54 protein-coding genes, 1 pseudogene and 1 riboswitch (1 of these 56 running past the window's edge) are annotated in these 55136 nt (G+C 67.1%); of the genes and pseudogenes, 25 read left to right on the top strand and 30 right to left on the bottom strand.

All coding sequences use genetic code 11. The features are described from left to right. Nucleotides 1–804 carry the 5' portion of an MFS transporter gene (locus ACREE8_RS01410; protein ID WP_431571188.1) on the bottom strand. The gene continues 384 nt to the left of window position 1, outside the view, so 804 of the gene's 1188 nt are visible here — the first part of the coding sequence; it begins with the start codon at nt 802–804; its stop codon lies off the left edge, out of view. 274 nt (nt 805–1078) lie between these two features. Here ACREE8_RS01410 and ACREE8_RS01405 point away from each other — a divergent pair, with 274 nt between their 5' ends. Both ACREE8_RS01405 and ACREE8_RS01400 read left to right on the top strand, forming a co-directional pair. Beyond that, complete coding sequence (locus tag ACREE8_RS01405) at nt 1079–2419, top strand: NAD(P)/FAD-dependent oxidoreductase (protein ID WP_431571187.1); 1341 nt, start codon at nt 1079–1081, stop codon at nt 2417–2419. An 11-nt stretch (nt 2420–2430) separates the two neighbouring features. Beyond that, nucleotides 2431–3363, top strand: a complete 933-nt coding sequence (locus tag ACREE8_RS01400) for a DMT family transporter (RefSeq protein WP_431571186.1) — start codon at nt 2431–2433, stop codon at nt 3361–3363. Nucleotides 3364–3370: 7 nt separating this feature from the next. On the opposite strand, the gene ACREE8_RS01395 is transcribed toward ACREE8_RS01400, so the two are convergent. Further along, nucleotides 3371–4675 (bottom strand): cobyrinate a,c-diamide synthase, encoded by a 1305-nt coding sequence (locus ACREE8_RS01395; RefSeq protein ID WP_431571185.1) that lies wholly within the window; start codon nt 4673–4675, stop codon nt 3371–3373. A gap of 53 nt (nt 4676–4728) precedes the next feature. After that, a complete protein-coding gene (gene cobA / locus ACREE8_RS01390; RefSeq protein ID WP_431571184.1) occupies nt 4729–5583 on the bottom strand; it encodes a uroporphyrinogen-III C-methyltransferase in 855 nt (284 codons plus the stop codon). A 233-nt stretch (nt 5584–5816) separates the two neighbouring features. Between cobA and ACREE8_RS01385 the strand changes: the two genes are divergently transcribed. Together ACREE8_RS01385 and ACREE8_RS01380 are read left to right on the top strand one after the other, a co-directional pair. Then, complete coding sequence (locus ACREE8_RS01385; protein WP_431571183.1) at nt 5817–6905, top strand: cobalt-precorrin-5B (C(1))-methyltransferase; 1089 nt, start codon at nt 5817–5819, stop codon at nt 6903–6905. Further along, complete coding sequence (locus tag ACREE8_RS01380) at nt 6902–7663, top strand: cobalt-precorrin-6A reductase (protein WP_431571182.1); 762 nt, start codon at nt 6902–6904, stop codon at nt 7661–7663. The genes ACREE8_RS01385 and ACREE8_RS01380 overlap by 4 nt, the downstream gene beginning before the upstream one ends. A 9-nt stretch (nt 7664–7672) precedes the next feature. Here ACREE8_RS01380 and ACREE8_RS01375 read toward each other — a convergent pair whose 3' ends face one another. Both ACREE8_RS01375 and ACREE8_RS01370 read right to left on the bottom strand, forming a co-directional pair. Continuing rightward, nucleotides 7673–8854 carry an MFS transporter gene (locus ACREE8_RS01375; protein WP_431571181.1) on the bottom strand — a complete coding sequence of 394 codons (1182 nt, stop codon included), beginning with the start codon at nt 8852–8854 and terminating at the stop codon, nt 7673–7675. Between the two features lie 67 nt (nt 8855–8921). After that, nucleotides 8922–9803, bottom strand: a complete 882-nt coding sequence (locus ACREE8_RS01370; RefSeq protein WP_431571180.1) for an alpha/beta fold hydrolase — start codon at nt 9801–9803, stop codon at nt 8922–8924. A 198-nt stretch (nt 9804–10001) separates the two neighbouring features. Between ACREE8_RS01370 and ACREE8_RS01365 the strand changes: the two genes are divergently transcribed. Further along, a complete protein-coding gene (locus ACREE8_RS01365; protein ID WP_431571179.1) occupies nt 10002–10766 on the top strand; it encodes a lipoyl protein ligase domain-containing protein in 765 nt (254 codons plus the stop codon). A 60-nt stretch (nt 10767–10826) separates the two neighbouring features. Here the strand turns inward: ACREE8_RS01365 and cobM are convergent, their stop codons facing one another. The 6 genes from cobM to ACREE8_RS01335 are packed head-to-tail and all read right to left on the bottom strand — an operon-like array spanning nt 10827 to nt 17223. Then, a complete protein-coding gene (gene cobM, locus ACREE8_RS01360; RefSeq protein WP_431571178.1) occupies nt 10827–11651 on the bottom strand; it encodes a precorrin-4 C(11)-methyltransferase in 825 nt (274 codons plus the stop codon). Then, nucleotides 11648–13501 carry a precorrin-3B C(17)-methyltransferase gene (gene cobJ / locus ACREE8_RS01355; RefSeq protein WP_431571177.1) on the bottom strand — a complete coding sequence of 618 codons (1854 nt, stop codon included), beginning with the start codon at nt 13499–13501 and terminating at the stop codon, nt 11648–11650. The genes cobM and cobJ overlap by 4 nt, the downstream gene beginning before the upstream one ends. Beyond that, entirely contained in the window at nt 13498–14259 is a 762-nt protein-coding gene (gene cobI, locus ACREE8_RS01350) for a precorrin-2 C(20)-methyltransferase (protein ID WP_431571176.1), read from the bottom strand. Before cobI ends, cobJ begins: the two co-directional genes overlap by 4 nt. Continuing rightward, nucleotides 14256–15461, bottom strand: coding sequence for a precorrin-6y C5,15-methyltransferase (decarboxylating) subunit CbiE (gene cbiE, locus ACREE8_RS01345; RefSeq protein WP_431571175.1), 1206 nt, complete (start codon nt 15459–15461; stop codon nt 14256–14258). The genes cobI and cbiE overlap by 4 nt, the downstream gene beginning before the upstream one ends. Further along, entirely contained in the window at nt 15458–16105 is a 648-nt protein-coding gene (locus ACREE8_RS01340; RefSeq protein WP_431571174.1) for a precorrin-8X methylmutase, read from the bottom strand. Before ACREE8_RS01340 ends, cbiE begins: the two co-directional genes overlap by 4 nt. 29 nt (nt 16106–16134) lie before the next feature. Continuing rightward, nucleotides 16135–17223 (bottom strand): sirohydrochlorin chelatase, encoded by a 1089-nt coding sequence (locus ACREE8_RS01335; RefSeq protein ID WP_431571173.1) that lies wholly within the window; start codon nt 17221–17223, stop codon nt 16135–16137. Nucleotides 17224–17366: 143 nt separating this feature from the next. On the opposite strand from ACREE8_RS01335, the gene cbiB reads away from it, so the two are divergent. Next, on the top strand, nt 17367–18338 hold the full coding sequence (gene cbiB / locus ACREE8_RS01330; RefSeq protein WP_431571172.1) for an adenosylcobinamide-phosphate synthase CbiB: 972 nt from the start codon (nt 17367–17369) through the stop codon (nt 18336–18338). A 13-nt stretch (nt 18339–18351) separates the two neighbouring features. On the opposite strand, the gene ACREE8_RS01325 is transcribed toward cbiB, so the two are convergent. The 5 genes from ACREE8_RS01325 to cobU form a co-directional block, all read right to left on the bottom strand. Continuing rightward, a complete protein-coding gene (locus ACREE8_RS01325; protein ID WP_431571203.1) occupies nt 18352–19806 on the bottom strand; it encodes a cobyric acid synthase in 1455 nt (484 codons plus the stop codon). A 160-nt stretch (nt 19807–19966) separates the two neighbouring features. Beyond that, entirely contained in the window at nt 19967–20584 is a 618-nt protein-coding gene (cobO, locus tag ACREE8_RS01320; RefSeq protein ID WP_431571171.1) for a cob(I)yrinic acid a,c-diamide adenosyltransferase, read from the bottom strand. Beyond that, nucleotides 20581–24312, bottom strand: a complete 3732-nt coding sequence (gene cobN, locus ACREE8_RS01315; protein WP_431571170.1) for a cobaltochelatase subunit CobN — start codon at nt 24310–24312, stop codon at nt 20581–20583. Before cobN ends, cobO begins: the two co-directional genes overlap by 4 nt. Before the next feature lie 31 nt (nt 24313–24343). Then, entirely contained in the window at nt 24344–25408 is a 1065-nt protein-coding gene (cobW, locus tag ACREE8_RS01310) for a cobalamin biosynthesis protein CobW (protein WP_431571169.1), read from the bottom strand. After that, nucleotides 25405–25962: a bifunctional adenosylcobinamide kinase/adenosylcobinamide-phosphate guanylyltransferase gene (gene cobU / locus ACREE8_RS01305; RefSeq protein ID WP_431571168.1), complete on the bottom strand. Its 558-nt coding sequence runs from the start codon at nt 25960–25962 to the stop codon at nt 25405–25407. Before cobU ends, cobW begins: the two co-directional genes overlap by 4 nt. Nucleotides 25963–25988: 26 nt before the next feature. Continuing rightward, a riboswitch (cobalamin riboswitch) is annotated at nt 25989–26171 on the bottom strand. 491 nt (nt 26172–26662) lie between these two features. Here cobU and ACREE8_RS01300 point away from each other — a divergent pair. The 8 genes from ACREE8_RS01300 (at nt 26663) to ACREE8_RS01265 (ending at nt 32197) form a co-directional block, all read left to right on the top strand. Further along, nucleotides 26663–26893, top strand: coding sequence for a hypothetical protein (locus ACREE8_RS01300; RefSeq protein WP_431571167.1), 231 nt, complete (start codon nt 26663–26665; stop codon nt 26891–26893). Nucleotides 26894–27104: 211 nt separating this feature from the next. Then, the gene (locus ACREE8_RS01295) at nt 27105–27317 is read left to right on the top strand and encodes a hypothetical protein (RefSeq protein ID WP_431571166.1); all 213 of its coding nucleotides are present in this window, start codon (nt 27105–27107) and stop codon (nt 27315–27317) included. 195 nt (nt 27318–27512) lie between these two features. Further along, on the top strand, nt 27513–27740 hold the full coding sequence (locus tag ACREE8_RS01290) for a hypothetical protein (protein ID WP_431571165.1): 228 nt from the start codon (nt 27513–27515) through the stop codon (nt 27738–27740). Between the two features lie 384 nt (nt 27741–28124). Beyond that, nucleotides 28125–28688: an RNA polymerase sigma factor gene (locus ACREE8_RS01285; protein ID WP_431571164.1), complete on the top strand. Its 564-nt coding sequence runs from the start codon at nt 28125–28127 to the stop codon at nt 28686–28688. After that, on the top strand, nt 28685–29116 hold the full coding sequence (locus ACREE8_RS01280) for a hypothetical protein (RefSeq protein ID WP_431571163.1): 432 nt from the start codon (nt 28685–28687) through the stop codon (nt 29114–29116). Before ACREE8_RS01285 ends, ACREE8_RS01280 begins: the two co-directional genes overlap by 4 nt. Continuing rightward, nucleotides 29110–29553 carry a periplasmic heavy metal sensor gene (locus tag ACREE8_RS01275; RefSeq protein WP_431571162.1) on the top strand — a complete coding sequence of 148 codons (444 nt, stop codon included), beginning with the start codon at nt 29110–29112 and terminating at the stop codon, nt 29551–29553. Before ACREE8_RS01280 ends, ACREE8_RS01275 begins: the two co-directional genes overlap by 7 nt. Before the next feature lie 26 nt (nt 29554–29579). Beyond that, entirely contained in the window at nt 29580–30905 is a 1326-nt protein-coding gene (locus tag ACREE8_RS01270; RefSeq protein WP_431571161.1) for a DUF1800 domain-containing protein, read from the top strand. Further along, nucleotides 30902–32197, top strand: a complete 1296-nt coding sequence (locus ACREE8_RS01265) for a DUF1501 domain-containing protein (protein WP_431571160.1) — start codon at nt 30902–30904, stop codon at nt 32195–32197. The genes ACREE8_RS01270 and ACREE8_RS01265 overlap by 4 nt, the downstream gene beginning before the upstream one ends. A 37-nt stretch (nt 32198–32234) precedes the next feature. Here ACREE8_RS01265 and ACREE8_RS01260 read toward each other — a convergent pair whose 3' ends face one another. The 3 genes from ACREE8_RS01260 to ACREE8_RS01250 form a co-directional block, all read right to left on the bottom strand. Then, the gene (locus tag ACREE8_RS01260; RefSeq protein ID WP_431571159.1) at nt 32235–33647 is read right to left on the bottom strand and encodes a sensor histidine kinase; all 1413 of its coding nucleotides are present in this window, start codon (nt 33645–33647) and stop codon (nt 32235–32237) included. Then, nucleotides 33634–34311, bottom strand: a complete 678-nt coding sequence (locus ACREE8_RS01255; RefSeq protein WP_431571158.1) for a winged helix-turn-helix domain-containing protein — start codon at nt 34309–34311, stop codon at nt 33634–33636. Before ACREE8_RS01255 ends, ACREE8_RS01260 begins: the two co-directional genes overlap by 14 nt. A 203-nt stretch (nt 34312–34514) precedes the next feature. Further along, on the bottom strand, nt 34515–36017 hold the full coding sequence (locus tag ACREE8_RS01250; protein ID WP_431571157.1) for a DegQ family serine endoprotease: 1503 nt from the start codon (nt 36015–36017) through the stop codon (nt 34515–34517). Nucleotides 36018–36343: 326 nt separating this feature from the next. Between ACREE8_RS01250 and ACREE8_RS01245 the strand changes: the two genes are divergently transcribed. Further along, nucleotides 36344–37747 (top strand): MFS transporter, encoded by a 1404-nt coding sequence (locus tag ACREE8_RS01245; protein WP_431571156.1) that lies wholly within the window; start codon nt 36344–36346, stop codon nt 37745–37747. A gap of 18 nt (nt 37748–37765) precedes the next feature. Here ACREE8_RS01245 and ACREE8_RS01240 read toward each other — a convergent pair whose 3' ends face one another. Beyond that, on the bottom strand, nt 37766–38407 hold the full coding sequence (locus ACREE8_RS01240) for a glutathione S-transferase family protein (RefSeq protein WP_431571155.1): 642 nt from the start codon (nt 38405–38407) through the stop codon (nt 37766–37768). Between the two features lie 162 nt (nt 38408–38569). Here ACREE8_RS01240 and ACREE8_RS01235 point away from each other — a divergent pair, with 162 nt between their 5' ends. Then, on the top strand, nt 38570–38869 hold the full coding sequence (locus ACREE8_RS01235; RefSeq protein WP_431571154.1) for a hypothetical protein: 300 nt from the start codon (nt 38570–38572) through the stop codon (nt 38867–38869). Nucleotides 38870–38894: 25 nt separating this feature from the next. On the opposite strand, the gene ACREE8_RS01230 is transcribed toward ACREE8_RS01235, so the two are convergent. From ACREE8_RS01230 to ACREE8_RS01220, 3 genes are all read right to left on the bottom strand, one after another. Then, nucleotides 38895–39782: a hypothetical protein gene (locus tag ACREE8_RS01230; protein WP_431571153.1), complete on the bottom strand. Its 888-nt coding sequence runs from the start codon at nt 39780–39782 to the stop codon at nt 38895–38897. Between the two features lie 149 nt (nt 39783–39931). Further along, the gene (locus ACREE8_RS01225; protein WP_431571152.1) at nt 39932–40171 is read right to left on the bottom strand and encodes a hypothetical protein; all 240 of its coding nucleotides are present in this window, start codon (nt 40169–40171) and stop codon (nt 39932–39934) included. Nucleotides 40172–40260: 89 nt separating this feature from the next. Continuing rightward, nucleotides 40261–40734: a cupin domain-containing protein gene (locus ACREE8_RS01220; protein WP_431571151.1), complete on the bottom strand. Its 474-nt coding sequence runs from the start codon at nt 40732–40734 to the stop codon at nt 40261–40263. Between the two features lie 274 nt (nt 40735–41008). Here ACREE8_RS01220 and ACREE8_RS01215 point away from each other — a divergent pair, with 274 nt between their 5' ends. From ACREE8_RS01215 to ACREE8_RS01200, 4 genes are all read left to right on the top strand, one after another. Then, the gene (locus ACREE8_RS01215; protein ID WP_431571150.1) at nt 41009–43630 is read left to right on the top strand and encodes an ATP-binding protein; all 2622 of its coding nucleotides are present in this window, start codon (nt 41009–41011) and stop codon (nt 43628–43630) included. Between the two features lie 89 nt (nt 43631–43719). Continuing rightward, nucleotides 43720–43992, top strand: coding sequence for a DUF4242 domain-containing protein (locus ACREE8_RS01210; protein ID WP_431571149.1), 273 nt, complete (start codon nt 43720–43722; stop codon nt 43990–43992). 162 nt (nt 43993–44154) lie between these two features. Then, nucleotides 44155–44676, top strand: coding sequence for a methylated-DNA--[protein]-cysteine S-methyltransferase (locus ACREE8_RS01205; protein ID WP_431571148.1), 522 nt, complete (start codon nt 44155–44157; stop codon nt 44674–44676). 168 nt (nt 44677–44844) lie between these two features. After that, nucleotides 44845–45093 (top strand): hypothetical protein, encoded by a 249-nt coding sequence (locus ACREE8_RS01200; protein WP_431571147.1) that lies wholly within the window; start codon nt 44845–44847, stop codon nt 45091–45093. A gap of 78 nt (nt 45094–45171) precedes the next feature. Here the strand turns inward: ACREE8_RS01200 and ACREE8_RS01195 are convergent, their stop codons facing one another. Both ACREE8_RS01195 and ACREE8_RS01190 read right to left on the bottom strand, forming a co-directional pair. Beyond that, nucleotides 45172–45483 carry a putative quinol monooxygenase gene (locus ACREE8_RS01195; RefSeq protein ID WP_431571146.1) on the bottom strand — a complete coding sequence of 104 codons (312 nt, stop codon included), beginning with the start codon at nt 45481–45483 and terminating at the stop codon, nt 45172–45174. A 110-nt stretch (nt 45484–45593) separates the two neighbouring features. After that, on the bottom strand, nt 45594–45959 hold the full coding sequence (locus ACREE8_RS01190) for a hypothetical protein (RefSeq protein ID WP_431571145.1): 366 nt from the start codon (nt 45957–45959) through the stop codon (nt 45594–45596). 187 nt (nt 45960–46146) lie between these two features. Here ACREE8_RS01190 and ACREE8_RS01185 point away from each other — a divergent pair, with 187 nt between their 5' ends. Further along, nucleotides 46147–46980: a helix-turn-helix domain-containing protein gene (locus tag ACREE8_RS01185; protein ID WP_431571144.1), complete on the top strand. Its 834-nt coding sequence runs from the start codon at nt 46147–46149 to the stop codon at nt 46978–46980. A 54-nt stretch (nt 46981–47034) separates the two neighbouring features. Here ACREE8_RS01185 and radC read toward each other — a convergent pair whose 3' ends face one another. Continuing rightward, the gene (gene radC / locus ACREE8_RS01180; protein ID WP_431571143.1) at nt 47035–47976 is read right to left on the bottom strand and encodes a RadC family protein; all 942 of its coding nucleotides are present in this window, start codon (nt 47974–47976) and stop codon (nt 47035–47037) included. Nucleotides 47977–48142: 166 nt separating this feature from the next. Here radC and ACREE8_RS01175 point away from each other — a divergent pair, with 166 nt between their 5' ends. After that, nucleotides 48143–48499 (top strand): ArsR/SmtB family transcription factor, encoded by a 357-nt coding sequence (locus ACREE8_RS01175; protein ID WP_431571142.1) that lies wholly within the window; start codon nt 48143–48145, stop codon nt 48497–48499. After that, on the top strand, nt 48477–48956 hold the full coding sequence (locus ACREE8_RS01170) for an SRPBCC family protein (RefSeq protein WP_431571141.1): 480 nt from the start codon (nt 48477–48479) through the stop codon (nt 48954–48956). Before ACREE8_RS01175 ends, ACREE8_RS01170 begins: the two co-directional genes overlap by 23 nt. A gap of 56 nt (nt 48957–49012) precedes the next feature. Here ACREE8_RS01170 and ACREE8_RS01165 read toward each other — a convergent pair whose 3' ends face one another. Further along, nucleotides 49013–49660, bottom strand: coding sequence for a dimethylsulfonioproprionate lyase family protein (locus ACREE8_RS01165; RefSeq protein WP_431571140.1), 648 nt, complete (start codon nt 49658–49660; stop codon nt 49013–49015). Nucleotides 49661–49724: 64 nt separating this feature from the next. Then, on the bottom strand, nt 49725–51026 hold the full coding sequence (locus tag ACREE8_RS01160) for an NAD(P)/FAD-dependent oxidoreductase (protein ID WP_431571139.1): 1302 nt from the start codon (nt 51024–51026) through the stop codon (nt 49725–49727). A 155-nt stretch (nt 51027–51181) separates the two neighbouring features. Between ACREE8_RS01160 and ACREE8_RS01155 the strand changes: the two genes are divergently transcribed. Continuing rightward, nucleotides 51182–52102 carry a DMT family transporter gene (locus tag ACREE8_RS01155; RefSeq protein ID WP_431571138.1) on the top strand — a complete coding sequence of 307 codons (921 nt, stop codon included), beginning with the start codon at nt 51182–51184 and terminating at the stop codon, nt 52100–52102. 5 nt (nt 52103–52107) lie between these two features. Here the strand turns inward: ACREE8_RS01155 and betC are convergent, their stop codons facing one another. Then, nucleotides 52108–53646: a choline-sulfatase gene (gene betC / locus ACREE8_RS01150; RefSeq protein WP_431571137.1), complete on the bottom strand. Its 1539-nt coding sequence runs from the start codon at nt 53644–53646 to the stop codon at nt 52108–52110. 143 nt (nt 53647–53789) lie between these two features. On the opposite strand from betC, the gene ACREE8_RS01145 reads away from it, so the two are divergent. Continuing rightward, the gene (locus tag ACREE8_RS01145) at nt 53790–54755 is read left to right on the top strand and encodes a LysR substrate-binding domain-containing protein (protein ID WP_431571136.1); all 966 of its coding nucleotides are present in this window, start codon (nt 53790–53792) and stop codon (nt 54753–54755) included. Between the two features lie 147 nt (nt 54756–54902). Here the strand turns inward: ACREE8_RS01145 and ACREE8_RS01140 are convergent. Then, nucleotides 54903–55136: pseudogene (locus ACREE8_RS01140) on the bottom strand (hypothetical protein); the annotation flags it as partial.

The following is a 55136-nucleotide window of genomic DNA, read 5'->3' as shown; positions in this document are numbered from 1 at the left end:
GCTGGTGAAGAGCATCGCCGTGCAGCCCGACATGATCAGCGCCACCGCGGTGTCGCTGCGCCCCACGGCCACCAGATAGACCGGCGCATAGATATAGAAGCTCGACCACCAGACCTCGCGACCGAAGCTCAAGATCCAGGCGAGCCGCAGCCGGGGTTGGCTGACATAGCGACGGATATTGGCGATCGGGTTGGTCGAGAGTTTCGCATTCAATGGCAGGGCCGGGCCATATTCCGCACGCATGCGCCAGAAATAAATCAGCAGCAGCACGGCCGAGCCGGAGCTCAACAGATAGGTCGCCCAGGGCCCGACATGGTCGTAGAGGATGATCCCGATGCCGGGCCCGAGCGTCCAGCAGGCGGCGGCGAAGAAGGCGCGCAATGGCTCCGAACGGACGAAATCCTGCTTCCGGATATAGGCCATGTAATAGAGGTTGAGGCCATTGAGCAGGCAGGCGGCGGCGAAGGCGCGCAAGGCCATGCCCAGCGCCAACCCCCAAAGCGTGTGGGTCGCCAGCAGCAGCGGCACGATCACCAGGATCGCGGCCCCCATCGAATAGAGCCGGCGCGGCCGGTAGCGGCGGACGATCCAGGGAATGAGGAAGCTGACCGCCACCGCCGACCAGCCGGTCACGGTGTAGAGCAGGCTCACATCGCGCGCATTGCCCAGCGTGCGCAACGCCACCAGCGGAATGACCGTCGTCAGCGAGGCCCGCGCGAGCGAGTCGATCGCGAACATCAGCGCGAAGGTGGTGGCACCGGGCTTTCCGAGGGCTCGGATCCAGGCGGGGAGAGGGGCGGCCATGGCGCGGGGGGAAGCGAGCTGGAATGGAGGGCGGGAGGGGCGGCGCCGATGAAACCCGATGGCCCCCCGGCAAGGCCCCTTTTAGCGCATTGTTGATCGAGCGGCCAGATCGGTACAGCGCTTTGAAGCAAATACGCTATTCCCGTTTGTCCCCAGCCCTGGGACGCTTTTCCTGCTGGCGTCCCCCAAGCCCCTTGGGGCATATCTGGGGCCCGCTGGCCCGACCGGCCTTCGGCGCCCTCGCCGTTCCTCATTCTCTCCTGTGATCCGATCCATGAGCATCAACACCACCGACCTGTCGCGCCCGGGGCAGGCCCATGTCGATTCCTACTGGGCCGTGACCGCCGGCGAGGAAGTTGCCGGCTGCGACCCGGTCCAGGGCGACATCGACACCGACGTCGCCATCATCGGCGCCGGCTATACCGGCCTCTCCGCCGCCTATCACCTCGCGCGCGATTTCGGCATCAGCGCCCATGTGCTGGAGGCCAACCGCGTCGGCTGGGGCTGCAGCGGGCGCAATGGCGGCTTCTGCTCGGTCGGCATGGGCAAGGAAGGGGTCGAGGCCTGGGTGCGCCGCTGGGGCCGCGAACGCGCGCTCGACAGCTACGACCTGACGCGCCAGGCGGTCCGCCTCGTCGCCGACATCCTGGAGCGGGAGAAGATCGACGCCCAGCGCACGGCCGAGGGCGGGCTCGAGCTGGCGCACAAGCCGAACCGTGTCGAGGGCATGCGCGCCCAGGCCGAGCGCATGCAGCGCGATTTCGGCATCGAGTCCCAGTTCCTCGACAAGGCGACGCTCGCCCGCAACTTCCTCGACAGCCGCGAGGCCCATGGCGCGGTGCTGCATCACGAGGGCTTCGCGCTCCATGCCATGCGCTATGTGCGGGGGCTGGCGCGCGCGGCTCAGAAATATGGTGCGATCCTGCACAACAATTCGCCGGTGACCGGCTGGGAGCGCAAGAGCGGCCAGCATCATCTGCGCACGCCCGGCGGCATCGTGCGGGCCCGCCAGGTGCTGATCGCGACCAACGGCTACACCAATGACACGCTGAACCCCTGGACCTTGGGCCGCCTACTGCCGGTACTTTCCAACATCATCGTGACGCGGCCTTTGACCCAAGCCGAGCGCGATTCGGTTTCCTGGCAGACCTATTTCAAGATCTGGGACACGCGCCGGCTCCTGTTCTATTACCGGCTGCTGCCCGACAACCGCATCCTGTTCGGCGCCCGCGGCGGCGTCGAGGACAGCCCGGCCGAACATAGCTACCGCAAGGCCTGGCTCGAACGCCGCCTGCGCGAGATGTTCCCGCCGCTCGACAAGGTCGCGACCGAATATTTCTGGTACGGCTGGGTCTGTCTCTCGGCCGACAAGAACCCGCATATCGGCACCACCGACGACCGCAGCGTCCATTACGCCTTGGCCTATATCGGCCAGGGTGTGGCGCTCGCCAGCATGGCCGGCCGCCTGACCGCCCAGCGCATGGCCGGCGACAGCAAGGTCGATTACGGCGCGCTGCTCTCGGCGCCCCTGCCGAAATTCCCCTTCCCGGCCCTGCGCCGCGTCTATCAGCGCGCGGCCTACGCTTACTACTCGTACGAAGACGAGCGGCGCTAGCGGCTCATGCCATGACCGCGCCCGCGCCCGTTCTTGCCGTCACCCATGCGCCCTGGCGCCGGCTGGCGCTGCCGCTGTTTCTGCTGCTCATCATGGGCATCGCCTGGGGCGGCAGCTTCTCGCTTCTGCGAATCGCGCGCATCGACGGTGCATCGGGTTTCGGCATCGCCTTCTGGGAAGGCTGCGGCAGCGCTATTCCGTTGTTGCTCCTCATGCTCGTCACGCGTCAGAAGCTCCCGCTCGACCGCCGCTCATTGATCTTCTATGCGCTCAGCGGCTTTTTTGGCATCACGATTCCCGGCAGCACGCTCTTCTTCGCGGCCCTGTTCCTGCCGGCCGGAATCGTCTCCATGTCGAATGCGCTGGTCCCGCTGGCGACCTATGGCTTCGCCCTGATCATCGCGCTGGAGCGTTTCACGGTGCCGCGTGCCTTCGGCTTGCTGGTCGGTCTGGCGGGTGTGCTGCTGGTGCTGCTGCCCGAGACCAGCCTGCCCGATCCCAGCATGGCTCATTGGGCTCTGCTCTGCTTCGCGGCCTCGATTTCCTACGGCGTGCAGAACATCTATGTGGCGAAGGCAACCCCGCCCGGGATGAGTGCGCTCGCCATGTCGGCGGGAACGCTCCTGGGCGGCGGCCTTCTCGTGCTGCCGATCGTCATCGCGACCGATGGATTCTTCTCGATGATGCCGCCCTGGGGGCAGGCGCAATGGGCGGTCGTCGGCATGATGACGGTCAATTCGAGCTGCACCGTGGCCTTCCTCTGGATGATCCGCACCGCCGGCCCGGTCTTCACCTCACAGTGCGCCTATCTCGTGGTGCTGTTCGGCATGCTCTGGGGAATCGTGATCTTTGGCGAGAGCCATAGCGGCTGGATCTGGGCCGCGCTGGCCTTGATGGTCACGGGCGTGCTGCTCGTGAGCCTGAGGCAGCGCCGCGCGCCCTGACGTCGCCTCAGGCGGCGCGATCGATCAGATGCACGAAGGAGCCGAAGACGCGGCCGACGCGTTGGCCGGTTGAGCCGAGATCCCGCCCGCGCGCGTCGCTCGCTGTAAATAGTGGCTCCGTCCCCGCTTCATTGAGGATCCGTGCATAGTGGAACTCATGGCCGCGAAACGCACTGCGGGCGCCACCGAGCGGCAGCGCCTCGCCGCATAAGGTCACGGCGCGATAACCCAGATGAAGCCGGCGCTCGGCAAAGGATGTTTCCAGCGGCAGCAGTCCCGCCATTGGCTGGCGCCGCCCTTCCGCATCGACCAGCCCCTGCCCCATCAGCATATAGCCGCCGCATTCGCCATAGATGGCCGTGCCTCGCTGCGCCGCGACCCTTAGGCTTGTCATCAACTGCTGATTCTGTGACAACCGGCCGGCATGGAGTTCCGGATAGCCGCCCGGCAGGTAGATCGCATCGGCCGACCGGTCGGGGCCTTCGCCCGCGAGCGGCGAGAAGAAGGAGAGCGCCGCCCCCCGCTCGCGCCAATCCTGCAGCAGCGCCGGATAGGCGAAGGCAAAGGCTTCGTCGCGTGCGACCGCGACATGCTGGCCCAGCGGCGCGATGAAGCTGTCGGCACCGATCCGCGCGCTGAGATCGCGCGCAGGCCGTGCCAATGCCATCATCGCCGCGAGATCGATCTGGCGTCCGACTTCGGCTGCGGCATGCTCGATGAAGCCCTCCAGATCGCCATGCTCGCCCGCCTGCACCAGCCCCAGATGGCGCTCCGGCAGGCTCAAGCTCGCATCGCGGCGCACCATGCCCAGCACGGGCAGGCCGATCGGCTCCAGCGCCTGGGCCAGGATCGAGGCATGCTCGGCGCTGCCGACGCGATTGCAGATGATGCCGGCGATCTCGACGTCGGCGCGATGATCGCGAAAACCGCGTGCCACCGCCGCGACCGAGGCGCCCTGCCCGCGCGCATCGACCACCAGCAGCACGGGCCATCCCGTGAGCGAGGCGAGATCGGCGGTGGCACCGCTGCCGTCGGCCGCGCCATCGAACAATCCCATCGCCCCTTCCGCGACGATCAGCTCATGGTCGGTCGAGAGCCGCTCGACCAGGCTCGCGACCGTGCCGGCACGCATCGCCCAGAGATCGAGATTGAGACAGGGCCGCCCGGCAGCGGCGCTGTGAAAGGCCGGATCGATATAATCGGGACCGGTCTTGATGGCGGCAACGGATTTGCGGTTGCGCGCCAGCAGCCGCAGCAGCGCCATGGTGAGGACGGTCTTGCCGCTGCCCGACGCCGGTGCCGCCAGGATCACACCCCGGCCGCGGCTCCGGACGTGAGAGGTCCCTTCCATCGGGGCCGGGCCCGTCAGGCGCTTTCGGTCTGGCGGCGCGTGCCGAGCGGGTCGGCCGTGAGCACGCGGCCCTGGGCGGCGCCAAGCCAGTCGAGTGCCGCGCGCAACCGCACCACCTCGCCGATCACGACCATCGCCGGCGGTTCGAGTCCGGCCGCTTCGGCATCGGCCGCGCAACGGCCGAGCGTGGTCTCGAGCACCGTCTGCTCGGGCAGGGTCGCGCGGCAGACGATCGCGGTCGGCTCGCCGGCACTGCGTCCGCCCTCGATCAGGAGGGCCGCGATGCGCTCGATATGTTTGAGCGCCATATAGATCACCAGCACCGGCGAGCTTTGCGCGAGCGCCGCCCAGTTCACGGAGTCGGGCACATCGCCGGTCGCGTCATGGCCGGTGACGAAGGTGACCGCCGAGTTGGTCTCGCGATGGGTGACCGGAATGCCGGCATAGGCGAGCCCGCCGATCCCGGCCGAAATGCCGGGCACGATCCGAAAGGGAACCTTCGCCGCGACCAGCGCCAGCGCCTCTTCGCCGCCGCGCCCGAATACCATCGGATCGCCGCCCTTGAGCCGCAGCACGCGCTTGCCCTCGCGCGCCAGCTGGATCAGCCGCAGCGAGATGTCGGGCTGCTTGATCGAGGGCTTGCCGCCGCGTTTGCCGGCATATTCGAGCTCGGCGCCGGGCCGGGCCATGGCCAGGATCGCCTCGCCCACCAGCGCGTCATAGACCACCACATCCGCCTCGCCCAGCGCCTTGGCGGCCAGGAGCGTGATCAGCCCGGGATCGCCGGGACCGGCGCCCACGAGCCAGACCCAGCCCGGCTCGAGGCTGGGGAAATCCGGCCGGCGCATGGTGATTTCAGGGGACGACATGGCCGCATCATGCCGTTCCGGGTCCTGTCGCGACTAGTCAAATCAAGACGCCCATTTCCGGAATAGCGTCTCAGAGCAAGGTCGGACCGGCGTGAAGCATGCCGGTGCCCGAATCTTGCGCTGATTCGTTGCAATAGAGACTGATTCACGCATCAAGCCGGTTCGGCTTGCTGCGATCAGGCTCTAAGATAAGCCCATGCGCCGGAACCCTTTTGGCCGTCCCCAGGATCCCCATGGCCCGTAAGCCCGACGGCCCCTTGCGGCGCGGCTGGACCACGGGCGCCTGCGCCACGGCGGCGACGGCGGCTGCCTTCGAGGCGCTCCTGACTGGCCGTTTTCCCGATCCCATCGAGATCGCGCTGCCCAAGGGCGAACGCCCCTCCTTCGCGCTGGCGCATCAGAAGCGGGCGGGCGACGTCGTCACCGCGGGCATCGTCAAGGATGCCGGCGACGATCCCGACGTGACGCATGGCGCGCTGATCTTGTCCAGCGTGCGGGCGCTGGGTCCCCATACCGGCTTGCGCTTCAAGGCCGGGCGCGGCGTCGGCACCGTCACCAAGCCGGGCCTGCCGATCCCGCCGGGCGAGCCCGCCATCAATCCGGTGCCGCGGCGCATGATGACCGAGATCGTCCAGGCGGTCGCGGCGAGGCTCGGCGGCCGGCCCGATCTGGAGATCACGATCTCGATCCCGCAGGGCGAGGAAATGGCGCGCCACACCTGGAATCCGCGCCTCGGGATTCTCGGTGGGCTCTCGATCCTCGGCACCACGGGGATCGTGCATCCCTTCTCCTGCTCGGCCTGGATCGCGTCCATTCATCGCGGCATCGACGTGGCCCGCGCGAGCCACATCGATCATATCGCCGGCTGCACCGGCTCGACTTCGGAGGATGGGGTGAAGAAGCTCTACGACCTGCCCGACTTCGCCTTCATCGACATGGGGGATTTCGTCGGCGGCATGCTCAAATATCTGCGCGACCATCCACTGCCGCGCCTCACCATCGGCGGCGGCTTCGCCAAGCTGGCCAAGCTCGCCAACGGCGCGATGGATCTCCATTCCGGCCGCAGCCAGCTCGATCGCGCCGCGGTCGCGGGCTGGCTCGCCGAGCTCGGCGCCGATCCGGCCCTGATCGAGAAAACCAAGATCGCCAACACGGGGGCCGAGATTCTGGAAGAGGCCCAGGCGCGCGGTCTGGCCCTCGGCGAGCTGGTGGCAAGACGTGCCCGCGATCAGGCGAAAGCGGTGGTCGAGGGCAAGGTCGCGATCGAGGTGGTCGCCTTCGACCGTGCCGGCGCCATCATCGGCCGCGCGGGCTTCGCATGAGCCTCCAGATCCTGATCCTCGGCGGCACCGGCGATGCGGCGCGGCTCGCCGCCGGCATCAATGCCGATCCGAAGTTCTCGGTGACGACCTCGCTCGCCGGCCGCACGGAGAATCCGAAGAAGCTGGCCGGCAAGGTCCGCATCGGCGGCTTCGGCGGCATCGCCGGCCTGGTCGACTATCTGCGCGAGAAAAAGATCGACGTGCTGGTCGATGCCTCCCACCCTTTTGCCGCGCAGATCCGCCGCCACGCCATGGCGGCGGCCGCGAAGGTCAAGATCCCGCTGCTGCGCCTCGAGCGTGCCGCCTGGGCCAGGATGCGCGGCGACCGCTGGCATGAGGTGGACGATCTCGCGGAAGCCGCGAAGCTCACGCCCAAGCTCGGCCATCGCGCCTTCCTCACCGTGGGTCGCACGGAACTCGCTTCCTTCAGCGACATCGCCGGGATCCATTTCCTGGTGCGGCTGGTCGATCCACCATCGACACCGCTGCCGCTGGCCGATTTCGAGATCATGCTCGAGCGCGGGCCCTTCGACGAAACCGAGGAGCTGCAGCTGATGCGCGTGCGCCATATCGATCTCGTCATCGCCAAGAACAGCGGCGGCGACGCCACCTACGGCAAGATCGCCGCCGCGCGCGAGCTCAAGATCCCCGTCATCCTGCAACGCCGCCCCGCGCTGCCGTCCGGCTACGCGCCGGCGGCGATGGTCGAGACCGCCGAGGCGGCGATGGAATGGCTCGACCGGTTCGCGAGGGATTGAGCGGGGCCATCACCTCAACCGCCGTAATCTCATCATCGCCGCAATACCGAGCGCCGGACCGATCGCGAGCCCCGCGAGCACGGGTGGCCACCCGAACCTTGCCGCCAGCACCGGCGTGATCTGCACCGTCGCAAAGGTCAGCGCGAATCCCAGCGCCGTCTGGAACGTCATCAGGCTCCCTGCCTGCTGCGGCGGCGAAGCGTCGGCGACCAGGGCCGAGAACTGCGCCGAATCTGGAATGATGGTGAGGCCCCAGACCACCACGACCGCAAAGGTGATCCAGACCGGCCCGCCGAAGGTCGCGGCGGTCGCCAGCGCGGAAGCGCCGCTCAGCGCCATCGCGACGATGGTCACCTCGGCCTTGCCGATCCGGTCGGCGATCGAACCGGCGAAGGCGCAGGCGAGGCCGCCGGTGCCGATGGCGATGAAGGCCGTGAGCTTGGCGAGCCGCAAGGCTTCCGCGGCCGGCAGCGAGGCGCTGTAGGAGGCCGCCGTCGCTGCCGCGATCCAGGCCCACATGGCATAGAGCTCCCACATATGGCCGAGATATCCGGCATAGGCGAAACGAACCCGCCGGTTGGTCCAGGCCGTCGCGATGGCGCTGGGATCGAAACGCGTGGCCTTGCCGTGATAGGGCCCGAGCGACACCGCCAGACAGAGCAAGCCCGCCGCAATCGCGGCAGCCGAGACGATGGCGACCGTCAACCGCCACTCCGCGCCGCCGGCGAGCGCGATCAGATGCGGCGAGGCCGAGCCCAGCGTGAGCGCACCCACGAGGCCTCCCACCAGGAACCCGCGATCCTTCTGCCCCCAACCCACGGCGATCTTCATGCCGACCGGATAGACCCCTGCCAGAAGCGCCCCCGTTGCGACACGCGCGGCGATGGCTGGAATGCTGCCCGGCACGAGGATCAGGAGGCTCGCATTGACAAGCCCGGCGCAGACGGCCGAGGCCGCGAAGACGCGACGCGGATCATAGCGGTCCGCGAGACCCAGAATCGCGGAGGCGAGCGCGCCGACGACAAAGCCTGCTTGCACGCCGCTTGAGAGCGCCGCCTGGCGGAAGGGCGACAGCGCTGTCTCGCGCAGCATGTCGGGCAGGACCGCGGCGGACACGAACCACAGGCTCATCGCCGCCACCTCGGCAATCAGCAGCAGCGAGATCGAGCGAAATTTCTGTTGAGAAGACAAGATCGGCGATCGTCCCCCGAAGCGCGTGACGTCGCGATATTCGCTCAAGCGCCCACGCCGGCGCCATTCACCCGTTCGTGAAGAACTCCCGCATCGCCTTGGCGCAGGCCTCGGGCTCCTCCTCGGCGATGAAATGGCCGCATTTGAGCGGCACCTCGCGGACGTCGCTTGCCCATTTCTTCCAGATCTCGGCCGGCGAGGCGATCTTGTCCTTGAGATAGTCGGCGCCCCAGATCACCAGCAGCGGGCATTGGATCTTGCGGCCGGCCTTGCGGTCCGCCAGATCATGCTCGCGGTCGCAGCCGGCGCCCGCGCGATAATCCTCGCAGGTGGCCTCGACCACCGACGGCTTGGCGAAGCTCGCCTCGTAGGCGGCGATCGCTTCGGGATCGAAGCAGTCCTTCTTCCCCGCCCAGCGCTGCAGCAGATGGTGCATATAGAAGAGCGGGTCGCTGCCGATCATCTTCTCCGGCACGGGGGCCGGCACCGCCAGGAACGGCCAGTGATAGGTGGCGAGCGCCGATTCCCATCCCATCTGTTCCCAGGTTTCGACCGTCGGCACGATATCGAGGATCGCGAGCTTCTTGACCCGTTCGGGGAAATCGAGCGCCAGGCGATAGGCGACGCGGGCGCCGCGGTCATGCCCCCCTAAGCGAAAGCGCGGCTGGCCCAGCGCGTCCATGATCTCGATCATGTCGCGCGCCATGGCCCGCTTCGAATAATTCAGATGCTCGGGGTCGGGCTTGGGGCCGATGCTGTCGCCATAGCCACGCAGATCGGGGATCACGAGCGAGAAACGGTCGGCCAGCGCCGGCGCCACCTTGTGCCAGATCGCGTGAGTCTGCGGGTAGCCGTGCAGGAGCAACAGGGCGGGCCCATGGCCGCCCGTCTTGACCGCAATCTCGGCGTTCGACGTTTTGATGCGTCGCGCCTGAAAACCTTCGAACATGACAAATTCATCCCCCGAGCCGGCGAATCATGCGCCGGAGCGGGCCCGGGTTGCAACCTCTCGACTGGGATTTTCTGCCACCGAGGTGATGGTGGAGAAGACTTCTTATGATCTGACGGCGCCCGCAGCAGGTATATTGCGCATCCTGGTCGGACAGGATGTGCCTTTCCGCCGTGGAACAGAGGTCGCCCTGATCGAATGATGTCTCCTGATCCGCCCGCGGAACCAACGCCGCCCGGCGTCGGGCGCTGGCGGTTGCAGATCGAGCGGGATCCCGTTTCGACGGCCGAGTGGCTGCGCGCCGAGGAAGCGCTGCTCGATCGCGTCCGCAACGGCGAGCCGTCCAGCTGCCTGATCTGGCAGGCCACCCGCGCGATCGTCCTACCCCGCCCTTTGACCGACCTTCCCGCCTTTGCCGATGCCGCGGCAGGAATGGAGGCCCGAGGCTGGCCGGTCCTCCCCCGGCTTTCGGGCGGCACGCCGGTCCCGCAGATGCCCGGGGTTCTCAATCTGTCGTTCGTCTATCCCGTCGCGTCGAACCTCTGGTCGCTCGAGGCAGCTTACCGTCATCTGCTGGCGCCGCTGCGCCTCGCGACGCGGAGCTTCGGGCTCGAGACCGACGCTGGCGAGGTGACCGGCAGCCTCTGTGCCGGCCGCTTCGATCTCGCCATCGGCGGACGGAAATTCGTCGGCACCGCCCAGCGGCGGCGCTCCGGCGGTCGCCCCGGATTGAGCATCATCTTGGCCCATGCGACGCTCTGGATCGCGCCGGACCTCGACCGCGCTTGTGCCGCCGTCGGCGATTTCCTGACCGCGCTCGGCCGGCCCGTCGATTTCCGCCGTGAGACCATGACGACGCTGGCAGCCGAGCTGGGAGACTCACGGCCCGCCGAGTTTCTGACCGGAGAATTCACCAATGCGCTTCTGCGCGTCCTCGATGGGGCCGAATCGCCTCGGCGTTGAGGGCCCAACAGCTTCAGGAGGCCGGCGTCCGGGACAAAGATGCGAGGAGCATCGGATTCGTCACTCGGGAATTGCTGATTCTTTTCCTGCCGTGTTGAGCCGGTTCTTGGCTTTCTTGGCCGCGGCTTTCTTGCCGGGGCGCAGGATATGCTGATGCTCGGGATGATAGAGCCGGCTCTCCGAGAAGGAGTCGTTCTCGAACACGCGGCCGACGAAGATCAGCGCGGTGCGTGTGATCTTGCTGGCCTTGACCAGATCGCGAATGGTGGCGAGCGTGCCGCGGATCACGGCGGCATCGGGCCAGCCGACGCGGAACACCACCACCACCGGACAGTCGGCGCCGTAATTCGGCGTCAGCTCCGACACCACCCGATGGATATTGCGCACCGAGAGATGGATCGCAAGCGTGGCGCGCGAGGCACCCAGCGCCGCCAGCGCCTCGCCCTTCGGCATGGGCGAGGCCTTGCCCTCGGTGCGGGTGATGATGATGGTCTGGCTGACCTCGGGCAAGGTGAGCTCGGTCTTGAGGAGTGCGGCCGCCGCCGCGAAGGCCGGCACGCCCGGCGTCACGTCGTAATCGATGCCGAGCGCGTCGAGCCGGCGCATCTGCTCGGCGATCGCGCCATAGATCGAGGGATCGCCGGAATGGACCCGCGCCACATCCTGGCCTCTCTCGTGAGCCGTCCTCATATAGGCGACGATCTCGTCGAGCGTCAGCGGCGCTGTATCCACCACCAGCGCATCCTTGGGCGCATAGGCGACCACGGCTTCGGGCACCAGCGAGCCGGCATAGAGCTGCACCGGACAGCGCTCGATCAGCTTGCGGCCCTTGACGGTGATGAGATCGGGATCGCCTGGACCCGCCCCGATGAAATGAACCGTCATCGCGCGGCCCCTTCCTTGCGGATCAGCGGCGGCGCATCGGGGATATCTGTTGCGCGCTTGGCGGCATAGCCGCGCGGCGTATAGACCCACTGCCCGCCATCAGGGCGCGTCAGCGCACGACTTTGACTCGACCCGATCAGCACCACGGTCAACATATCGACCTGGTCGGGCGTCAGCGCCTCGAGTGTCGTGACTGTCACCGTCTCACCCTCGCGCCCCAGATTGCGCGCCAGCACCACCGGCACGCTGCCGGGCCGACCCTCGAGCAGGAGCTCCCGCGCTTTCACCAGCTGGTCACGCCGGCGTTGCGACACGGGGTTATAGAGCGCCACCACGAAATCGCCCGCGGCGGCCGCCTTCAGCCGCCGCTCGATGACGTCCCAAGGCGTCAGTAGATCGCTCAGCGAGATGGCGCAGAAATCATGGCCCAGCGGCGCCCCTGCGAGCGAGGCCGCCGCCTGCATCGCCGACACGCCCGGCAATCCCTTGACCTCGATCCGTTCCCAATCGGGATTGGCCCCGGTCTCGATCAGCTCGAACACGAGGGCACCCATCGCATAGATGCCGGCATCGCCCGAGCTCACCAGCGCCACATGCCGCCCTTCGGCCGCCAGATCGAGCGCCTTGCGCACGCGCTCGGTCTCCTCGCCCAGCGGGAAATCATGGCGCGTCTTGCCGGCGATCAGCGGCGCCACCAGGTCGAGATAAAGCCCATAGCCGACGATCTCCTCGGCGTCGCGCAGCGCGGCTTCCGCGCCCGCGGTGCGGCTCTCGGTCGAGCCCGGGCCGATCCCGACGATGGCGAGCCTGCCGCGCCCGCGCCCGAGCTGCATCGGATCGACGAGGCGCGGCGCCTCGGCGATGGCACAGGTCACGCGGCCCGTCTTGCGCTTGGGCGCCAGCAGGCGGCCGGCCTCGCCCACGCCGGCCAAGGCCGCGCCCTCGGCCACGCCATGGCAGCCGGTCTCGTTGAACACGACATCCGACGGGTTGGCGAGACGCGGCGTCTCGGCCTCGAGCCGTTCGGCCGGGAAGAAGCGTGCCGGCACGCCCAGCGAGACGGCAACAGCATGAACCGCGGGCTCGCCGGCCTTGAGTGCGATCGAGGCGACGCAGGCGACCGAATGCGGTGACAGCCCGGCGCCCGAGAGGGTCTGGCGCGCCAGCGCGATCGCTTCTTCGGGCGGTGCGCCGCGATCGCAACCGATGCCCAGCACCAACGTCGCCGGATGGACCAGAAGCGTGTCGCCGCGCGGGGCCTCGGTCTTGATCGTCGCGCGGATCGCCAGCTGGCCGCGCGCATCGAACGGCAGGCGTTTCAGCCAGTCGGCATCGTCGCGGGCCGCATCGATCTCGAGCCGGACGGGCTCCCCCGCCAGCAATCCGGCCATGATGCGCTTCGCCATCTCGGGATTGCCGAGACGCCAGCCCTCAGGCGGTTCGTCGATGCCGATGCCGAAGCGCAGATCGCCCGCGGTCGTCACCGCCGCATGGCCGCCCAGGGCGCTTGCGATCCGCCGCGCCATCTCATTGGCGCCATGATGCCCGCCGAGGAGCGGCACGATGCTGCTGCCATCCTCGGCGACAGCGATCACCGGCGGCTCGCTGCGCTTGTCGTCGAGGAGCGGTGCCAGCTTGCGGATCAGGATTCCCGCGGCACAGATCCCGATGATGGGGCGGCCGCCCTCGAACAGCTCGGCCAACTGCATCTCGAGATCGGAGAAGGTGACGTCGACCGCCTCGACGCGCGGCGCATAGCCGAACAGCTCCGCCCCGCCCAGCGCGTCGCGGATGCGATGGGCAACACCCAGCGCATTGGCCGTCAGCAGCACGATCCCCGGCAAGCTCACGAAGCCTCTCCCCGATTGTCCGTCGTCGCCATCGAGCGGTTGCTCCAGGCCTCCGCCCGCTTATGCACCAGCAGCATGGAGAAATAAGGAGCGCTTTCGCCATGCATTTCCGCGAGTGCCATGACTTTCTCACTGCCGAGCGTCGCACGTTCGACATAACGTGTGCGGTCGATCAGGTCCATCGCCTGCAGCACCCGGCGAACTTTGCCCAGATGCCGGCCGAGTTTCATGATGGCGGCCGCTTCGCAATCCTCCAGCCGGCGCGCGATCTCCGCCTCGGGCAGAGGGGCCGGGATCACGCTCAGCACGTCGTTACGCGCGGTGAGTGGCATGCCGGCCGCATCGGCGCAGGCCATGAGCGAGGAAACTCCCGGCACGATCCGCACCGGGCAGCGGCCGGAAAGACGACCATAGAGATATTGGAACGAGCCATAGAAGAAGGGATCGCCTTCGCACAAGACCGCGACCTCCCGGCCGGCCTTCGATTCCGCCAGGATCGCCGAGGCGGCGCGGTCGTAGATGTCGTCCTTCGGAAAGGCCCCGTCGCCCAGATTCATGCGGATGGCGATCTCCTTCTGCCCGCCCGGCAGATGCGGCGCCGCGATCTGGCGCGCGAAGCTGTCGCCGTCTTCGGGGGCCGGATAGGCGATAACGGCCGCCCGCTTCAGGATCGTGGCTGCCTTGATCGTCACCAGATCGGGATCCCCGGGCCCCAGGCCCAAGCCCCAGACCGTGCCGAAGCCATCCTTGGTGTTCATGGCTTCACCGCCGACAATTGCGTCACCGGCATCAGCGGCCGCCATGCCAGATGCGGTCCGACCGGCTCGGCGCGCTGGATCGCGATGCGCGTCAGCTCGCCCTCGCAGATCGCACGAAAGCCCGCGAGCCGCGCCTCGCTCTCGACCGTCACGGCATGCGCAACGAGCCTGCCGCCGGAAGGTAGCGCCGCCCAGCAACGTTCAATCAGGCCGGCAGTCGAGACGCCGCCGCCGAGGAAGATCGCGGTCGGCTGCGCCAGCCCGTCGAGGGCCGCGGGCGCCTTGCCTTTCACGATCTGAAGTTTCGGCACTCCAAGAGTCCGCATGTTGGTTTCGATCAAGGCGATGCGCTCCACCTCGTTCTCGATGGCGATGGCCCTGGCGCCGCGTGCCGCACGCATCCATTCGATCGCGATCGAGCCGCATCCGGCGCCGACATCCCATAGCAGGGCACCCGGCAGCGGCATCAGCTTCGCCAGCGCCGCCGCGCGGATCTCGCGCTTGGTGAGCTGGCCGTCATGCGCGAAAGCATCATCCGGCAACCCCGGAGTCCGGGCCGTCACCGCGACACTTGGCTCCGCGCGGCATTCGACGGCGACCGTGTTGAGATCCGCGGTCTGCCGGTCGCCCCAATCGGCGGCCTGGTTCTCGATCGCCGCCTCGGCGGGGCCGTCCATATGTTCGAGCGCCACCACGCGGCTGGCACCATAGCCCAGCTCGGTCAGTCGCCGCGCGATCAATGCGGGTGCCGCGCCATCGTCGGTCAGCATCAGCAGTCGGGCGCCTGGAAACACCGAACCGTTCAAAAGATCGAGCGGCCTGCCATGCAAGGTGAAGCAGTCCGTGTCGGAGAGCGACCAGCCGAGCCGGGCCGCGGCCAGGGTGAAGGCCGAGACCTGCGGCAGCACCAGCATCTCCTCCTGCGCCACGCGGCGCGCGAGGGTGACGCCGACGCCGAACCACATCGGATCGCCGCTGGCCAGCACCACCACCGGACGCCCCCGCCAGCGAAGGATCTCCTCGATGGTAAGCCGCAGCGGGCTCTGCCATGTCTGGCGCTCGGCCTTGCCGGCCGGCACCAGCGCCAGATGACGCTCGCCGCCGACGATGAGCTCGGCTCGGTCGATCAGGCCCCGCGCCTCGTCCGTGAGCCCATCGAGCCCACGTTCCGTCAGCCCGATGACCGAGAGCCAGCGGCTCATGATGCGTCTCCTTCGGGGAGGATCAGCGCGTTGACCGCCGCCGCCGCCAGAGCAGAGCCACCGCGACGACCGCGCAAAGTGAGATAGGGGATGCCGAGATCGGCCGCGATCAAGGCGTCCTTGGATTCAGCGGCACCGACGAAACCCACGGGAAATCCCAGGATCGCTGCCGGCCTGATGCCGTCGAGCTCGATCATCTCGAGCAATCGGAATAACGCCGTCGGCGCATTGCCGATCGCGACCAGCGCGCCGTCGAGCCGCTCGCCCAAGAGATCCATCGCCGCGGCCGACCGGGTATTGCCGATCTCGACCGCGCGTTCCTTGACGCCGGGCAACTCGATCGCCGCCACGATCTCGACGCCAGCCGGCAGATGGCGGCGCATGATGCCCGAAGCTACCATCGCGGCGTCGCACAGGATCGGCGCGCCGTGGGCGAGGGCCTTGCGGCTCGCCTCGACCAGATCCGGCGTCGCGGCCAGATCCTCGACCAGGTCGGCCATGCCGCAGGCATGGATGAGCCGCACCGCGACGCGCGCGAGGTCGCGCGGCAGGGCGGTCAGGGCGGGCCCTGCCTCCGCCTCGATGCGCGCGAAGGACTCCCGATAGATCGCCTGGGGGTCGCGTTCATAGCGATAGATCGCCATCGCCCTTGGTTCCTGTCTCGCCCGCCCGCTCAGTCCAGCGCTTCGGGATTGCGTCGCTGCGGCCCATGCCGGTGATTGGCATGGGGATGCGGCACATGGGCATGGCCGTGATCATGGCCATGATCCTGAGCGTGGCTATGCCCATGGTCGTGATGATGGCCGTCGCCATGGTGATGATGGTCGGCGACCGGCTTCAGCGGCAGCAGGCTGCCGCCTTGCGACGCACCATTCGGCGCATCCTTGTTGGTGCCGATGCCTTCGACATGATGGTGGTGGCTCTGCTGCGGCAGCCCGACCTCGGCCTCGAAGCCCAGCACCTGCTCGCGATATTTGCAGAGCCCGCAATTCATGTTGTTCTGCCCGATCAGGATCTCCTCGACCCGTTCGGCGAAGCAATCCAGCACGAAGGGATGGTCGTTGAGATAGCTGGCCTTGAGGAACTCGATCTCCGGATGGCGCTCGGCCATCTGGTCGGTGACGCGATAGATCCGCTTCACCAGCACGCCGGTGAAAAGGAAGTAGGGGAACACGATGATCCGCTTGTAGCCGAGCTTGACCGCATGCTCGAGGCCGGGGCCGACCAGCGGGAAGGTGACGCCGCTGTAACAGACCTCGCTCCAGCCGAAGCCCATGCCTTCCCATAGCATGCGCGCGACCTTGGTGATGTTGGAATTGGCATCGGAATCCGAGGTGCCACGCCCGACCACCATCAGCAGCGTGTCTTCGCGGGCGACCTTGTTCGGCGAACGCTGCTCGGCCTCCTCGATGCGCTGGCCGGCGGCCTTGAGGAGCTTGCTTTCGACCGCGAGCTCGCGGCCATAGCTGATCGTCAGGCCCTCGTGACGCGCGGCATATTCGTTGAGGACCGACGGCACGTCGTTCTTCACATGGCCGGCGGCGAAGAGCATCCCCGGGATCGCCAGGATCCGGTCGCAGCCTTTCGCGCGCAGCTCGTCGAGCCCGTCGCGGATGACCGGCCGCGCGAATTCGAGGAACCCGCTGCTGACCGGATATTGCGGCAGGCGCTGGGCGATGCCGGCCGCGACCGAGGCGAACTCCGCGATCGCCTCGTCGTCGCGGCTGCCATGGCCGCATACCATCACGCCGATCTTTCTCATCTCATCTCTCCCACCCGTTCTTGCGCCGACACGCGGCCCGGGACGGCCGCCGCCGTTGCTCTTATCAGAAACTTCATGCGCCGAACCTTTTGACCGGCGACCCGCGTTGACAGGTCGCAGGGTTCGCCCCCACGCTCCCGCTCATGTTCCTGGGGTCTCCAACCTTGCTGCCGGCGCTGCTCCTGGCCCTTGCCCTCGATGCCGGGCTGGGCGATCCCGCCTGGCTGTGGCAGCGCATTTCCCATCCCGTCGTGCTGGCGGGGTGGGCGATCGAGCAGCTCGACCGCGCGCTCAATCGCGACGAGGCGCCGGATCTGCACCGGCGCATCGCCGGCGTCGCCGCGCTCTCGATCCTGATGGCCGCCAGCTTCGGCATCGGCCTGCTGATCCACGCTGTGTTGAATCAATTTTCCTGGGGCTGGCTGATCGAAGCCGCCCTCATGGCCACCCTGCTGGCGCAGAACAGCCTCTATCGCCACGTCGAGGCGGTCGGCCGGGCGCTTGCCACCGGCAATCTGATGGAGGCCCGCGAGGCCGTGCGCCATATCGTCGGCCGCGATCCCGAGAGTCTCGACCGCCCCGCCGTGGCGCGGGCCGCGATCGAATCGCTGGCGGAGAATTTCGCCGATGGCGTGGTGGCGCCGCTGTTCTGGGGCCTGCTGTTCGGCCTGCCGGGCATGATGGCCTACAAGGCCGCCAATACCGCCGACAGCATGATCGGCCATCGCACCCAGCGCCACGAGGCTTTCGGTTGGGCCGCGGCGCGCTTCGACGATCTGCTCAATCTGGCGCCGGCAAGGCTCGCCGGTTTGCTGATCGCGCTGGCCTCCTTCCGAAGCTTCGGCGATTCCGTCAGGGTCATGCTCAAGGACGCGCCGCGCCATCGTTCGCCCAATGCGGGCTGGCCGGAAGCGGCCATGGCGGGCGCGCTCGAGATCGCGCTGGCGGGCCCGCGCACCTATTACGGCGGCCGCGTCGGCGACAGCCATTGGGTCAATGAGGACGGGCGGCGCGAGCTCGGTCCGACCGACATCCGCAATGCCCTCGCCCTCTATTTGCGCGCCTGCCTGATTGAGGCGGCGCTGGTGGCGCTGCTCTGGGTCCTGATCCGATAGCATCGGCTTCGTCTCACGCACCGCGGGCGATCTCCCAGATACGGTCGAGATCCACATGGGCGCCGATATGGGCGGCCAGCGCGTCGAGCGTGGCGTCGACCTCGGCCTCGAAATCGGGGCCCAGCGCCACATTGCCGCCGACCAACCGGCGCAGCAGCGCGCGTCGATAGCCGTCGGCCGCGAAGAGGCCATGGAGATAGCAGCCCATCACGCGGCCGTCGGCGGAGACCGCGCCGTCGGGCCGTCCCTCGAGATCGAGCATCGGGCGCTTGAGGTCGGTCCCGTCGGTCGCGCCGACATGCATCTCATAGCCCTTCACCGCCTCGCCGGTGGAACGCTCGCGGCCCGAAGCCTCGGTCAGGGTCTTGCTGCGGCCAAGCTGCGTGTCGAGATCGAGCAACCCCAGACCTTCCTCCTCGCCCGGCGGCCCTTCGATGCCATAGGGATCGGCGACGCGCCGCCCCAGCATCTGATAGCCGCCGCAGACCCCGATCACGCGCCCGCCGCGACGGATATGCGATTTGAGATCGGTGTCCCAGCCCTCGGCCTTGATCATGCGCAGATCGGCGATGGTGGATTTGGAGCCCGGCAGCACGATGAGATCGGCATTGCCCGGCAGCGCCTCGCCCGGCGGCACGATCACGAGGCGCACCGAGGGCTCGGCGCGCAGCGGGTCGAGATCGTCGAAATTGGCGATGCGATTGAGCATCGGCACCGCGATCGTGACGAAGGCGCCGGCCTCGCTGGCGCCATAGCGCGGCAGCACAACCGCATCCTCGGCGGGCAGCTTCATCGCGCGCGGCCAGAATGGCAGCAGCCCCAGCGCCGGCAGCCCGGTCCGCTCGGTGATGATCTTCATGCCCTCGGCGAAGAGCGTCGGATCGCCGCGGAATTTGTTGATGATGAAGCCCTTGATGCGTTCGCGTTCGGAGGGTGGCAGCAGGGCCGCGGTGCCCACCAGGCTCGCGATCACCCCGCCGCGGTCGATATCGCCGATCAGCAGCACCGGAACATCCGCTGCCTCGGCGAAACCCATATTGGCGATATCGCCTTCGCGCAGATTGACCTCGGCCGGGCTCCCCGCCCCTTCGACCAGCACCAGATCGGCTTCCGCCGACAGCTTGCCGAAGCTCTCCAGCACGGCGGGCATCAGGGTCGGCTTCAGCGCGTGATAGTCGCGCGCATTGGCCTTGCCATAGATGCGGCCCTGCAGCACGACCTGTGCGCCCACTTCGCTCTGCGGCTTCAGCAGCACCGGGTTCATATGGACCGACGGCTTCACCCCGCAGGCACGCGCCTGCAGGGCCTGGGCCCGCCCGATCTCGCCACCCTCTTCGGTCACCGCCGCGTTGTTCGACATGTTCTGCGGCTTGAACGGCCGCACCTTCAAGCCTCGTTTCGTGAAAGCACGCGCCAGCCCCGCCGTCAGCAATGACTTGCCGACGTCCGAGCCTGTGCCCTGCAGCATGATGGCGGGAGTCTTCACCGAGAACCCCCCTCCCTAACCCTCCCCCTCGAGGGGGGAGGGGATAAGAACGTGAACGAGAGCGACGCCGAAGGAATCTCCGCCCCCTCCCCTTGCGGGAGGGGGTAGGGGGAGGGGTGCCGGTGAGGCAATGTCCAGATCTTCAAAACTCGATCCCCGCCTGCGCCTTCACGCCGTCGCGGAAGGGATGCTTGATCATGGTCATCTCGGTCACGAGATCCGCCGCCTCGATCAGCGCGTCGGGCGCATTGCGCCCCGTCACCACCACATGCAGGTCGGGGCGCTTGCGCTTCAGCGTCTCCACCACCTCGGCGACCGGCAGATGGTCGTAGCGCAGGCAGATATTGAGCTCGTCCAGCAGCAGCATCTTGATCTCGGGGTCGGCCATCTGCCGCTTGGCCTCGGCCCAGGCGGCCTCGGCGGCGCGGATGTCGCGCGCCCGGTCCTGCGTGTCCCAGGTGAAACCCTCGCCCATCGCCTTGATGGTCACGAGTTCGGGGAAGCGCTCCAGCACGGTGCGCTCGCCCGTCTCCCATTTGCCCTTCACGAACTGCACCACGGCGCTCTTCATGCCATGGCCGACGCAGCGCATGACCATGCCGAAGGCGGCACTCGACTTGCCCTTGCCCTTGCCGGTATGGACGATCAGCAGGCCCTTCGAGAGGGTCTTGGTCGCCATCATCCGGTCGCGCGCTTCCTTGCGCTTGGCGGATTTCTCATTCGCCTGCCGGATCGCATCGGTGTCCTCGACGCCACTCATGCCCTGCCCTCCCTGATCGCATCCAGCCGCGCATGCACGCTGTTGGCCCGTGGCTTCCATAAGCCCCGCTCGATCGCTTCGTTGAAACGTTCCGCCATCTCGCGGCCCGCCGCCGGATTGGCCTCGCGGATGAAGCCCGCCACCTGGTCGTCGACCAGATAGGCCTCGTAGAGCGCCTCGAAATGATGATCGCCGACGGCGCCGGTGGTGGCCGCAAAGGCGAAGAGATAATCGACCGTCGCCGCCATCTCGAAGGCGCCCTTATAGCCATGGCGCATCACGCCGGCGATCCATTTGGGATTGGCGGCGCGGCCGCGCACCACTCGCGCGATCTCTTCTTCGAGCCGGCGCACCTTCGGCGTCTCGGGGCGCGAATGGTCGTTGTGATAGACCACCGGCTTGCGGCCCGAGAATTCCTTCACCGCCGCCGCGAGCCCGCCCTCGAACTGGTAGTAATCGTCGCTGTCGAGCAGGTCATGCTCGCGATTATCCTGGTTGTGCAGCACGCCCTCGATCTGTGAGAGCCTTGTCTCGAACAACCCATGCGCGGCTTCACCTTCGCTGCCGCTGCCATAAGCATAGCCGCCCCAGGCGACATAGGCGCGGGCGAGATCGCCGCTGTCGCGCCAGCCGCGCTCGTCGATCAGGGCCTGCAGGCCCGCGCCATAGGCGCCCGGCATCGAGCCGAAGATGCGGAAGCCCGCGCGCCGTTCGGCCGCTTCCGGCGTGGCGCCTTCGGCCAGCAGCCGGCTGCGTTCGGCAGCAACCCGTGCCGCGAGCGGATTCTCCGCCGGCGTCTCCTCGAGCGCCGCCACCGCGCGCGCCGCGCTGTCGATCAAATCGACCTGCGCCGGAAAGGCGTCGCGGAAGAAGCCCGAGATGCGGAAAGTCACATCGACGCGCGGCCGGCCCAGGAGCGTGATCGGCAGGACCTCGAACCCGGCGATGCGCGCAGAGCCGGTGTCCCAGCGCGGCCGCACGCCCATCAGCGCCAGGGCTTGCGCGATATCGTCGCCGCCGGTGCGCATATTGGCGGTGCCCCAGGCCGACAGCGCCAGGCTCGTCGGCCAGGCGCCATGTTCCTGCCGATAGCGCTCGATCAGCATCGAGGCCGATTTCCAGCCGAGTTGCCAGGCAGCCGGCGTCGGCACGCAGCGCGTATCGACCGAATAGAAATTGCGCCCCGTCGGCAGCACCTCGAGCCGGCCGCGCGTCGGCGCGCCCGACGGGCCGGGCGCCACGAAGCGGCCATCGAGGCCTGCCAGCAGCGCATCCGTCTCCGCGCGACCGCAGGCCTCGACCTGCGGCGCCAACGTCTCGCGCATGAAACCCAGCACGGCTTTCGTACGCGTCCATTGCGCCGCCGGCTCGATCTCGCCCGCCACCAGCTTTAGCGCCAGCAGCTCCAACCGTTCGACGGTGTCGCCCTGATGGCGCCAGGTCCCCGGCCCTTCCAGGATTGCGGGCCGCGGGCCCGTCCAGGCCTGCGCCCAATCCGCATCGAGCGGATCGAAGCCTTCGCCCAGCTCGAGATCCTTCGCCAGCGCGCGCAGGATCGATTGATCGGCGCCCTCGCCCTTGCCGCGCGGCACCCGCGCCAGCGCCACCAGCAGCGCATCGCGCAAGCTGCCAGTGGGACTGTGGCCGAACACATGCAGGCCGTCGCGGATCTGCAGTTCCTTGATCTCGCAGAGATGGCTGTCGAGCTTGACCAGCGCGCTGTCGGCCGCTTCGTCGGCCGCGATGTTGCAATCCTTGTCGAGCCCGAGCCGGCGCGTGAGATCGAGGATCTGGTCGCGCAGCAGCTTGCAGCGGCGCGGATCGAGTCCCGAGGCTTCATAATATTCATCGACCAGCCGCTCCAGCTCCTCGAGCTGGCCATAGCTCTCGGCCCGCGCCAGGGGCGGCGTCAGATGATCGAGGATAACGGCGGCGCTGCGCCGCTTGGCCTGGCTGCCTTCGCCAGGGTCGTTGACGATGAAAGGATAGAGCTGCGGCAACGGCCCCAGCGTCGCCTCGGGCCAACATTCTTCCGAGAGCGCCAGCGCCTTGCCCGGCAGCCATTCGAGATTGCCATGCTTGCCGACATGGACGACGGCATGAGCCGCGAAGCCGCGCCGCAGCCAGCCATAGAAGGCGAGATAACCATGCGGCGGCACCAGCGCCGGATCGTGATAGCTCGCGACCGGATCGATGTTGTAGCCGCGCGCCGGCTGCACCGCGACGACGAGATTGCCTTCCATGAACCCCGGCAGATGGAACTCACCCTCGGCAAAGAAAGGATCGCGCTCGGGCGCACCCCAGCGTGCCGTCACCGCCTCTTGCACGGCGCGCGGCAGGCTCTCGAGGAATTGCCGATAATCGGCCAGCGGCCAACGGATCTGCGCGTCGCCGCGACGCCCGCTGTTGGTCGGGCCTTGGAGCAGCCGCGCCATCAGGGCGGCGCCATCGCTAGGGCTGCCGCCAACGTTGTAACCCGTCCTTACCAAGGACGTGATCAAGCCGGCGGCACTGGCCGGCGTGTCGAGCCCGACGCCATTGCCGATGCGCCCATCGCGGTTGGGATAATTGGCGAGAATGAGCGCCACCCGGCGCGAGGCGGGCGCCGTTCGCCGCAGCCGCGCCCAGCCCGCGGCGAGATCGGCCACGAAATCGAGACGGTCCTTGACCGGCCGCTGGGTGACGATGCCGCATTGGGTCGCCTCGTCGCGCCGCGCTTCCGCCTTGAAGGCGACGGCGCGCGTCAGGATGCGCCCATCGACTTCCGGCAGCGCCACATGCATGGCGATATCGCGTGCGGCCAGCCCGTTCGTGCCCTCGCGCCACTCGGCCTCGCCGCCCGAGGACAGCACCACCTGGAACACCGGGCAATCGGCGCCATCGAAGGGCGTGGCGATACGGACGGCACCCGGTTGCGACAAGGCGAAGGCGGTCGCGTTGAGGATCACGTCGGGCTTGACCTCGGCCGAGAGCTTCTCGATCAGGCCCGACGCCAGCGGATCCTTGAGGCTCGCCACATGCACCGGCAGCGCATCGAGCCCAGCGCGACCCAGCGCCTCGATCAGCCCATTGATCGCGTCAAGCTGACCCGCCTGCAGCAACGCGCGATAGAACACGACAAACGCCACCGGCCGTCCGCCTTGCCAGCACGCCCGCAGATCATCCAAGCCGGGCTCGGTGAGGCCCGGCCCGTAGAGCCCGGCCTTCAGCAGCGGCTTGGGCTCGCGCCAGGGCCGGCCATGGCCGATCAGGCCCGCCGCATAATCCAGCATCTGGCCGGCATTCTCGATGCCGCCCTCGACCAGATAGCGCCAGAGCCGGTCCAAGGCCTCGGCCGGCAAGGTCGAGCGGCGCGCCAGCTCGGGATCGGGTTTGTCATCGCCCGGCAGGAAGGCGACCGCGATGCCGCGCTCGCGCGCCAGCGCCGACAATTGCTCCACACCATAGGGCCAATAGCGCTCGCCGCCCAGCAGGCGAACGATCACCAGGCGCGCCTGGGCGAGCGTCTTCTCGAGATAGAGATCGACCGACATGTTGTGGCCGAGGAACAGCAGATTGGCGAGCCGCAGGCTGGGCGCCCCCGCGCCTTGCAGACGGTGCGCCTCGGCGAGACAGGCCAGCTCGGTGTCGGCCGCCGACAAAAGGACGATCTCGCCCGGCGTCTGCAGCAGATCGACCGCCGACATGCCGTCGGCGATCGTCCCGGGACGTGCGGCGAGAAGATGCATGAGCTGTCGCGAACCCCGACCGGCTGCCGGATCAGGCGGCGCCGAGCGCGGCCGCGATCGCGGCGCGGTCGAGCCCCTTGAGCCCGATCACCACCAGCCGGCTGTCGCGCGCCTCGTCCGCCGCCCAGGGCCGATCGTAATAATGCTGCAGCCGCGCACCCACGCCTTGCAGCAAGAGACGCATCTCCTTGCCGCCGACGGCGAGGAACCCCTTCACCCGCAGGATGTCGTGGCGTTCGATCAGGGGCTTGAGGCGTGCGAGCAATTCCTCGGGCGTGCGCAGCATCGGCAAGGTCAAGGAGAAGCTCTCGAAATCGTCATGGTCGTGATCCTCGCCCTCGAGCTCGTGATGCGAGGGCCGCGACGCCAGATCGTCTTCGGCCGCGGCCTCGATGCCCAGCAGCGTCTTGGCATCGATCCGCCCGAAGCTTGCCGGCAGGATCTTCACCGCGCGGCCCAGCTCGGCATTGATCGCTGCCTCGGCCTTCGCCCGCATCGGCCCATCCATGAGGTCGATCTTGTTCAGCACCACCAGATCGGCGCAGGCGATCTGGTCCTCGAACACCTCGGCCAGCGGGCTTTCATGATCGAGCGCCGCGTCGGCGGCGCGCTGGCGATCGACCGCGGCCGGATTTTCGGCAAAGCGTCCCGCGGCCACGGCCGGCCCGTCCACCACCGCGATCACGCCGTCGACCGTGACGCGCGCGCGCACTTCCGGCCAGGCGAAGGCCTTCACCAGCGGCTTGGGCAGCGCCAGGCCCGAGGTTTCGATCACGATATGCTCGGGCGGATTCGGACGGTCGAGCAGCGCCTCGATGGTGGGCAGGAAATCGTCGGCGACCGTGCAGCAGATGCAGCCATTGGCCAACTCGACGATGTTCTCCTCGGGGCAGCCTTCGATGGCGCAGGCCTTGAGGATGCTGCCATCGACGCCGAGCTCGCCGAACTCGTTGATGACCAGCGCCAGCCGGCGCCCGTTCGCCGACTTGATCAGGTTCTGGATCAGCGTGGTCTTCCCCGCCCCCAGAAATCCGGTGACGATGGTGGCGGGAATGCGCGCCCGACTTAGCGAAACGAGCGGCGGCTTGACGATCATTTCGGCAATTCTCCTTTGAGGGCTAGCGGCAGACCGGCGGCGATGAAGATCACGCGGTCGGCGACAGCGGCGACATGTTGATGGAGGCGACCCGCATGGTCGCGGAAGGCACGGGCAAGCGAGCTCTCCGGCACGATGCCGAGCCCCACCTCGTTCGATACCAGCACGACCGGGCCGCCGGGCCGCTGGATCGCGGCGCAAAGCGCTTCGGTCGCGCCATCGATGTCGTGCTCCTGCTCCATGAGATTGCTGAGCCAGAGCGTCAGGCAATCGACCAGCAAGACGCCGCTTTCGGCGCGGATCGCTGCCGGCAGATCGAGGGGTGCCTCGCGCGTGACCCAGCCGGGCCCACGCTGCTCGCGATGGAGGCGGATGCGCTCGACCATTTCGGCATCGCCCGCTTCGGCGGTCGCGATATAGGTCCGCGGATTCGCGTTGGCGAGCAGCGCCTCGGCATAACGGCTCTTGCCCGAACGCGCACCACCCAGCAGAAGAACGCTGCCGGTGAGACTCAGGCCGGACGATGACGATTGAAGCCCTGCAGAAACGCGCATCAGGCCTCCCCTCCCTCCGAGGATCGGTGTTCTGGATCGGCCAAACAGGTTTCCTGGCTCGCGGGTTGTCGGCCGACGGCGCCTTCCCAGCTCCCGACATCGGGAACCAGTGGCTTTACATGCCGTCGGGCCTCGCCGCTCACAGTTGCGGGGGCAGCGCCGGAATCGACCGGCTTCCCTGGCTTGGACCGGGGCCGAACCTACAGGAACCCTCCCCCCAAGGCCAGCGCCGAACCCCCTTGGCCGGCGCGCCGGCGCAGGGTTTGGCCGGCCATGCCGTGAACCTTGGGTGGCTTCCCCTGGAACCACCTGAAAGGCCCTCTGCCGACGGGCTTTTCTGGGTTTGTTCCGAAGCGCGAGCAGACCTGGAATGGAACGGCAGGGCCCTCGCGGTCGGGCATCAGTCCGGCGACTGAATGGCTGCCCCGCCCGATCGTGACTTGGCCCTGCCCAGGCGGGACCGCCGGTCATTCCCCCCGCGGTCCCGCCGCCCCTCCTCAAACCAGGGGCACTAAGAATCACGTCGAAGTCATCCTCCTGCGGTTTCGGCATTGGGATGAAATCGCCTCGCCCGACATGACCTTGCGGTAATCAGGGCTGCAGACACATCGCCTCACTTGCGATGTCGGTAAGGCTCGCCACCTCTCGCGGCGGGGGCCCATCGCCGCCGGAACTCCGGTGCCAACTACAGAGGTCAATCGTGATTCGCTCATTCACTCTGCTTCCCGCCCTGGTCATTCTCTTCGGTCTCGGCGGCGCGAGCCTCGCCATGGCTGCCAATGCCAGCAGCGACAAGCCCAACAAGTCGCAGGCTGCGCAGACCGACGTGCACGAAGCCAAGACCACCACGAAGGCCGTGACTTCCGATCCCAACTCCAGCATCTGCACCAACACCGCGACGACGGAAAATTGCACCGCTCAGGGCAATTGATCTCGATCTGAAGCACGGAACAGCGGGACCGGCAGGAAACAGCTCTGCCGGTCCCGTTTCGCGTGAGGTCGGATTCCTTCTCCCAACGTGACCTCGCCGTGAAATGGAAGACACAAAGGCCGAAACGCCTTGAGCCTTCGGCACGGCTCGCCATCTCTCGAAAGGGGTCGCCAATCCACCGGAAATCCGGTGCTGAGAAATGAGGTCCATCATGACTCGCTCATCGACTCTGCTCCCCGCTCTCGTCGTTCTCTTCGGCCTCGCAGGCGCAAGCCTCGCCATGGCGGACGATGCGAGCTCCACCAAGACGACGGCATCGCCGTCCGTGAACAAGACCACGGACAAGTCGACCTCTCAGTCCAACTCCTGCGATACCGCCCCGATGTATGAGAGGCCGGACTATTGCCACCCCCGCGGCGGCTGATCGTGATGGCGCCGCCGACGGCGAACATGCCTGTCGGCTCTGCCCTCTTTTTGGGGAGTTCTCCCCGCTCAACATGGCCACACGGTGAATTAGAAGACAGGCCGGCGAGCTCGCCTTGAGCCCCTATCCGCCCACGCCAATCTTCAGACAGGCGAGCAAGCCTCGCCGAAATGCCGGTGGCAACCATCGAGGTCTATGATGATTCGTGCATCCACACTGATCCCCGCCTTCCTGCTCACCGCCGGGCTGGCCATGTCCGGCTATGCGGCGACCCAGGCATCGAACGACAATCTCGCATCGCCTGGCCATGCGACGGTCGCCGTCGCCGCCAACGATTGCGTCGGCAATAGCCAGCCTGACCCGCAGGATTGCTATCCGCCCAATCGCCAGGGAAAGCGCGACTTTCTGAAGCACTCCGCTTGAACACGTAGCCCGCAGAGAGAGTGTCGCCGCCAGGGCATCACCCGGCGAAACACTTCCTCTTTATGGTTAAAAGAACGGGACTGCCCGGAACCCCACCGGCAGTCCCGTTTTTATTGCTTTTCAGGCGCTTCACCTAAATAAGGCGAAATCTTGTCAGGAACGGCGCAGGGCTTGGGAGCCTGCCGCGTGAATAGGTCCAGATGCCGGTTGTTGGTAAGGAGAGCCTCCTCGGTGGTCCCGGTTTCCTATTTTGTTCCGGCGATTGACTATCGGCCTCGCGGGTGAGCGACTTTGTCCGCCCAATCGCGAGCCGCCGTCATGCCCTGGCGCGTTGATACTGTTCGAGACGCCCCTGATGACGGTCTTGCCACAACCGGAGAAGCGATGGACCCGGCCGAGGACGAAGAATTGATGCTGGCGAGCGGGCGCGGCGATCGTGCCGCCTTCGCGAAGCTGGTCCGCAACCATCTGGGACGCTCGAACGCGATTGCCGTGCGCATGCTCGGCAGCGCGGCCGAGGCTGAAGAGGTGGTGCAGGAGGCCTTTCTGCGGGTTTGGCAGAAAGCGCCTACCTGGCGGAAAGACGGCGGTGCGCGCGTATCGACCTGGCTGGCGCGCGTGATCGTCAATCTCTGTATCGACCGGCGCCGGCGGGCGCGGACCGTACCGTTGGAGGAAGTGCCCGAGATGGCCGATAGCGCACCCGGCGCCGATGACGTCCTGGCTTTGGAAGAGCGTCGCCAGCGCGTCGCGACGGCACTGGCCGAGCTGCCCGATCGGCAGCGCGCGGCGGTGGTGTTGAGCTACTACGAAGGACTGAGCAATGCGGAAGTGGCCGGCGCGCTGGAAATCAGCGTCGGCGCCGTGGAATCGCTGCTGGTGCGAGCGCGCCGCAGCCTCGCCGGGTTGCTTGCCGATCTGGCCCGGACGGAAGGAGTCGTGACATGAATGCAAAACGCCTCGAGCAGATCCTCGCGGCCTATGGCGCCAAGTCGGAGCGCTGGCCGGAGGCGGAACGCCCGGACGCATTGGCGCTGCTGGCGCACGACGCGCCGGCCCAGCAATTGCTGCGCGATGCCCGCCGGCTCGATGGCCTGCTCGACAGCCTGCAGGCACTCGAACCCACGTTCGACGCTGCGAGCCTGGCGGCGCGGTTGAGCGAACGCCCGCAAGAGATGACGAACGTTCGATCGCTCGCCGCGTCGCGCGCTCGCTGGCGCATCCCTTTCATCATGCCGAACCTCATCGGTCTCGCCGCCGCGGCGGTCGCCGGCTTCTGGATCGGTTGGACCAACCCCGGCACCGAGAACACACAGGTTGCGGAACTCGTGCCCTATGTCGCCGATATGGGCGATGAGGAGAGTTTGCCATGGTAGATTTCCTGCGGCGCAACGCCAATTGGCTCGCGGTCGCGCTGCTCGTCTCGCTCGGCGCCAATCTCTTTCTCGGCGGCATGATGGCCGGCCGTCTCCTGCATCACGGCATGGGCGGCCCCCGCATGGAGATGATGGGCGGCGCCGGCCAGGTGAATTGGATCGTCAAACGCATCGCCGAGGATCTGCCGGCAGCGCAGCAGGACGTTTTTCGCGATGCCATGAACGCGCGTAAGGATCAGCTCGTCGCCATGGGCAAGGAACTGCGCGAGGCGCGCGAGGCGGTCAAGGCCGCGATCCAGACGAAACCCTTCGACCGCGCGGCCTATGACAACGCCGCGACCGCGATGAGCCAGCGCCAGACCACCTTCAGTGCCGAACTCGCCGATGCCGTTGGCGATTCCATGGAACTCGCCGCCGGTAAGCCGGTGGCAAACTAGCCGCCAGCCCCGGGGCTCGAGCCGCGATGGCCACGACCTTGGGATTTCACGCGGTCGCGCGCTTCGGGCTCGGTGCGCGCAGCGGCGAAATCGAAGCCGCGAGCGCGGACCCTCGAGGCTGGGTCCTGGCCCAGCTCGGCGACCGGGCGGCGCCCTCGGCGCTCTCCGATATGCCGACAGGTCAGAGCCTCGCCGCCGAGCTGGTGAGGGCGCTCAATCGCGGGCCTGAATCCCTGCAGCAGACGATCAAGGGCGCCGCCCGCGAGCAGTTCATCGCCGAGATCGGTGCGCGGGCCCGTCTGCAAATCGAGACCGCCGCCCCCTTCTACGAGCGGCTGGTCGCGTTCTGGTCGAATCACTTCACCGTCTCGATCGCCAAGCCCGCGGTCCTGGGATTGGCTGGCGCCTTCGAGCGCGAGGCGATCCGCCCGCATGTCACCGGGAAATTCGCCGACCTCCTGCTCGCGGTGCTGCGCCACCCCGCCATGCTGATCTATCTCGACAATGCGCAGTCGGTGGGTCCGCACTCCCGCGCGGGCCTCAATGGCAAGCATGGCATCAACGAGAATCTGGGCCGCGAGGTGCTGGAGCTTCATACACTGGGCGTCGATGGCGGCTACGGCCAGGCCGATGTCGAAGCCTTCGCCCGGATGCTCACGGGCTGGTCCATCGGCGGCAAGCGCGGCGGCATCGTCGGCGCGTTCAATTTCTATCCGCAGCTTCACGAGCCCGGCGCCAAGATCCTGCTCGGAAAGACCTACGCCGAAGGCGGCGAGGACGAGGTCGAGCGCGCCGTCGAGGATCTGGCGCGCCATCCGGCGACGGCGCATCACCTCGCGCTCAAATTCACCCGTCATTTCGTGGCCGACGATCCGGCAGAGGATTTGGTCGAGCGCGTCGCGCATCGTTATCTCGACAGCGACGGCGATCTGGGAGCGCTGGCGAGCTTCGTCGTGATGCAGCCCGAGGCCTGGGCCCAGCCGCTCGCCAAGATCAAGACCCCCAACGAGCTGATGATCTCGGGGTTGCGCGCCTTGGGCCGCACGCCTGAGCCCAAAGCCGTGGCGGGCTCGCTCAAGGCCATGGGACAAATCCCCTTCAATGCGCCCTCGCCCGCCGGCTGGCCCGATCGCGCCGAAGGCTGGGTCGGCCCCGAAGCACTGTTGCAGCGTGCCGATTGGGCCATGGCGGTTGCGCAACGCATTCCGCAGGGGCCTCGACCCGTGCAGCTGCTCGATCTCGCGCTCGGCCCCGCCGCCAGCGCCACCACCCGTCAGGCGATCGAGCGCGCGCCCTCGCCCGCCGACGGATTTGCGCTCGTTCTGGCCGCACCGGAGTTCCAGCGCCGATGAAACCCATGATCCCCGTTCCGCTGACGCGCCGTCGCCTTTTGATCGGCGGCGCCATAGTGTTCGCAGGCCTGGCGATGCCGGGCTCGATCAGGCTCGCCTTCGCCGATGCGCCGACGGAGCGCCGCTTCGTCCTGATCATTCTGCGCGGCGCGCTCGACGGCCTCGCTGCCGTGCCGCCCTACGCCGATCCCGATTATGCGAGCCTTCGTGGCGCGCTCGCTTTCGGCAAGCCCGGCGAGCAGGCGGGCGCCCTCGATCTCGACGGTCGCTTCGGCCTGAACCCGGCCCTGGCGCCGTTGCTGCCGATGTGGCAAGCGCGGGAACTCACCGTGCTCCACGCCGCCGCCACGCCCTATCGCGACCGTTCGCATTTCGACGGGCAGAATCTCCTGGAAAACGGCACGCGGAGGCCGAACGGTGCGCCGGATGGCTGGCTCAACCGGGCGCTCGCGACGCTCGGCAATGGCGATCGGCGCCTGGGCCTCGCCGTCGGCGAGGTCGTGCCGCTGGTGCTGACGGGCGGCACGCCTGTCGCTTCCTGGGAACCCGCCGGCCTGTTGCCGGAAGCCTCGCCGGATTTCCTGGCGCAGCTGGCCTCGCTCTATCGGACCGATCCCCTGCTGGGGCCGGCGCTGAGCAATGGCATCGATGCCCAGCGCCTCAGCGACGAGGTGATGAGCAGCGGAACCGATGGCTTGGCGATGGGCGGCGGCATGGCCGTGGCGACGACCGCTGCCGATCCCGGCAACGGCCCCAACCCGAAGCTGCGTCCGGCCAATCTGATGGCCCAGGCCGCCGAGGGCGCCGGCAAGCTCCTCGCCGATGCGCGCGGGCCGCGGATCGCCGTGCTGGAAGCCGGCGGCTGGGACACCCATGCCAATCAGGGCCTCATGACCGGACGCCTGGCAACGGCGCTGGGCGGGCTTGCCGACGGCATGGTCGCCCTCAAGCGCGGGCTGGGCACGGCCTGGAGCGAAACCGTGGTCGTCGTCGTCACCGAGTTCGGCCGCACCGCGGCGCCCAATGGCACCGGCGGAACCGATCATGGGACGGGAACGGTCGCCTTGCTCGCCGGCGGACGCGTCGCGGGCGGGCGGGTGATCACGGCCTGGCCGGGCCTCAGTCCCGACAAGCTCTATCAGGGACGCGATCTGGCGCCGACCCTGGATCTGCGCGGGCCTTTGAAGGCGGCATTGGCCGCGCAGTTCGACATCGACGAGGCGACCTTGTCGCAGCGCGTCTTTCCCGACAGCGCCGCGGTCGAGCCGAAGGACGGACTGATCGCAAGCTGAAGCGCCGCGGTCTTTCCGGCGTTGTCCCGATCGGTCGTCAGCGTGCGACGAGGCGGCGGGGCTCGCCCTTGCCTTCGTCGATCACCATCGGGAAGCGGACCCGGACCAGCAATCCCGGCGTATTGTCGCCGAGCTCGAGCTCGGCGTTGTGGAGATGGGCGATCGCCTTGACCAGCGGCAGCCCCAGCCCGATGCCGGGTGTGGTCCGGCTCTCGTCGAGCCGCACGAAGCGCTCGAGCACGCGCTCCCGATCCTTTTCCGGAATGCCGGCGCCGCGGTCGGCGACGACGATCTCGGGCTTGCCGTCGACGCGGCTGACGCCGATATCGACCCGGCCGCCATCGGCGCCGTATTTGATCGCATTGTCGAGCAGATTGGCCAGCACCTGGAACAGCAGCTGCCGGTCGCCCTCGACCGTCGCCGGTTCCTCGACCGTCAAGGAGAGGCTCACGCCGCGCTCGTCGCCCACGGGCTCATAAAGCTCGACCACGTCGCGCGCGAGCGCGCCCAGCTCCACCGGCTGGCGCTCGATGCGCGACGCGCCGGCTTCGGCGTCGGCGATCGCCAGCAGTGCCGAAAAGGTGCGCAGGAGCTGATCCGATTCGCCGATCGCCCGTTCGATCGCCTGCCGGCGCTCGTCCTCGGAGGCGTCGGCCAGCGCCAGCTCGAGCCCGTTCTTGAGCCGCGACAAGGGTGTGCGCAAATCGTGCGCGATATTGTCGGTGACCGTGCGGATGCCGGCCAGAAGCCGCTGGATATCGTCCAGCATGGCATTGAGGTTCTGCGACAGCCGGTCGAACTCGTCGCCGCTGCCCGAGACCGCCATGCGATGCTCGACCTCGCCCGCCCGGATGCGGTCGGTCGATCGGTTGATCGCCTCGATGCGGCCGAGGAAATTGCGGCTGGCGATGAAGCCGACCGCGAGACCGAGCCCGACGGTGACGGCGATGCCCCAGAGGCTGGCATTGATCAGCGCCGAGCGCAGCCGGGCCTCGGTGCTCATATCCTGCCCGACCAGCAGGTGATAATTGTCCGGCAGGAGCACGTGGATGGCGCGGGCACCCAGCACCTTGCGCAGGCCCGCCACGTTGCGTTCGATGGTGAAATCCAGCCAGGGCCCCTCATGCTCCCCGGTCGGCGGCCAGTCGGTGAGATTGCCGGCGAGCGGGGTGAAGGTGGGGCCCGCCAGCAGATAGATGCCGTCGCCGACGCGGTCTGGCCGCACGCGCTCGGCGATGACAAGGCTCAGGCCCCCCGGCCCGAACCGGCGGAACTGCTCCGCCAGCAGGTTGGCTTCGGCCAGAACCGTCTCGCGCCGTTCGCGCGCGAGCATGAACTCCATGGTCCAGAACGTCACCCCGGCCAGCGAGATCGCCGAAACGCTGAACAGCGCCGCGTAGGTCAGCGCCAGCCGGAAGGTACTGGTGGCGAGGAACCTAGGAAGTGGCACGCAGTGAATATCCCGCGCCCCGCACCGTGTGCAGCAGCGGCCGGTCGAACCCCTTGTCAATTTTCTGTCGCAAACGGCTCACATGCACATCGATGACGTTGGTCTGCGGGTCGAAATGATAGTCCCAGACGCTCTCGAGCAACATAGTGCGCGTGACCACCTGGTCGGCATGGCGCATCAGGCATTCCAGCAGCTTGAACTCGCGGGGCTGCAGATCGATCTCCCGACCGGCCCGTTTGACCGACCGCTTGAGCAGATCCATCTCCAGATCCGCCACCTTGAGGAGCGTTTCGGCCGTCGAAGCCTTGCGCCGCCGTCCCAGCGCCTCGAGCCGGGCCAGAAGCTCGGAGAAGGCGAAAGGCTTGGTCAGATAGTCGTCGCCGCCGGCCTTGAGGCCCTTGACCCGGTCATCGACCTTGTCGAGCGCGCTCAGGATCAGAACCGGGGTTTCGACATCGGCCGCCCGCATCGCCTGTAGGACCGAAAGCCCATCGAGGCCGGGCAGCATGCGGTCGAGAACGACCGCGTCATAGTCCCCGCTGGTGGCCAGATAGAGACCGTCGCGTCCGGTCGCGGCGTGGTCCACCACATGCCCGCTTTCCGACAACGCTTTCGAGACATAGGCGGCAGCAGCCTGATCGTCCTCGACGAGGAGAATTCGCATGGTCAGCTGTGAGTCTATCAACCGGGCCAAGGCTCCGGAAGGGGTGGGGTAGGGAGGGGTGGGAGCGGGCGCCGCCGGATCGGATGCCAGGGGCGCTTTTGGATCGGAGGCGGTGGAAACGCCACGGACCGGGGCGATATCGCCCCGGTCCGCAGTTTCCATCGGATCCGGCTTCGAGCCAGGAACCGTCATTTTGACCTCGTTTATGCGTCGGACAAGTCGAGTGCCAGGAACAGATCGTCGCCCTGGCGGCTGATCAGCATGAGAACGGACTTCTTCTGGTCTTTGCGGGCCTGCTCGACGAGCCGGTCCACATCGGCCGGATTCTTGATGCTGCTGTCGGCAACCCGTTCGATGACGTCGCCGGGCCGCAGGCCCTGCTCCGCCGCCTTGCCGTCCTGATCGACATCGGCGATCAGGGCACCATCAACCGAGTCGGGAATTTCGAACTGCGCGCGGGCATCGTGGTCGAGAGCGACCAGACGAAGCCCGAGCAGCTTCTCGGCGGCACCCGGGGCCGTCTTGGCGTCGGCCGGCGCATCCGCAGCAGCCACCCGCGCCTCGGTCGGCAGATGGCCGATCGTGACGTCGACGGTCTGATGCTCATGGTTGCGCAGGACTTCGACCTTCGCGGTGCTGTCGGCAGCGGCAGCCGCGACCAGACGCGGCAGGTCCCGCATCTTGTCGATCGCCTGGCCGTTGAAGCTCAGCACCACATCGCCAGCCTGGAGCTTGCCATTGGCAGGCCCTTTGCTGTCGACGGCGGCGACCAGCGCGCCCTTGGGCTCATCGAGACCCATCGCCTGGGCGAGTTCCGGGGTCACTTCCTGGATGCGGACGCCGAGCCAGCCGCGCTCGACCTTGCCATGCTCCTTGAGCTCGGCAATGACGGGCTTGGCGAGGTTCGACGGGATCGCGAAGCCGATACCGACACTGCCGCCATTCGGGGTGGCGATGGCGGCGTTGATGCCCACCACCTGGCCGTTCATGTTGAAGGTCGGGCCGCCGGAGTTGCCCTGGTTGATCGACGCGTCGATCTGCAGGAAGTCGTCGAACGGACCCGAGCGGATATCACGGCCACGTGCCGAGATGATGCCGGTCGTCACCGTGCCGCCGAGGCCGAACGGATTGCCGACCGCGAGGACCCAATCACCGACGCGGGTCTGGTCGGAGTCGCCGAACGAGACGAAGGGCAGCGGGGTTTTGCTTTCGACCTTGAGAAGCGCCAGATCGGTCTTCTCGTCGGTGCCGATCAGCTTCGCCTGAAGCTGCAGGCCGTCGGCGGTCGTCACTTTGATGTCCGTGGCGCCGTCGATCACATGGTTGTTGGTGACGATGTAGCCGGCCGGATCGACGATGAAGCCGGAGCCCAGCGCCGTCGCCTTGTGCTTGTTGCCGTTATGGTCCTGCTCCTGCTGACCATTGCGGAAATGCTTGAAGAACTCCTCGAAGGGCGAGCCCGGGGGGAAATGGAAGGGCATCTCCTCCGGCATGCCGCCGCTCTGGTCGGTGACATCCTCGACCGCCGCGATATTCACGACGGCGGGTGTCACCTTCGCGGCGAGATCGGCGAAGCTTGCTGGCGAATCGGCGCGGGCGACGCCCGATTGCAGCGCAAGCGCCGCAATGCCGGCCGCCAGCACTGCGCTCCGCAGGGCCGGCGCCTTCACGCGCGCTCGGACGAAGCGGATAAGGTTGGTAGACATCCTGGGGACCTCCTGTGGGGGACTGCCGTCCGGGGGCCGGTTGGCCTGGGGGCGGATGGCGTTCCCCAACAAATAAAGCGGTCCGCCTGACGGGCCGATTTCTCCGGGGTTAATTCTGGTTCATGGTTTCAGCCCTAAAAATGGCTGATTTCCGCCATTGTTTCATGAACACAGACGTTATTGGCCGCGGCAGTTAATGTTGGGAAGCGGGCTCGGGCGCCGTCCCTCGGGAAAAGCGATGGCAAACATCGACCTGCAACGCGGCGCGCGTTAATCTTTGACCAACCGGTCAGACCCCTGACCGGACCCCCATCTGACCGGAAATCATGTCGGCAAAATCCTCACCTTGGACGGCGCTGTTCCGCGACGGTCGCGGCATCTATGTCGTCGCGCTCAATCTCGGAATCGGACTGCACGCGATCGACGTCTTCGTCATCTCGACCGTCATGCCGGCGGTCGTGCGCGATCTGGGCGGCGTCGCGTTCTATGCCTGGGCCACCATGCTCTACATGATCGCGTCGATCATGGGGGCGGCCAGCGGCAACACGCTGCGCGCCGCGGTCGGCGCGCGCAACGGCTACACGCTCGCCGGCCTCATCTTCCTGGTCGGCACCATCGGTGCCGCGGCGGCGCCGTCGATGGCGGGGTTGCTCGCCGCGCGCTTCGTGCAGGGGCTTGGCGGCGGCTTGATCGTCGCGCAATCGATGGGGCTGATCCGCGAGCTCTTCGACGAGAGCGTGCGCACGCGGGCACTCGCCACCGTTTCCGGTGTCTGGGGTGTGGCCGCGTTGCTGGGGCCCTTGCTGGGCGGCCTCTTCGGCGAGTTCGGCTGGTGGCGCGGGGCCTTCGTCGCGACACTGCCGCTGATCGCCGTCTTCGTCATTCTCGCCTGGCGCATGCTGCCGCCCTCGGAGCGCGCCCACACCGTGCCGCGACTGCCCTTCCGCCGCCTGCTGCTGCTGGGTGGCGGCGTGCTCGCGGTCGGCATCGGCGGCACCACCGGCTCGCTGCCGTTGGAGCTGGTGCTGCTCCTGGTCTCCGTCTTCATGGTCTATCTGACCTTCAAGCTCGACGCGGAAGCCGAGATCCCGCTGTTTCCCTCGCGCGCGATCTCGCTCAATCATCGCGTCGGCGTCGCCTTCGCGATGTTCTTCCTGATGTCGATCACGCACAGCGCGGCGGGTCTGTTCCTGCCGCTGGTGTTGCAGGTGGTGCATGGGGTGGGACCGCTCGCCGCCGGCTATTTCACCGCCATCCTCGCCGTCAGCTGGACCGTCGCCTCGGTGGGCACTGCCAGCTGGAAGGGTCGCGCCGAAATCGTGGCCCTGGTCTGGGGACCGGCCTTTGCGGCGGTGGCACTCGCCGTGGTGGCGATCGGGCTGCCCTGGCTGCATCCGATTGCGATCGGCGCCTGCATGGCGATCACCGGATTAGGCATCGGCGGCTCGAGCCTGCATCTGACCGCGGCCACGATGGCCGGTGCCTTGACGGGTGAAGAGGCACGCACCGCCTCGACCATCCCGACCGTGCGCATGCTGGGCATCGCCTTCGGCTCGGCCAGCGCCGGCCTGCTCGCCAATCTGGCGGGGCTCGCCAACGGCATCACCCCGGCCAATGTCCAGGCGGCCGGCGGCGTGGTGATCGGTTCCGCGGCCTGCGCGGCGGTGCTGGTGTTCCTGCTGGCGCTGCGCTTGATATCGCAGCGCCGGGTCGCGGCGACGGCCGGATAGCCGTCGCCGACCTTCGGCTCAGACCGGATGCGGCTCGGTCTCGACCATCGAGGGCCGCGCCGCGATGTCCTGCCACCAACTTGTAAGCCGCGTCAGTTTAGGCAGCATGCGCTTGCCCTCCGGCGTCTGCGCGAAATAGCCGATGATCGGCGCCAGATAGAGATCGGCGAGGCTCAGGGAACCGCCGACCAGGAATCCGCCCTCGCCCATCAGCCCCTCGATCATCATCAGGCAATATTGCGCCCGCGGGAGCGCCTTCTGGATCTCGTCGGCATCGACCGGCTGGCGCAGCAGCGCCTGTTTGGCGCGCGGCATCACGATCTCGGTCACGATCGGCTCGTAGCCATGCGCCTCGACGACCGAGAGGATCTGGTTCATCCGCGCCGCCTGCTTCTTGTCCGAGGGCTGGAGCTTCGGTCCCTTGAAAGCCTCGTCCACATAACGCGCGACGGCGCTCGTCTCGTAGAGCGCGAAGCCGTCATGCACCAGCACCGGCACCATGCCGAAAGGCTGCAGCTTGAGATAACCCGGCGTGCGGTTGCCGCCGCGGAACAGATCGACGGGCTCGAGCTGATAATCGACGCCTTTCTCCACCAGGCAGAGCCGGATCGTGCGGACCTGCGTGCTGTAGTCGGGACCATGCAGAATGACCGTCGCCATGACCAATTTCCCCCTTCGCGTTCGAACCCGCGAGCCCGTCTCGCGTCCCTGCTGTTTTGGCGACCAAAGCCTAAGAAGCGGTTGCCAGGGCGGTCAATTGCCGTTCGACGCCCCGGGCATTAAACTTTGCGCCCCGTATCTCACCCGTCCCTGGGACCGGTCATGACCGAGACTTACGACTTTATGGCCGCGGCCGCCGCCGGCAGCCTGCTTCAAACCCGCGATCGCCGGACGGTGCGGATCGACCGGGTGGCCGCGCCGGAAGGGCTCATCTTCGGCGAGGTGCCGATGCATGGCGCCTGCTGCTGGCATGCCGATGGCCGCTTCAAGGAAGCGCCGTTCGGAGCACCCGGCCCGCTCGATCTGGTGCCACCCGCGGCAGGACCGGCCTCGCCGCAGCCGCGGGCCTCGCTCAAGGATGCGCTCGAGGATGGCGAAGGCCGCCCCTTCTGCTGCGACTGATCGAATGGCTTGGGCGACCCCGGGGTCAGCCGGCCGGCCGCACCACCTTGAAGCGCCAGGGCGCCCCTTCCTCGAAGATCACATAGCGCCCGATATAGCGGCGATGGATATGACCGACCTCGAGGAAGTCCGCGTTCTCGCGTGACGGCTTGTAGGTTTCGAAGCAGCGCATGACGCCGAGCGAGGCGGCGCTTTCGAGGGCACCGGCGAAGGCGTCGGAACGATCGAGGAAATAATCCTGGGCCGCGAATTTGCGCATCTGCGTGTCGTTCAGGAAGAAACAGCCGGCATGCGGATTGTTGACGCGCTGGAAGCTGATGCGCTGGTTGAAGACCTTGCCTTCGATCCGCGGCCGCTTGGTGATGTCCTGGTAAGGCTGGCTCAACTCCGGCTTCGCCAGGTTGGCATCGATATAGAGCTTGTGGATGCGGTCGTCGATCGAGACCTCGTAGCGATTGGGCTGCAGCACCGCACGATCGCCGCCCAGCGAATGGAACCAGGCCAGCTTGTGGAAGAACATCGGATCCGGCACCAGCAGATCGTCTTCCATATAGCCATACCAGTCATACTTCCCGATACCGTCACGCAGGACGGCATGGGCCTCATAGCCCAGCAGCATCGGCTGAGCCGAGGTCTCGTGCTGGCGGAAGAGATTGCGCGGCAGGGCCGGGATCAGATGGTCGCTGCCGGTGGTGCAGAGCACGATGTCGAGCCGGGCGCTGTTGGCGGCGTTGGTCTCATAGAGGCAGCGCCGCGGCGGATCGAGCAATCCCTGGCGGGGTCCGAAATTCTGATGCAGCGCCGCCATGGCTTGCACCAGCGCGTCGATGCGGGGCTGCGGATCGGGCCGGTGCGAGCCGTAGAACCCGTGGCTCGGCTTGTAGTAATGGGGGATCGCCACCAGGATCCGCATGACGTTTTCTTTCCAAGAGTCCCTGCCGAATCGCGGCCGAATTGGACCGCGCCGGCACTATAGCTTGCGGGCCGGCAATGCCGAATGATTCGGAAAGCGGTGAGGGCGCGGGCGGAAAATAGTCCGGCGGCGGAAAGATGCGGAGCCTGTCAGCCCTTCACATCGGTCTCTGGCCGGTCGTCGCCCTTCGACAGTTCTTCGTGCCAGTGGCCCTCCTTGTCCTCGTAGGAGATGCCCGTCGTGTTGCCGGCAACGATCTGCTCCCGAGCCGCACGCTCTGCGGCCCGGCGGGCGACATCATGCGATTCGAAGGTCTCCGAGAACACGCCGTCGACCTGATAGGCCCAACCGCCGTCATGTTGAACGATCTTGTAGGTGACTTTGGCCATGCTTCTCTCCTGGCGACGAAGGGGTTCATCATTGGCGGGCGTGAGCCTCAAGGCAAGCCGGTTGGGAGCTTCCGGCACGGGATCGGCCATTAAATCTTGCCCCGATTTCCGGCAGCGTCCCGCTTCCGCGGATCGTCGGCCGCATCCACATAGTGGAGGCCGAGGGGACCCTCTGCCGTGACCTGGGTGATGTACTCGCCGGACTTCGCATAATGAAAATGGGCGGTATTCCCCGGCAGCACGACAACGCTCCCCGGCGGATAAGGTTTCAGCTTCTCACTGTCGAAATGATCGCCGAGCCCGATATAGAACATTCCTGACATGACGGTATAAATCCGATCCTCGGGATGCGAATGCGGCAGCAGCCTCACCCCCGCGGGTACTCTCACCCGAACGACATAGGGGCCGGGCTTGCTGGTGTCTCCGACCAGGACAGCCAGACGGACGGTCTCGGGGAAGGCCGGGAATGACCGCCACTGGATTGCGTCTGGAACCAGTCCCCCGAAGACCTTCAGCGGCAAGCTCCCGATAGAGGTGGCTGCCGGCGCCCTGGCGTGATCCATCGATCGTCCCTTCCTTCTCTGCGGCTATCGGCAAGCGCCAATCCTGTCGGCGCGGAGCGCTTGCCCATGCGGTTTCTGGTTTTCGGGGATCGCTGGAGGGACGAAAGGCGGCCATGGCGCCACCGCTCCCTTCAAATCCGAGGTTCATTGAGCGCCCGACCGGTGCGCATGTCCATGATTTTGCGGGGCCAGGATGACCTCACGCGAATTTGCGGGCCTGCCGGGGCGAGCGCTTGTAAACTGGCGGCCTCCCCGAGATCGGCCTGGAATACCCATGGATTTGCTCGAACGCGAAGACGATCTGCAATTGCTCGCCGGCGCCCTGGATGACGCGGTCGCGGGGCGCGGTCGCATCGCGCTCGTCAGCGGCGAGGCCGGCATCGGCAAGACCTCCTTCGTCGACCGCTTCCTCGCGACCCGCGGTCGGGGCATGCAGGTCCTCAAGGGCAATTGCGATGCGCTCTTCACCCCGGCGCCACTGGGTCCGCTCTACGACATCGCGCGCCAGTCGGAAGGACGGTTGCTGTCGCAGCTCGAGAGCGACACCTCGCATGGGACCGTCTTCGCGACCATGCTGGATCAGCTCCGCGGCTCGACCAAACCCGTTCTCCTCGTCATCGAAGACATTCACTGGGCCGATGAGGCGACGTTCGATCTGATCGTATTTCTGAGCCGGCGCATCGCGCAAGCCAAGGTGCTCTTCATCTTGACCTATCGCGATGACGAGCTCGGGACCCGGCACCCCTTGCGCGTGCTGCTGGGCGATCTGGCGATACTGCGCACGGTCGTCCGCATCGAGCTGCCGCGCCTGACGGTCGAGGCGGTTCGCACCCTGATCGCGGACCGGCCGATCGATCCCGCCTCGCTGCATGGGCAAACCTCCGGCAATCCCTTTTTCGTCACCGAAGTGTTGGCGAATGCGGGCCGCGGAATCCCCAAGACCGTTCGTGACGCGGTACTGGCGCGCGCCGCAAGATTGGGGCCCGCCGGCCGGCATGCGCTCGAGGCCGCGGCCGTGATCGGCGGCCGGATCGAGCATGGCGTCATGGACAAGATCCTCGGCGCCGAGGCCGAGGGGCTGGCCGAATGCATGAAGCTCGGCATGCTCGAGGCGGCGGAAAACGGCGTGGCCTTCCGCCATGCGCTGGTGCGGGACGCGATTCTGTCGGATCTCGACTCCCGGCGCCTCCGGGAGCTGAACCGGATCGCGCTCGACCGATTGCGGAGCGCCGGCGCCGGGCGCGGCGATCTGGCGCTGCTGGCGCATTTCGCGGAGGGTGCCGGGGACGGCGATGCCGTCATCCGGTTCGGTGCGGCCGCTGCCCGGGCCGCCGCTTCGGTCGGCGCCCATCGCGTGGCCGCCGCGCAATATCGCCGTGTCCTCGCTTCCGCCGAGGCCCTGCCGCCCGCCGACCGGGCCCCGCTGTTCGAGGCCTATGCCGAGGAAAGCGCCATCGTCGACGATTTGGCCGAGGCCAGCCGCGCGCTGGGCGAGGCGGTCGAGCTCTGGCGGCAGGCGGGCAATCGTCTCAAGGAAGGCGAGGCCCTCGCGGCTCTCGCCTGGCCTCTGGTCCGCAGCGGCCGGAACGCGGCCGCCGAGGAAGCGGGCCGTCGCGCGATCGAACTGCTGGAATCCCTGGCGCCGACGCGCCAACTGGCCGGCGCTTATCGGATCCAGGCCCATTTGCGGATGCTCGATCGCGACCGTCAGGTGGCCGTCCGCTTCGGCCGGAAGGCGATCGAGCTCGCCACGCGCTTCCAGGACGATGCCACCATCGCCGCCGCCGAGCTCGTCGTCGGATCGGCGATGCTGGTGACGGGGGACGAGGAAGGCCGCCCCCATCTCGACCGGAGCCTTGTCCTCGCCCGGCAGGCCAATCTGGATTCGCTGGTCGGGCTCGCCTATCTCAATCTCGGTTCGTCTTATGGCGAGCAGTACCAGTTTGCCGAGGCGGAAAAGCATCTCGCGGAGGGCCTCGACTATACCGGCGATTGCGATCTGGATCATGCCGGCCATTACATGCGCGCCTGGCTCGCCCTGACCCGGCTCTATCAGGGGCGCTGGAGCGAGGCCAGCGACCATGCGAGCGCCGTGGTCGAGCTGCCGCGTGTCGCCGCCGTCAGCCGGATCATGGCGCTGGTGGCATTGGGCCGCGTGCGCGTCAGACGCGGCGATCCCGGCGCTGCGGCGGCACTCGACGAAGCGCTCGATCTGGCCTTGCAGACGGACACGCTGCAGCGCCTGGCGCCGGTGCGGGCTGCGCGCGCCGAAGCCGCCTGGCTTGCCGGCGAGCGCGAGCGCGTCGTCGTGGAGGCGCGGGCCGCCTATGACCTCGCCATCGGCCATCGTCACCGCTGGCATGCCGGCGAGTTCTCCTTCTGGCGCTGGCGGGCGGGCGATCCCATTGCCGCGCCGAAATGGAGCGCTGCGCCCTTCCTGTTCCAGATCAAGGGAGATTGGCAGCGGGCCGCAGCGGCGTGGCAGCGTTTGGGCTGCCCCTATGAGCGGGCCCGCGCGCTCGCCGACGGCGATGAAGAGGCCCAGCTGACGGCCCTCGAGATCTTCGATCGGCTCGGTGCCGCACCGGCGTCCGCCGCGTTGCGCCAGCAGATGCGCGGCGAGGGTCTGCGCTGCATCCCGCGCGGTCCCCGCGCCAGCACGCGGCGCAATCCGTTCGGGCTGACCGCGCGCGAGATGCAGATCCTGGGCTGCCTCGCCGACGGCCTCAGCAACGGACGCATCGGCACGCAACTCCATATCTCGCCCAAGACCGTCGATCACCATGTGTCAGCGGTGCTGGCCAAGATCGGCGCCTGCACCCGCGGCGAAGCCGCCCGGGTCGCCCGCGAGCAGAACCTGCTGCCGCAAAATAGGGAGGTGACGGCCGCAAAATAGGGAGGTCTTCCCGATGCGAGCGGGAACCCGCGCGGCCTAGCTTGGCCGTGTCATCAAGGGTTCACCGCCGCAACAAGGAGAGACGTCCCATGCCCCGTTACCTCATCGAACGCAATTTCCCCGACGGCCTGGGCCTCGCGCCCAACCAGCAGGGCCGCGAAGCGGTGACGACCGTCGTCGCCAACAATGCCCAGCAGGGCGTCACCTGGATCCACTCCTATGTGACGACCGACAAGAAGAAGACCTTCTGCATCTATGACGGCCCCTCGCCCGAAGCCATCCGCAAGGTCGCGGAGCGCAACGGCCTCCCCGTGGACCGCATCACAGAGGTGCGCGTGCTGGATCCCTATTTCAACATGTAGGGCCGATCCAAGCGCTCCGCGCTTCCCCGTCCCGCCTGCCATTCCCGTCATCCCCTCTCCCGGAATATGGAGAGGGGATTTCTGTCGGATTCGGACGCAAGAATCGGGATGCGTCGCCTCCCGGTTTGGTCTCTAGTCGGGGGAAGTCGAAGGAGCAGAGCGATGACGAAGAACCGTGCGCAGAAAGACTATGTCTACAAAATGGTGAAGTCTCCGGTGGGAGAGCTGAAGCTGGTCGCCTCGAACGACGGCCTGGCGGCGATCATGTGGGAGGACGACTGGCGCGTGCGTTTGAATATCGTCGCCGAGGACAAGAAGAATCCGGTGCTTCGCGAGACCGAGCGCCAGCTCAAGGAATATTTCGCCGGCCGGCGAAAGACGTTCGACCTGAAGCTCGATTTCGCGGGGACCGCGTTCCAGAAGAAGGTCTGGCACGCGCTGCTCACCATTCCGTTCGGCGAGACCCGTTCCTATGCGCAGATCGCGAAGCAGATCGGCAAGCCCAAGGCCGTGCGCGCGGTCGGCGCGGCGAACGGAAGAAATCCCATCTCCATCGTGACCCCCTGCCACCGCGTGATCGGATCGTCCGGCCACCTCACCGGCTTCGCCGGCGGTCTCGAAGCGAAGGCCCGTCTGCTGGGTCTGGAGGGCACGCAGGTGAAGGCGCTCGAGAAGGTGGCGTAATCCGCCTCAGCCCGAAGAACATCGACTGTTCCAAAGGAAGCCGGCGGCGAAAGCTGCCGGCATTCCTGCGCGTGGGGTTGTCATCCCAATAGCGCTGACCGCTTTAAAGGCAAGAAGCGGAGTGTTCGTGGCAAAGGGAGCCTCCAGATTGGAACGGGCTGGGAGTTGGTGGCGATCGAGGAAGAGAGCGTCATCACCCCCATCGCTGCAGTCACAATCGAGGATCATCCGAACATGTTCCCGCTCCTCTCTCTGCATGCCATCGCAGCATCGCGCGGTGATGGTCTTCACCCTGAACTCCTCGCGCTGTACCAGCGGCTCGCCGAGACACGGCCCATACCCGTTTCCCCCGCCACCCGTCACGAGGAAAAAGCTTCTGCCATGCGGCCTGACGTAGCGCCGCAGCCGGCCGACTGACGCGCCATGGGCGCGTCATGCCACGGCGGTGGTGAACGCGGGCATGATCGGTTCCCTCGAGCGGATTTCGTCGAACGGTCAGACCTGCTTGCGGTCGGCGCGCACGGGCTCCCAGATCGTGATGTCGCGCTCCTGCTCCAATAGGGTGGGGAGCGCTTCATGCCATGCGCGGCGATAGGGCCGATGCAGCTGTACGTTCACGACGTCGTCGTGGTTTTGCCATGTCTCGCAAAGCATAAAGCGGTGCTCGGATTCCGGATCCCGGTGCAGGATCGCCTCATGGAACGTCGGCTCTCTGCGCATGGCATCGAGCACGCCTTCCAGGAGCTCGAGGAATTGGTCGCGTCGTTCCGGCACAACTTGGAATTTGATGAGATAGGTGACGGGCACAAATCGGCTCCATGCTGAGAAGTGGCCGATCGACCGCGCTCTTCCGGTCGATGCCGCGGCGTTGACGGTTTTCGTTGGTGCGTGCTGGCGAAACGATGGACGCTGCGGCACTAAGCCGGAAAGAACTGATAGTCGGCCAGGACCCGCCCGTCCTCGCTCATGATCAGAAACTCGAGCCCCCTGGCCAGGACGGTCTCGGTCTCGGCCGGCAGCATCTCCCAATGAAACGTGACGACATCGCGCAGCCGGCGAGCGTCCTTGGCGGCGCGGAAACGATGACCGTCGTCGCGAACATTCTTCTCATGAGAGCCGGTAATGCGATTTTCGAGCGCATCGTATCCACGGACTTCGCGAACATCGACATAGTGCTGGCCCGCGGGCGTCCAAAGTTCGGCGATCTGGCGCCGCCGCCGCTCGGGATCGGTCTCGTTCCAGACCGCCACATACCGCTCTGCGATATCCTGCGTCGCGTCCATGACATGCTCCCTCCAGGTGGATTTCGTCCGCTCGTGAGCGAGACGGCGTTTTGCCTTCAAGGAGGAATATGTCGCGGGGTCCGGGCGGAATCGATGACCCCGCAGGTCAAAAAGCGACCGTCGCCACGCGCATGACTTGACCTCGGAGGTCATGGTGCCGAGGCGCAGTTCGCCCTAAGCTGCACTTATGATCGTGCAACAGCTTCCCTTTGGAGTGCTTCTGCGCCGATGGCGGGTGAGTCGGCGCATGACCCAGGTGGAGCTCGCCCTCGCCGCGGATAGCTCGACGCGCCATCTCTCGTGCCTGGAAACGGGGCGCTCACAGCCGAGCCGCGAGATGATCTTGCGCCTTGCCGAGCATCTCGAGGTTTCGCTGCGAGACCGGAACTCGCTGCTACTTGCCGCCGGTTTTGCGCCGGCATTCCCGGAGCGCTCGCTTGCAGAGTTGGCTTCGGCCCGGCTGGCGATCGACCAGGTCCTCCAGGCGCATAAGCCTTATCCGGCGTTCGCGCTGGACCGGCATTGGAACGTCGTGCTGTCGAACAGCGCGCTGCCCCAGCTTTATGAGGGCTGCTCGTCCGATCTCCTGCGCCCGCCAATCAACGCCGTTCGCCTGACCCTGCATCCTCTCGGAATGGGGCCGCGGATCCTCAATTTCATCGAGTGGCGCGCGCACACGATCACCGTCCTGCGGCAGCAAACCGAGGCGAGAGCCGATCCGATGATAGAAACCCTGTTGAGGGAGGTCATGGCCTATCCGGCCGCGGCCGGCGTGGCGCCGGCGACGAGCGACGGTCCGCAGCGCTATGCGACGCCGCTCCAGATCGCCACCCGTCTGGGAACAGTGTCCTTCTTGAGCACCACCACGATCTTTGGCACCCCGACAGACGTAACGCTATCGGAGCTTGCCCTCGAGATGCTCTTTCCGGCGGACGAACTCACGGCCGCCATCGTCAAGTCGATGACGGATGAGGATACCCAGCAGCCGCCTGGCAACGTTCATTTGCCAAAAGCCGGTTGACTCCCTGGCGGGTCGACGGGGGTCGCTGAAGACGCCCAACGGCGCCTCATGCCGTCATCGCGGCAGCTTGCCTGTCTGGCGCAGGCTGATATGGCCGCCGGGCCCGACGATCAGGTGATCATGCAGCGCGATGCCCAGCGGTTCCGCCGCCCGCATGATCTCGCGGGTGATCTCGATATCGCCGGTCGAGGGCTTGAGGTTGCCGCTGGGATGGTTATGGACGAGCACCAGCCCGACCGCGCCCAGATTGAGCGCCCGCTGCAGGATCTGGCGCGGATAGGCCGCGACCTCGTTGACCGTGCCGGTCTGCTGCAGCTCGTCGGCGATGAGGCCATGGCGCTGATCGAGGAACAGCACGCGGAACTGCTCGATCGGGCTGTTGCCGATGAGGGTGCGGCAATGCTTGGCGACCTTGTCGATCGAGTTGAGGATCGGGCGTTCCTTGAGCTCCTCGCGACCGAGCCGCGCTGCCGTCTCGGCGATGGCGCGCAGATTGACGATGGTCGAGAGCTTCACCAGCTCGAAGCCGGCGAGCTCCTCTTCCCGCGCCGCCAGCACGCCGCCCAGACTGCCGAACCGCTCCAGCAGCGCCTTGGCCAGCGGCTTGACGTCCTTGCGCTCGATCGTGGCGAAGAGCAGCAGCTCGAGCAGCTCATAATCGGGCAAGGCGCCGAAGCCGCCTTCCTTGGCGCGCTTGCGCAAGCGCTCGCGATGTCCCCAGTAATGCGGCCGGTTCGGCTTCTCCGGCGGCGGTCCTTCCGGGATCGGCAATAGGGCAACCAGGCGCGCCGTCGGATTCTCCATTTCGAACACCCAGACACGCGCGAGCTTGTCCCATTGGCCGCCCAGATCCTGCAGGGCCTGGCGATGGGGATAAGTGTCCCCCTTGACCGCGAAGCGTTCCGTTCCGCCGCCCGGCATGGGCTCGACCGAAATGCCGATGCGCTCGAGCGCACCCGCTGCCCCCTCCCCGGTCGATCCGTCCCCCGCCGCCATGCCCGCAACGGTTGCGCGAGCGGGCTCCCAGGGTCAAGCCTCGCTGTTTGAAACGGTCTGCGGCCTTGTTCGACGAGGCTTGGCCGGGACGGCGAATGCCCTTGACGGGCGCCGCTTCGTTCTGTATCAAACCGAATAGTTATCTAACCAAACGGTTATATAAAAAATGACACCCGATCGCCTCAGCCTCACCTTCGCGGCCCTCGCCGACCCCACGCGGCGCGCGATCCTGGCCCGTCTCGCGCTGGGCAAGGCCACGGTGACGGAGCTGGCCAAGCCTTTCCCGATGAGCGGCCCGGCGGTCGCGAAGCATCTGAGGGTGCTGGAACGGGCCGGGCTGATCCTGCGCGGCCGCGAGGCGCAATGGCGGCCGAGCGAGCTCGAGGCCCGTCCCCTGAAAGACGCCGTCGACTGGCTCGAAGGCTACCGGCCGTTCTGGGAAGCCAGCTTCGACCGGCTCGAAACTTACCTGAGCGAACTGCAGATGAAGGAGAGCAAGAATGGCCGCAGGAAAAAGCGCTGAAGCGATCGCCGAGCCGGCCGATCGCGTCCTCGTCATCACGCGCGTCTTCGATGCGCCGCGCCAGCTCGTCTATCAGGCCTTCACCGACCCGAAGCATGTGCTGAAATGGGCGGGCCCGCGCGATTACCCCGCGGTTCATGTCGAGGGCGATCTGCGGCCCGGCGGAAAATGGCGCACCTGCCTGCGCGCCCTCGACGGCAGCCGCGAGCTCTGGCAGGGCGGCGTCTATCGCGAAATCGTGCCGAACGAGCGGCTGGTCTACAGCTTCGCCTGGGACCAGGAAGATGGCAGCCAGGGACCCGGAACCCTCGTCACCATCACCTTCGCCGATCAGGGCGGCAAGACGCTGATGACCTTCCGCCAGGCTGTCTTCAACACGAGGGAAAATTGCGATGGGCATCGCCGAGGCTGGAACGGCGCCTTCGATCGCCTGGCCGAGCATGTCGCGCGGCGCTGAGCGGCCATCGCGCTTGGGTCCTCCCGCCGCGAAATCGTCGCAAGACTGCGTCGGACCTACACGGTCGATGGAGGAATGAACGGGCCCGACCTGACAAACACCACCTCGGAGGCCAGGTGGCTGGTCCAGAGCCAGACCGACAGCAGCGGCTGCTCGTTGGTCTGCATGGCATGGCGAGCGCATGACTTGTGATAGACGGTGTCGCCCGGCCGCACCGCGAACCAGGGTTTCATATCCACCTTCCAGTCGCCGTCGCCGCCAACGATCCAGTAGCTCTCCTCCGCCAGGTGAGCATGCGGCGGGTAACAGGTGTCGGGCCCTTGCAGGCTATAACCCGCGCTGATCTTGTCCGAGGGCAGCAGCCCGCCGTCGCCGATGATGACGGTGGCCGCGAAGTTCGGCATGAAGGCCGCCAGATCGGGCGCACTCCAACGCTCCTTCGGGTATGCGGACCAGTTGATCCGGCCGACGGCCGCACTCAGCGCTTGAGAAGCCCGATGAGACGCCGAGCCCTGTTGTCCCGTGCTGGCGCAGGCCGCCTCGAGATGCTGATCGACGACGGGATGGTTCCGGGGCGCAGGCTCATTCAGCTTGCCCGCCCAGTTCACATTCTCCAGGGCGAAGCTCGCCGTCGGCGCCAAGGGTCCGCCGAATTTGGCAGCGGCGGTGAAAATCCCTGCCATGGCGTCGATCAACGGATTCATGGGGCTTTCTCATCATTGACGTGTGGCGATTGAGGCGGCGATGGCACATCCACGCGGGATGGCTTCAGAGCCCGCGCCGGTCCTCCCAATCGAATTTCGCCACCGCCAGCGGCCGGAACCAGGGCCAGCCGCGGTAATAGAACTTCGTCGGGAAGCCCTCGGCATCGAAGGCGGTGCGGGCATCGTTGGCGCGCAGCAGGCGCTGCGCCAGCTTGTAGCCGAACCAGCTCCCCATCGGCACGCCAGCGAAGCAGTAGCCGGCGCCGTAATGCATCCCGTCATGGCTCCCGATATGGGGCCATGCGTCGAAAGTGGCGGCGCATTGCCCGGTCCAGACATGGTCGAGCTTTGCGTCCTTGAGGTCGGGCAGGATCTGATCCATGCGACCCTTGAGCCGGCGCGCCTTGGCCTTGAGATCGCGGGTCGGACTGCCGGTGCGCCAGCCCAGCAGCAGGCGATCCTGGTCCGGCGCCCGGCGCCAATAGCTGAGATTGTTGTTCCAGTCGTGATAGGTGCGGTTGCTGGGCGCCACGCGATCCAGCAGCTCGCGCGGCAGAATCTCGGTCGCGACCATGAAGCCGTTGAAGGGAATCAGCCGGCGCTGCAGCCAGGGCGTGGCACGTCCGGTATAGCCGTTGGTCGCGATCGCAACCTCCCGCGCCTTCACGCTTCCTCGTGCCGTCGTCACGGTGAAGCCGCCGGCATCGCGCGCGATGTTCGTCACGGCGGCGCGGTCGTAAAGCCCGGCACCGGCGCGCTCGGCGGCCGCGATCAGGCCATTGACATAGAGCCCCGGATGGATCGAGCCCATCTCCGGAATCATGGCGCCGCCCTGGAACAGGTCGGAGCCCGTCTCGCGATGCTGCTCGGGCCTCGGCACCATGGCGAACTCGTCGCCCAGATGACGCTGCTTGATCGCGAGCTCGCGCGCCATGCCGTCGTAATGGCGCGGGCTCAAGGCGGCCATGAAACGGCCGCTGCGCCGCAGATGGCATGGGATGCCCTCGCGCTCGACCAGCTCATAGACGAAATCATAGGCCGTGCGCGCATCGCGATAGATCGCAAGCGCGCCCTCGAGCCCGCGGGAGTCGATGAGCGAGCCGAAGCTGTGCTTGAGAGTGCGGCCGACATAGCCGGCGTTGCGCGAGCTCGCCCCCTCGCCCAGCCGCTGCGCCTCCAGGACCGCGACATTGCGCCCCGCCCGCGCCAGGGTCAGCGCCGCGACCAGACCGGTGAAGCCGGCGCCGACGATGGCGACATCGACCTGTGCCGGCAGGGCCTGAAGCGCCCGCTCGGGTCGCGGGGCTGCCTCCCACCAGTAAGGCGTTTCCTTGAACCCGGCCGCAAAGATGTCGTCGCCTGCCATGCCCGTCCCCCTGCTTCGCCGACCGTTCTAGCAGGGCTGCGGATCGAGCGTCCATGCGGACTTGGCCCGATGTCTCGGGACAATGGCGCTCAACCGTTCGGGCATGAGTTCTGCTAGACTCGCGCCTGAGTGGGTCGGGGGCATCAGACGGTTTTATGAGTTCGAGTGGGTTCAATCGCCGCGACTACGCCAAGGGCGTCGCGGCCGTGCTGGCGGCGACCCTGTTCTGGTCGCTTTCCGGCCTCTTCATCCGCGTCATCCCGAACGCCGACGTCTGGCAGATCACGGCCGGGCGCGCGATCACCATGTCGCTGGGCTTGCTGCTGTTCCTGCTGGCGATCTATGGCCGCAACACGGTTGCGCGCTTCCGGGCCATCGATCGCTGGGCGCTCTTGGGTTCCGCCGGTTTCTTTGCCGTCGGCTCCACGCTCTATATCGTGTCGCTGACCCTGGCCGGTACCGCCAATGTCGCCTGCCTCTCCAACCTGACGCCGATCTTCGCGCCGCTCCTGGCGCGCATCGTCATCGGCGAGCGCACGGGTCCCGCGACCTGGTTCGCGGCGGCGCTCGCGATCGCCGGCGTCTTCGTCGTGTTCGGCACCGACTTCACGCAAGGCAGCGCGCTGGGCAACGCGCTCTCGCTGGTGGTCGCCTTCTGCTTCGCGGCTCAGACCGTCTGGCTGCGCCGCTATCGCGACGTCGATCTGGTCCCGGCCGTCTGCTTCGGCGGCATCGTCGTGTTCCTGGCGGTCGCGATCTTCCATGGCGGCCTCGCCATGCCGCTCGAGACCATGGCCTGGATCGCGCTGATGGGTTTCGTGCAGCTGGCTTTCCCGCTGGTCCTCTATACCCGCGCCGCGCGCTGGGTTCCCGCCGTCCAGCTCACTTTGTTCGCGCTGCTCGACGTGATCCTGAACCCGTTCTGGACCTGGCTCGTGGTGGACGAGCATCCGAGCCTGAACGCGGTCTTCGGCGGCATGCTCATCTTGACCGGCGTCCTCATCAGCGTGATCGCGGTGCGCCGGAACGCGCTGCCCGCCACGCCCGCCATCGTCCAGCCCGTGGGCGAACGCTGACGCGCCTAGCCTCGCTCCGGCGGCGTCTCGACATGAGGCAGGCGCGAGCGATATTCGAGATCGTCCAGCTTCAGGTGATTGCGCATATAGCTGACCGAGGCGTCGCGCATCGGCTGGAAATCCCATGAGGTGTGCTTGCCGGTCATGAGCGCCGCCGCGATCATGCGCCGCCGCCGCTGGCTCGCCACCACCTCCTCGCGCAGGCGCGCCATATCCCAGCGCTTCGCGGCCTCGGCCCGATAGGCCGCGACCTTATCCGTCGATGCCGGGTCCGTCGCCAGATTGCGGCGCTCCTGGCGGTCGCTGGCCAGATCGAACAGCTGATCGGGATCGGACGGGGTTGTCACGAACTTCTCGCTGCCCCGGCGGATCATCATCAGGGGCGCGATGGCGCCTTCGGCCAGATATTCGCCGATGACCTCGTCATGGCCGCCGGTGCCGGAAAGATGCGGCAGCAGCGACCTCCCGTCGATGGGGGCGGCGTAATCGGGGCGTTGCCCGTCATGAGCGAGCTCGGCCAAGGTCGGCAGCAGGTCGATGAGCGAGGTTGCCTCACGCACGCGGTGCGGCCGGAAACCGCCGGCACCCGCGACGATCAGCGGAATGCGGCAGGCATTCTCATACCAGTTCATCTTGTACCAGAGGCCGCGCTCGCCCAGCATGTCGCCATGATCGGCGGTCATGAGGATGATCGTTTCCTCCGCGAGCCCGACCTCGTCCAGCGCCTGCAGCAATCTTCCCACCTGATCGTCGATGAAGGCGATCGAGCCGTAATAGGCGCGCCGCGCGGCCCGGACATGCGCGTCCGTCATTTCGTAACGGTCCATGTCGGAGACATGGCGCAACCGCCTGGCATGCGGATCGAGGGGCACGTCGCCGGCGCGCACGGCCGGCATATCGATCTCCTCGTCGCGATAGCGGTTCCAATGCTCCGGCAGGATCGCATAGGGATCGTGCGGATGGGTCATCGAGACCACGAGGCAGAAGGGTCGCTCGTCGGTCCCGCGCGCCGCATCATGGATATAGCGGCGTGCCGCATAGACGGTCTCTTCGTCGAAATCGAGCTGGTTGGAGCGCAGGCAAGGGCCGGCTTGAATCACGGAGAGCATGTTGTGATACCAGGAGGGCCGGGTCTCGAAATCCTCCCAATCCGGGAACCAGCCATAATCGGCCGGATAGATGTCGGTGGTGAGCCGCTCCTCGAAGCCGTGGAGCTGGTCGGGTCCGCAGAAATGCATCTTGCCCGAGAGTGCCGTCCGGTAGCCGGCGCGGCGCAGATAATGCGCGAAGGTCGGGATGTCGGCGGCGAAGTCGGCCGCATTGTCATAGGCGCCGATCCGCGACGGCAGGGCGCCCGCCATCATGCCGAAGCGCGAGGGCGCGCAGAGCGGGCTGTTGGTGTAGAAATTCTCGAACAGCACCCCGCGATCGGCGAGCCTGGAAATGTTCGGCGCCCTGACCAGCTTGTGGCCATAGGCCGGCAGGAAGCTTGCCGCCATCTGGTCGGCCTGCAGGAACAGGATGTTGGGCTTGCGTTTCGCCATGGGATTCGCTCCGGACAGGGGCCTTTCCCGGCCGTCCTTGGCCATCAAACTGATTTATGGCCCGAAGCCGCCTGGAAGCGCCAGAACAGCAGTCTAGCGCGCCGAACACTTGACGCGGGAGCCTCCGCGGCGATGATAGGGTCATGAATGAAACTAATGGCGAAAGCAGTGGGCGCCTGCCACCCCTGCGCGGCCTGGTCACCTTCGAGATGGCGGCCCGGCTGGGGAGCTTCACCAAGGCCGCCGACACGCTGGGTCTGACCCAGCCGGCCGTGAGCCACCAGATCCGGCGGCTGGAACAGCATCTGGGCCGGCCCCTCTTCCGGCGCGATCATCGGGGCATCGCCTTGACCGAGGCCGGGGCTGTCCTCTTCGTGGCGGTCCAGCGGGGTCTCACCGGCATCGCCGAGGCGGTGCGCGAGATCCGGGGCACCACGGCGCAGCGCGTGGTCACCATCGCCGCCGACGTGGCGCTGGCGGGGCTCTGGCTGGTGCCGCGCCTCTCCGAGATCAAGGCGCTGCTGCCCACGGTCGAGCTGCGGATCATCACCTCGCAATGGACCCAGAACATCAACGAGATCGGCGCCGATCTCGGCATGCTCTTCGGCGATGGCGCCTGGTTCGGCACCCGCGCGCAGCTGCTGGTGGCGGAATATGCCTTTCCGGTCTGCGCGCCTTCGCTGCTGAAGAACGGCAAGCGCTTCACGCTGGAGGAGCTGCAGCGCCTGCCGCTCCTGCATCTCGAGATGCCGGGACCGGTCAAGGGCGCGAGCGAGCCCTGGTTCAAATGGGAGAGCTGGTTCGCCGCGGCGGGCCTGCCCTATCGTCCCGAGCAGCCCGGCCTCTCCTTCAACAACTACACCCTGGCGGTCCAGGCCGCGATCGCCGGCCAGGGCATCGCGCTGGGCTGGCGCCCGCTGGTGGAGCAGGTCATCTCAGCCGGCCAGCTCGTGCAATGCGCCGACAAATCCTGCAGCTCGGCGCGGGGCTACCACCTGCTCCTCCCGGGCCGCGGCATGCCGGGACCGGAGGTCGAGCGGCTGATCGACTGGCTCAAGGTCGCGGTCGCCGCCTCACCGCCGATCCCGCCGACACAGCACGGCGCGTAACCACGTCGTTCCCCTCTCCCGGAACGGGGGAGGGTGAGGGAGGGGGCTACTCGGTAATTGAAATCGCGTCATCCCTCTTTCTGACCTTCCCCCGCAAAGGGGGGAAGGGACACGACTTCAAGCGCGGCGACCGTGCGACCGTCAGAATCACCCGATATCGAGCACCACGCGGCCGACGATCTTGCCGCGGCGCATCCGCTCGAAGATCGAGTTCACGGCCTTGAGCGGCTGCTTCTCGATCTTGGCCCGGACCAGGCCGTTGGTGGCGAAGGCCACCGCCTCGTTCAGGTCGAGGCGCGTGCCGACATTCGAGCCGCGCACCGACAATTCCCAATTGGTGATGGCCGAGATCGAGGTCCGGATCTCGTCGGCCTTGCCGCC

This window comes from Hypericibacter sp. (assembly GCF_050729195.1).
Taxonomy (GTDB): domain Bacteria; phylum Pseudomonadota; class Alphaproteobacteria; order Dongiales; family Dongiaceae; genus Hypericibacter.
The sequence above is the reverse complement of the archived record's forward strand: the minus strand, read 5'-3'. Positions and strand labels throughout refer to the sequence as shown.

Bases quoted from the DNA above. Each gene is read 5' to 3' on its own strand.
- ACREE8_RS01405 (WP_431571187.1), top strand. From the start codon at position 1,079: ATGAGCATCAACACCACCGACCTGTCGCGCCCGGGGCAGGCCCATGTC.
- ACREE8_RS01400 (WP_431571186.1), top strand. From the start codon at position 2,431: ATGACCGCGCCCGCGCCCGTTCTTGCCGTCACCCATGCGCCCTGGCGC.
- cobA (WP_431571184.1), bottom strand. From the start codon at position 5,583: ATGTCGTCCCCTGAAATCACCATGCGCCGGCCGGATTTCCCCAGCCTC.
- ACREE8_RS01385 (WP_431571183.1), top strand. From the start codon at position 5,817: ATGGCCCGTAAGCCCGACGGCCCCTTGCGGCGCGGCTGGACCACGGGC.
- ACREE8_RS01380 (WP_431571182.1), top strand. From the start codon at position 6,902: ATGAGCCTCCAGATCCTGATCCTCGGCGGCACCGGCGATGCGGCGCGG.
- ACREE8_RS01370 (WP_431571180.1), bottom strand. From the start codon at position 9,803: ATGTTCGAAGGTTTTCAGGCGCGACGCATCAAAACGTCGAACGCCGAG.
- ACREE8_RS01365 (WP_431571179.1), top strand. From the start codon at position 10,002: ATGATGTCTCCTGATCCGCCCGCGGAACCAACGCCGCCCGGCGTCGGG.
- cobM (WP_431571178.1), bottom strand. From the start codon at position 11,651: ATGACGGTTCATTTCATCGGGGCGGGTCCAGGCGATCCCGATCTCATC.
- cobI (WP_431571176.1), bottom strand. From the start codon at position 14,259: ATGAACACCAAGGATGGCTTCGGCACGGTCTGGGGCTTGGGCCTGGGG.
- cbiE (WP_431571175.1), bottom strand. From the start codon at position 15,461: ATGAGCCGCTGGCTCTCGGTCATCGGGCTGACGGAACGTGGGCTCGAT.
- ACREE8_RS01340 (WP_431571174.1), bottom strand. From the start codon at position 16,105: ATGGCGATCTATCGCTATGAACGCGACCCCCAGGCGATCTATCGGGAG.
- ACREE8_RS01335 (WP_431571173.1), bottom strand. From the start codon at position 17,223: ATGAGAAAGATCGGCGTGATGGTATGCGGCCATGGCAGCCGCGACGAC.
- cbiB (WP_431571172.1), top strand. From the start codon at position 17,367: ATGTTCCTGGGGTCTCCAACCTTGCTGCCGGCGCTGCTCCTGGCCCTT.
- ACREE8_RS01325 (WP_431571203.1), bottom strand. From the start codon at position 19,806: ATGCTGCAGGGCACAGGCTCGGACGTCGGCAAGTCATTGCTGACGGCG.
- cobO (WP_431571171.1), bottom strand. From the start codon at position 20,584: ATGAGTGGCGTCGAGGACACCGATGCGATCCGGCAGGCGAATGAGAAA.
- cobN (WP_431571170.1), bottom strand. From the start codon at position 24,312: ATGCATCTTCTCGCCGCACGTCCCGGGACGATCGCCGACGGCATGTCG.
- cobW (WP_431571169.1), bottom strand. From the start codon at position 25,408: ATGATCGTCAAGCCGCCGCTCGTTTCGCTAAGTCGGGCGCGCATTCCC.
- cobU (WP_431571168.1), bottom strand. From the start codon at position 25,962: ATGCGCGTTTCTGCAGGGCTTCAATCGTCATCGTCCGGCCTGAGTCTC.
- ACREE8_RS01295 (WP_431571166.1), top strand. From the start codon at position 27,105: ATGACTCGCTCATCGACTCTGCTCCCCGCTCTCGTCGTTCTCTTCGGC.
- ACREE8_RS01290 (WP_431571165.1), top strand. From the start codon at position 27,513: ATGATGATTCGTGCATCCACACTGATCCCCGCCTTCCTGCTCACCGCC.
- ACREE8_RS01285 (WP_431571164.1), top strand. From the start codon at position 28,125: ATGGACCCGGCCGAGGACGAAGAATTGATGCTGGCGAGCGGGCGCGGC.
- ACREE8_RS01280 (WP_431571163.1), top strand. From the start codon at position 28,685: ATGAATGCAAAACGCCTCGAGCAGATCCTCGCGGCCTATGGCGCCAAG.
- ACREE8_RS01275 (WP_431571162.1), top strand. From the start codon at position 29,110: ATGGTAGATTTCCTGCGGCGCAACGCCAATTGGCTCGCGGTCGCGCTG.
- ACREE8_RS01270 (WP_431571161.1), top strand. From the start codon at position 29,580: ATGGCCACGACCTTGGGATTTCACGCGGTCGCGCGCTTCGGGCTCGGT.
- ACREE8_RS01265 (WP_431571160.1), top strand. From the start codon at position 30,902: ATGAAACCCATGATCCCCGTTCCGCTGACGCGCCGTCGCCTTTTGATC.
- ACREE8_RS01255 (WP_431571158.1), bottom strand. From the start codon at position 34,311: ATGCGAATTCTCCTCGTCGAGGACGATCAGGCTGCTGCCGCCTATGTC.
- ACREE8_RS01250 (WP_431571157.1), bottom strand. From the start codon at position 36,017: ATGTCTACCAACCTTATCCGCTTCGTCCGAGCGCGCGTGAAGGCGCCG.
- ACREE8_RS01245 (WP_431571156.1), top strand. From the start codon at position 36,344: ATGTCGGCAAAATCCTCACCTTGGACGGCGCTGTTCCGCGACGGTCGC.
- ACREE8_RS01240 (WP_431571155.1), bottom strand. From the start codon at position 38,407: ATGGCGACGGTCATTCTGCATGGTCCCGACTACAGCACGCAGGTCCGC.
- ACREE8_RS01235 (WP_431571154.1), top strand. From the start codon at position 38,570: ATGACCGAGACTTACGACTTTATGGCCGCGGCCGCCGCCGGCAGCCTG.
- ACREE8_RS01230 (WP_431571153.1), bottom strand. From the start codon at position 39,782: ATGCGGATCCTGGTGGCGATCCCCCATTACTACAAGCCGAGCCACGGG.
- ACREE8_RS01225 (WP_431571152.1), bottom strand. From the start codon at position 40,171: ATGGCCAAAGTCACCTACAAGATCGTTCAACATGACGGCGGTTGGGCC.
- ACREE8_RS01220 (WP_431571151.1), bottom strand. From the start codon at position 40,734: ATGGATCACGCCAGGGCGCCGGCAGCCACCTCTATCGGGAGCTTGCCG.
- ACREE8_RS01215 (WP_431571150.1), top strand. From the start codon at position 41,009: ATGGATTTGCTCGAACGCGAAGACGATCTGCAATTGCTCGCCGGCGCC.
- ACREE8_RS01210 (WP_431571149.1), top strand. From the start codon at position 43,720: ATGCCCCGTTACCTCATCGAACGCAATTTCCCCGACGGCCTGGGCCTC.
- ACREE8_RS01205 (WP_431571148.1), top strand. From the start codon at position 44,155: ATGACGAAGAACCGTGCGCAGAAAGACTATGTCTACAAAATGGTGAAG.
- ACREE8_RS01190 (WP_431571145.1), bottom strand. From the start codon at position 45,959: ATGGACGCGACGCAGGATATCGCAGAGCGGTATGTGGCGGTCTGGAAC.
- ACREE8_RS01185 (WP_431571144.1), top strand. From the start codon at position 46,147: ATGATCGTGCAACAGCTTCCCTTTGGAGTGCTTCTGCGCCGATGGCGG.
- radC (WP_431571143.1), bottom strand. From the start codon at position 47,976: ATGGCGGCGGGGGACGGATCGACCGGGGAGGGGGCAGCGGGTGCGCTC.
- ACREE8_RS01175 (WP_431571142.1), top strand. From the start codon at position 48,143: ATGACACCCGATCGCCTCAGCCTCACCTTCGCGGCCCTCGCCGACCCC.
- ACREE8_RS01170 (WP_431571141.1), top strand. From the start codon at position 48,477: ATGGCCGCAGGAAAAAGCGCTGAAGCGATCGCCGAGCCGGCCGATCGC.
- ACREE8_RS01165 (WP_431571140.1), bottom strand. From the start codon at position 49,660: ATGAATCCGTTGATCGACGCCATGGCAGGGATTTTCACCGCCGCTGCC.
- ACREE8_RS01160 (WP_431571139.1), bottom strand. From the start codon at position 51,026: ATGGCAGGCGACGACATCTTTGCGGCCGGGTTCAAGGAAACGCCTTAC.
- ACREE8_RS01155 (WP_431571138.1), top strand. From the start codon at position 51,182: ATGAGTTCGAGTGGGTTCAATCGCCGCGACTACGCCAAGGGCGTCGCG.
- betC (WP_431571137.1), bottom strand. From the start codon at position 53,646: ATGGCGAAACGCAAGCCCAACATCCTGTTCCTGCAGGCCGACCAGATG.
- ACREE8_RS01145 (WP_431571136.1), top strand. From the start codon at position 53,790: ATGAATGAAACTAATGGCGAAAGCAGTGGGCGCCTGCCACCCCTGCGC.